The organism is Edaphobacter bradus (genome assembly GCF_025685645.1).
Taxonomy (GTDB): Bacteria; Acidobacteriota; Terriglobia; order Terriglobales; family Acidobacteriaceae; genus Edaphobacter; species Edaphobacter bradus.
Map to the genome: position 1 here is coordinate 1 of NZ_JAGSYF010000006.1, position 57,671 is coordinate 57,671.

Annotated in this window: 41 protein-coding genes (1 of these 41 running past the window's edge); 12 read left to right on the top strand and 29 right to left on the bottom strand. The window is 55.4% G+C overall.

The window, feature by feature from the left end:
- Positions 1 to 318 precede the first annotated feature (318 nt).
- Positions 319 to 531, bottom strand: a complete 213-nt coding sequence (locus OHL16_RS18640; protein WP_263368715.1) for a hypothetical protein — start codon at positions 529 to 531, stop codon at positions 319 to 321.
- Positions 532 to 1,101: 570 nt separating this feature from the next.
- On the opposite strand from OHL16_RS18640, the gene OHL16_RS18645 reads away from it, so the two are divergent.
- Positions 1,102 to 1,869: an SDR family NAD(P)-dependent oxidoreductase gene (locus tag OHL16_RS18645; protein ID WP_263368716.1), complete on the top strand. Its 768-nt coding sequence runs from the start codon at positions 1,102 to 1,104 to the stop codon at positions 1,867 to 1,869.
- 547 nt (positions 1,870 to 2,416) lie between these two features.
- Here the strand turns inward: OHL16_RS18645 and OHL16_RS18650 are convergent.
- From OHL16_RS18650 to OHL16_RS18685, 8 genes are all read right to left on the bottom strand, one after another.
- The gene (locus tag OHL16_RS18650; RefSeq protein WP_263368717.1) at positions 2,417 to 4,066 is read right to left on the bottom strand and encodes an FAD-dependent oxidoreductase; all 1,650 of its coding nucleotides are present in this window, start codon (positions 4,064 to 4,066) and stop codon (positions 2,417 to 2,419) included.
- A gap of 92 nt (positions 4,067 to 4,158) precedes the next feature.
- On the bottom strand, positions 4,159 to 4,452 hold the full coding sequence (locus OHL16_RS18655) for a hypothetical protein (protein WP_263368718.1): 294 nt from the start codon (positions 4,450 to 4,452) through the stop codon (positions 4,159 to 4,161).
- An 89-nt stretch (positions 4,453 to 4,541) separates the two neighbouring features.
- The gene (locus OHL16_RS18660; RefSeq protein ID WP_263368719.1) at positions 4,542 to 5,198 is read right to left on the bottom strand and encodes a DUF4136 domain-containing protein; all 657 of its coding nucleotides are present in this window, start codon (positions 5,196 to 5,198) and stop codon (positions 4,542 to 4,544) included.
- Positions 5,199 to 5,299: 101 nt separating this feature from the next.
- Positions 5,300 to 5,803 (bottom strand): hypothetical protein, encoded by a 504-nt coding sequence (locus OHL16_RS18665; protein WP_263368803.1) that lies wholly within the window; start codon positions 5,801 to 5,803, stop codon positions 5,300 to 5,302.
- A gap of 5 nt (positions 5,804 to 5,808) precedes the next feature.
- Entirely contained in the window at positions 5,809 to 9,447 is a 3,639-nt protein-coding gene (locus tag OHL16_RS18670) for an efflux RND transporter permease subunit (RefSeq protein ID WP_263368720.1), read from the bottom strand.
- 11 nt (positions 9,448 to 9,458) lie between these two features.
- Positions 9,459 to 10,658, bottom strand: coding sequence for an efflux RND transporter periplasmic adaptor subunit (locus tag OHL16_RS18675; protein WP_263368721.1), 1,200 nt, complete (start codon positions 10,656 to 10,658; stop codon positions 9,459 to 9,461).
- Positions 10,658 to 12,028 (bottom strand): TolC family protein, encoded by a 1,371-nt coding sequence (locus tag OHL16_RS18680; RefSeq protein ID WP_263368722.1) that lies wholly within the window; start codon positions 12,026 to 12,028, stop codon positions 10,658 to 10,660. Before OHL16_RS18680 ends, OHL16_RS18675 begins: the two co-directional genes overlap by 1 nt.
- 123 nt (positions 12,029 to 12,151) lie before the next feature.
- Positions 12,152 to 13,495 carry a tetratricopeptide repeat protein gene (locus OHL16_RS18685; protein WP_263368723.1) on the bottom strand — a complete coding sequence of 448 codons (1,344 nt, stop codon included), beginning with the start codon at positions 13,493 to 13,495 and terminating at the stop codon, positions 12,152 to 12,154.
- A gap of 567 nt (positions 13,496 to 14,062) precedes the next feature.
- Between OHL16_RS18685 and OHL16_RS18690 the strand changes: the two genes are divergently transcribed.
- Entirely contained in the window at positions 14,063 to 14,458 is a 396-nt protein-coding gene (locus tag OHL16_RS18690; RefSeq protein WP_263368724.1) for a hypothetical protein, read from the top strand.
- Positions 14,442 to 14,999, top strand: coding sequence for an FAD-dependent oxidoreductase (locus OHL16_RS18695; protein WP_263368725.1), 558 nt, complete (start codon positions 14,442 to 14,444; stop codon positions 14,997 to 14,999). The genes OHL16_RS18690 and OHL16_RS18695 overlap by 17 nt, the downstream gene beginning before the upstream one ends.
- A gap of 1,439 nt (positions 15,000 to 16,438) precedes the next feature.
- On the opposite strand, the gene OHL16_RS20415 is transcribed toward OHL16_RS18695, so the two are convergent.
- From OHL16_RS20415 to OHL16_RS18730, 7 genes are all read right to left on the bottom strand, one after another.
- The gene (locus OHL16_RS20415; protein WP_396127224.1) at positions 16,439 to 16,819 is read right to left on the bottom strand and encodes a transposase; all 381 of its coding nucleotides are present in this window, start codon (positions 16,817 to 16,819) and stop codon (positions 16,439 to 16,441) included.
- A 311-nt stretch (positions 16,820 to 17,130) separates the two neighbouring features.
- Positions 17,131 to 18,189: an amidohydrolase family protein gene (locus OHL16_RS18705; RefSeq protein WP_263368726.1), complete on the bottom strand. Its 1,059-nt coding sequence runs from the start codon at positions 18,187 to 18,189 to the stop codon at positions 17,131 to 17,133.
- Positions 18,182 to 18,334 (bottom strand): hypothetical protein, encoded by a 153-nt coding sequence (locus tag OHL16_RS18710; protein WP_263368727.1) that lies wholly within the window; start codon positions 18,332 to 18,334, stop codon positions 18,182 to 18,184. The genes OHL16_RS18705 and OHL16_RS18710 overlap by 8 nt, the downstream gene beginning before the upstream one ends.
- On the bottom strand, positions 18,331 to 19,848 hold the full coding sequence (locus OHL16_RS18715) for a sodium:solute symporter family protein (RefSeq protein WP_263368728.1): 1,518 nt from the start codon (positions 19,846 to 19,848) through the stop codon (positions 18,331 to 18,333). The genes OHL16_RS18710 and OHL16_RS18715 overlap by 4 nt, the downstream gene beginning before the upstream one ends.
- Entirely contained in the window at positions 19,849 to 20,904 is a 1,056-nt protein-coding gene (locus tag OHL16_RS18720) for a carbohydrate kinase family protein (RefSeq protein WP_263368729.1), read from the bottom strand. It abuts the gene before it with no gap.
- On the bottom strand, positions 20,901 to 21,842 hold the full coding sequence (locus tag OHL16_RS18725; protein WP_263368804.1) for a 1-phosphofructokinase family hexose kinase: 942 nt from the start codon (positions 21,840 to 21,842) through the stop codon (positions 20,901 to 20,903). Before OHL16_RS18725 ends, OHL16_RS18720 begins: the two co-directional genes overlap by 4 nt.
- Before the next feature lie 22 nt (positions 21,843 to 21,864).
- Entirely contained in the window at positions 21,865 to 23,565 is a 1,701-nt protein-coding gene (locus tag OHL16_RS18730) for a DUF5597 domain-containing protein (protein ID WP_263368730.1), read from the bottom strand.
- 43 nt (positions 23,566 to 23,608) lie between these two features.
- Here OHL16_RS18730 and OHL16_RS18735 point away from each other — a divergent pair, with 43 nt between their 5' ends.
- A complete protein-coding gene (locus OHL16_RS18735; RefSeq protein WP_263368731.1) occupies positions 23,609 to 25,483 on the top strand; it encodes a hypothetical protein in 1,875 nt (624 codons plus the stop codon).
- A 172-nt stretch (positions 25,484 to 25,655) separates the two neighbouring features.
- Here the strand turns inward: OHL16_RS18735 and OHL16_RS18740 are convergent, their stop codons facing one another.
- Both OHL16_RS18740 and OHL16_RS18745 read right to left on the bottom strand, forming a co-directional pair.
- Entirely contained in the window at positions 25,656 to 26,936 is a 1,281-nt protein-coding gene (locus OHL16_RS18740; RefSeq protein WP_263368732.1) for an SGNH/GDSL hydrolase family protein, read from the bottom strand.
- A gap of 150 nt (positions 26,937 to 27,086) precedes the next feature.
- Positions 27,087 to 30,650, bottom strand: a complete 3,564-nt coding sequence (locus OHL16_RS18745; RefSeq protein WP_263368733.1) for a carboxypeptidase regulatory-like domain-containing protein — start codon at positions 30,648 to 30,650, stop codon at positions 27,087 to 27,089.
- Positions 30,651 to 30,996: 346 nt separating this feature from the next.
- Between OHL16_RS18745 and OHL16_RS18750 the strand changes: the two genes are divergently transcribed.
- The 7 genes from OHL16_RS18750 to OHL16_RS20420 all read left to right on the top strand — a co-directional run bounded on the left by OHL16_RS18750 (position 30,997) and on the right by OHL16_RS20420 (position 41,051).
- Positions 30,997 to 33,516 (top strand): beta-galactosidase, encoded by a 2,520-nt coding sequence (locus OHL16_RS18750; protein WP_263368734.1) that lies wholly within the window; start codon positions 30,997 to 30,999, stop codon positions 33,514 to 33,516.
- 366 nt (positions 33,517 to 33,882) lie between these two features.
- Complete coding sequence (gene agaR, locus OHL16_RS18755; protein ID WP_263368735.1) at positions 33,883 to 34,644, top strand: transcriptional repressor AgaR; 762 nt, start codon at positions 33,883 to 33,885, stop codon at positions 34,642 to 34,644.
- Between the two features lie 196 nt (positions 34,645 to 34,840).
- On the top strand, positions 34,841 to 36,034 hold the full coding sequence (locus OHL16_RS18760) for an SIS domain-containing protein (protein WP_263368736.1): 1,194 nt from the start codon (positions 34,841 to 34,843) through the stop codon (positions 36,032 to 36,034).
- 105 nt (positions 36,035 to 36,139) lie between these two features.
- Entirely contained in the window at positions 36,140 to 37,891 is a 1,752-nt protein-coding gene (locus OHL16_RS18765) for a DUF5107 domain-containing protein (RefSeq protein WP_263368737.1), read from the top strand.
- An 87-nt stretch (positions 37,892 to 37,978) separates the two neighbouring features.
- Entirely contained in the window at positions 37,979 to 40,003 is a 2,025-nt protein-coding gene (locus tag OHL16_RS18770; protein WP_263368738.1) for a beta-N-acetylhexosaminidase, read from the top strand.
- Between the two features lie 43 nt (positions 40,004 to 40,046).
- Complete coding sequence (locus OHL16_RS18775; RefSeq protein WP_263368739.1) at positions 40,047 to 40,712, top strand: carbohydrate-binding family 9-like protein; 666 nt, start codon at positions 40,047 to 40,049, stop codon at positions 40,710 to 40,712.
- A 129-nt stretch (positions 40,713 to 40,841) separates the two neighbouring features.
- Positions 40,842 to 41,051: a recombinase family protein gene (locus tag OHL16_RS20420; RefSeq protein ID WP_396127225.1), complete on the top strand. Its 210-nt coding sequence runs from the start codon at positions 40,842 to 40,844 to the stop codon at positions 41,049 to 41,051.
- A gap of 391 nt (positions 41,052 to 41,442) precedes the next feature.
- On the opposite strand, the gene OHL16_RS18780 is transcribed toward OHL16_RS20420, so the two are convergent.
- The 9 genes from OHL16_RS18780 to OHL16_RS18820 all read right to left on the bottom strand — a co-directional run bounded on the left by OHL16_RS18780 (position 41,443) and on the right by OHL16_RS18820 (position 53,666).
- Positions 41,443 to 42,123, bottom strand: coding sequence for a VOC family protein (locus OHL16_RS18780; RefSeq protein ID WP_263368740.1), 681 nt, complete (start codon positions 42,121 to 42,123; stop codon positions 41,443 to 41,445).
- A gap of 78 nt (positions 42,124 to 42,201) precedes the next feature.
- On the bottom strand, positions 42,202 to 43,203 hold the full coding sequence (locus OHL16_RS18785; RefSeq protein ID WP_263368741.1) for a nitrilase-related carbon-nitrogen hydrolase: 1,002 nt from the start codon (positions 43,201 to 43,203) through the stop codon (positions 42,202 to 42,204).
- 53 nt (positions 43,204 to 43,256) lie between these two features.
- Entirely contained in the window at positions 43,257 to 43,421 is a 165-nt protein-coding gene (locus tag OHL16_RS18790; protein WP_263368742.1) for a hypothetical protein, read from the bottom strand.
- A 52-nt stretch (positions 43,422 to 43,473) separates the two neighbouring features.
- Complete coding sequence (locus OHL16_RS18795; protein ID WP_263368743.1) at positions 43,474 to 45,183, bottom strand: NAD-dependent malic enzyme; 1,710 nt, start codon at positions 45,181 to 45,183, stop codon at positions 43,474 to 43,476.
- A gap of 134 nt (positions 45,184 to 45,317) precedes the next feature.
- Positions 45,318 to 46,028 carry a LolA-like protein gene (locus tag OHL16_RS18800; protein ID WP_263368744.1) on the bottom strand — a complete coding sequence of 237 codons (711 nt, stop codon included), beginning with the start codon at positions 46,026 to 46,028 and terminating at the stop codon, positions 45,318 to 45,320.
- A gap of 68 nt (positions 46,029 to 46,096) precedes the next feature.
- Positions 46,097 to 49,765, bottom strand: coding sequence for a BadF/BadG/BcrA/BcrD ATPase family protein (locus OHL16_RS18805; RefSeq protein ID WP_263368745.1), 3,669 nt, complete (start codon positions 49,763 to 49,765; stop codon positions 46,097 to 46,099).
- A 72-nt stretch (positions 49,766 to 49,837) separates the two neighbouring features.
- Positions 49,838 to 51,628 (bottom strand): hypothetical protein, encoded by a 1,791-nt coding sequence (locus tag OHL16_RS18810; protein WP_263368746.1) that lies wholly within the window; start codon positions 51,626 to 51,628, stop codon positions 49,838 to 49,840.
- Between the two features lie 65 nt (positions 51,629 to 51,693).
- The gene (locus OHL16_RS18815; RefSeq protein ID WP_263368747.1) at positions 51,694 to 52,980 is read right to left on the bottom strand and encodes a radical SAM protein; all 1,287 of its coding nucleotides are present in this window, start codon (positions 52,978 to 52,980) and stop codon (positions 51,694 to 51,696) included.
- Between the two features lie 179 nt (positions 52,981 to 53,159).
- Positions 53,160 to 53,666: a cupin domain-containing protein gene (locus tag OHL16_RS18820; RefSeq protein ID WP_263368748.1), complete on the bottom strand. Its 507-nt coding sequence runs from the start codon at positions 53,664 to 53,666 to the stop codon at positions 53,160 to 53,162.
- A gap of 68 nt (positions 53,667 to 53,734) precedes the next feature.
- Between OHL16_RS18820 and OHL16_RS18825 the strand changes: the two genes are divergently transcribed.
- Complete coding sequence (locus OHL16_RS18825; RefSeq protein WP_263368749.1) at positions 53,735 to 55,051, top strand: NCS2 family permease; 1,317 nt, start codon at positions 53,735 to 53,737, stop codon at positions 55,049 to 55,051.
- Positions 55,052 to 55,104: 53 nt separating this feature from the next.
- Here OHL16_RS18825 and OHL16_RS18830 read toward each other — a convergent pair whose 3' ends face one another.
- Together OHL16_RS18830 and OHL16_RS18835 are read right to left on the bottom strand one after the other, a co-directional pair.
- Positions 55,105 to 56,157, bottom strand: a complete 1,053-nt coding sequence (locus OHL16_RS18830; RefSeq protein WP_263368750.1) for a DsbA family protein — start codon at positions 56,155 to 56,157, stop codon at positions 55,105 to 55,107.
- 49 nt (positions 56,158 to 56,206) lie between these two features.
- A protein-coding gene (locus tag OHL16_RS18835) for an NAD+ synthase (RefSeq protein ID WP_263368751.1) crosses the window boundary here: on the bottom strand, positions 56,207 to 57,671 show its 3' portion. Its footprint extends 203 nt past the window's final position; the window shows 1,465 of its 1,668 coding nt (coding positions 204-1,668); the start codon falls outside the window, past its right edge; its stop codon occupies positions 56,207 to 56,209.

Consider the following 57,671-nt stretch of genomic DNA (forward strand, 5'->3'; position numbering starts at 1 on the left):
GAGATACAGGGTCAGCCCTGAGGTTCTGGGGCTCGTAGGTCCGTGCCTGGCTTCCTGGGAGGCTTGGGATGCCTGCCGAGTTGGTTGATCTACTGCCGTAGGAGTGTTGGCTGAAGTATTTTTGTGGGACTTAGGCGACACCCTGGAGGGATCTGGCTCTCAGTCTGGGCTGCTGGGCTTGGTTATGGGATGGGGTTCTCTCTATAGTCTGGGTTCTTTTGCTCGTAGGTGTTGTAGAAAGACGCTCTTCCTGGCCCGCGCCTCCCTCCTGCCCACCCGTTCAAAAGACGGCTTGGTGAGGCCTTTGGAGAAACCAGGCTAGGGTGACACACTCTCCTCCCTAAGGAGAACAACACCCTGCCCATCCACCCAACCTGGATCAACCCAGCCTCCCAGCGCCGTTGCCACGGCAAACGCCGCTACAGAACCATCACACATGCTGAGATCGCTGCCGAGAAGGCCAGCTACAAGACCGGAGAGCTCATCCTCGCCTATCAGTGCTATGACTGCCTCCGCTTCCATATCGGTCACGCCGATCAGTCCCAGAAGATCGTCCGCCGGATCCCCGAGCCGCCGACCATCCCTCCAGGTACTTGCCCCTGTTGTCGCGGTCCTATCCCAGACGACCGCCTCAAAGCTGCCAGGGACAGCAACACTCCCAACGCCTACTGTTCGGACAAATGCAAAAAGAAGGCTAAACGGAAGAGATATCGAACCCGAAAATACCGAGCCTTGCTAAAACTCTTGTAAGAGTTCTCTTGCGAGAAACGCGTTTTTCAGCACTGATCCGATTCGCAACTAGGAAGCACGCCTTAAGCGAGCGACTTGGGGCGCCTCCAGATCCCTCGGCACTCTTGATTTATCGGAATATCATTCACTCAACTACAAAAGCGTGCGCCCGAGTCACTGCTCCGCATGGTGATCGTATTGCGCTATCGGTCCGATTGAAAGATGCGATGAATCGCAATGGACGGCTTTCGATCTTATCGAGTAACCGAACAGCATTAGGCCGGTCTCGTGCGATCCGACAGACATCTCGTTGTAGTCAGAACGATGAACGGTCTTTTTCGAGTGCTCGCTTATCCAGATAGGAGATTGAACATGTCTAAACCATTGGAGAACAAACTTGCACTCGTCACAGGATCGTCGCGCGGAATCGGAGCTGCCATCGCTATCCGTTTGGCCGCCGAGGGCGCTTCCGTCATTGTCAACTATGCGGCAAGTCCGGCGCGTGCAGAAAAGGTCGTCAAGGAAATCCGCGATGCGGGCGGAAAAGCAGAGGCCGTGGGCGCTGATCTCAGCACCATTGAGGGCACAAACAAGCTGATCGCGTCCATCGACCAGGCTTTTGGTGGCTCCTTCGGTGGGCGTCTCGACATCCTCGTAAACAATGCAGGATCGGTGGTCTTCGGGCCGTTCATGGAGGGTGCGGAAGACTCCTATGACAAGCATTTCAACCTCAACGTTCGGTCTGTCATCGCGTTGTCGAAGGACGCTGCGCGTCGGATGATTCCGCAGAAATGGGGGCGGATTATCAACATCGGTTCCATCCACGGAGAGCACGCACATGTTTCCGGCGTGACGATGTATGTCGCGACCAAGTTTGCGGTCCACGGGTTCACACGCGGACTCTCGCGAGAGTTGGGTGCCACTGGGGTTACGGTTAATGCCGTGCAGCCTGGCTTCATTGACACTGAACTGAGCCCTGCAGACGACGGCTCTGTCGCGGAGGCCATGAAGAAGCTAACCAGTGTTGGTCGGTTCGGCCGAGCCGAGGAGATTGCTTCCGCGGTCGCATTCCTCGCTCAACCCGAGTCAGCGTTCATCAACGGCGAGAACCTGACTGTAGACGGCGGCTGGAACGCATAACCGTTTGGGTAGCTGCATGATAAAATCACGCGGCTACCCTTCGTTGTTCCCGGGTGTAGCAATTTCAAGTGTTGCGAGATGTTTGCTGACTTCATCGTCCCGTTCTGGAACGGGATGCCCATTAGTCCTGGCAAGTCGGCTTCTCGGAAGTGATCCAGCCGCCTCTGAGGCCGAGCAAAAAGAGTTGCGCTTTAGCTGGCGAGAAGACGCACGCGCACTCAATGAGTGCATCGGCGATTTACCACTCGCCGAGAAGGCGCATCCGTTCGCAGAAGGAGATCGCATGCGAGATGGATAGTCAGAGCTATAGCTATGAACTTGATGGACTCGCTATTAACCCAGCGAACCCCCAACCGCTGGGGATATTCAAAATGCGTCCTGCCGCTCGAATAATCGAATTGGGATCATTATGGGAAGTTGCGAATAAGGAGAATTAGGTGAGTCACTTATCGATCATCGGCTTAGAGGCTAGTTCCGTTACTTGACTGCCTGAGTCGAACAGCCATGAGTGACGGTTGAAACGCGCCCGCAATCACTCTGGAAACGGTCAGGCCATTAACGAGAGATATTGATGCACGAAAGCAACGGCCATGCTGCCTTCTCCTACGCTGCTGGAAACGCGCTTGATCGAGTTGTAGCGAACGTCGCCTACACAGAAGAAGCCCGGAAGATTTGTTTCCAGCAGAAATGGAGCACGATCTGCCGCCCAACCTGGCCGGTCGCTCACCTCGCGCCCCGTGCGGACATAGCCGTTTTCGCGTTGGAGTTGAGGCGGCAACCAATGGCTTACTGCATCGGCGCCGATCATGACAAACAGTGCATCTGCAGACCGGCGAATGACAGGCTCCCCTGCTTTTCGGGTTTCGATTGCTTTCAAGTAATCCGTGCCGTCCGCCGAGATCACCTGAGTTTCCGTCTCCACCCGAATGCCCGGCACGAGCGCAATCTGATCGATCAAGTATTGCGACATGGTGCGCTTCAGATCTTCGCCGCGGACCAACATGGTCACTGAACTCGCGTAATCTGCGAAGAACAGGGCAGCCTGGCCGGCAGAGTTGCCGCCGCCGATAATAAAGACGCGCTTTCCTGCCACAGTTGGTGCCTCAGTACGCGCAGCCCCATACAAGACTCCACGTCCGATGAAGCGATCGACGCCGTCCGCCTCGAGTCTGCGCCAATCGACTCCGGTCGCCAGGATCACGGTCTTTGTGTCAACCCTATCGCCACCATCGAGCCCAATCGTATATGCGCCATCGGGTTGCGGAATGATCTCTTGGACCTCTCGGGTAAGAACCACTTCGGCTCCAAACTTAACCGCCTGCCGGAACGCGCGTTGACTGAGGTCATCTCCTGAGATGCCATTGGGGAAGCCGAGGTAATTCTCGATTCGAGAAGATGTGCCAGCCTGACCGCCGGGAGCCTTGCGCTCGACCAACAAGATGCTGAGCCCTTCCGAGGCTCCGTAGACGGCAGCCGCCAGTCCTGCTGGGCCGCCGCCAATAATCACCACGTCATAGCTTTGGCGATGGGGAGCCGTTTGGAATCCGAGCGCTTCAGCTACCTTACGAACCGTAGGAGGATGGCTGACGCAGAGCGAACCATCCACGACGACGGATAGGCCAGAAACCTCGCAAGCCTGGTCAGTCGGAGCCAGTTGTGCGCTTCGATCGCGGTCGACCCACTCATAAGGGATTCTATTCATGCTCAAGAAGCTGCGAATCTCCCGGCAGTCGCCATCAAATTTCGATCCGACTATTTGTACGCGGGTGGAGGGAAGACTCAGCATGTACTTCTGCACGACTTGTACCCGCTCGTTAAGGGTCTGTAATATCACCGCGCTGAACTCGGGCGAGTGTCGAATCAATTCCTGGAGGTGTTGCGGATCGAGCCGTGCCAAATGGCAAGCTGTCTTCGCGCGGACGGAGGCGGGAGCCGCCGTTGCCATGAGAATGGCCAATTCGCCAAAGAAATCGCCCGGCTTGTGCTCTGAGACTTCAGTTCGACGCCCCATCACATCTTTGAGCACTTCCGTGGTTCCGTCCATCACTACAAAAAAAGGGGTTGGCTCCCCTTCGTGAATGAGATACTCACCCGGTTCCAGATGAAGATCGGCAGCCTGCTGCGAGAGCCACATAAGGTTCGCATCGTTCAAGCAGGAAAAGATTGGAAGCTTCTTCAATTCCGAGGATGTCAGCATGACGATCGGTGTCCTCCTTTCTGTGCGGATAGCAAGGGCTCATCAAAAGGCAAGATCGCGTCCTCGTCGGACGATGAGCTCTTGCTCTAAGCTCAAGAGAGATTCTCAGCTAGATCGTGGTTGAATCTAATCTCGCCGCTCTTGTCGGCTGGCTTGGTCCGGACCTCAAATGCAAATGTGGAAAGCTGCTGTTCCGAAAAGCCTACGATACGATCCCTACCGCTCTCGTCGATAACCTGCAAAAAGACATAACCTGCTTCGTCTCGGTAGACGAATTTGCGAACAGTAATCGCTCCAATCGATGTGTAAAGGATGTAGACTGCCTCGTCTGGCTTTTGGACGAGGGATCGAACATCTCGATAAATATCCCAAAAATGTGAGTCCATTGCTCCTCCTCGTTGAGCGGGACCGCCGGCTGTCTCGGCGGACGGGTCCAGTTGGCGTAGCGCGAAGTTGTTTCTTTCACGCCTCGCAGCTATTTACCGGGCTCAGGCGGATAGTTCTTGAAAAGCTTGACCATCGCCTTTTGCAGGTTCCCGTAGTTTTTATAAGGATCTTTCTTGAGGTTGACGGTGTTGCTAGCATCTCCGCGCCAGATCAACTGCTTTCTTGCGGGGTCATACAGGCCCACTATCAGCGTCCCAATGGGAATAGTAGAAGTTTGGCCCTGGACCGAGCTCAGGCCGCCCCCCGAGTATGGACCTCCGCCCCACCAGCCATTGGCTCCCGAGCCCCACAGATTTATGCTCTTTTCCTCACGGATGTGAGCCTGATAGCCCACCAGAATGTCCCCACCCTTATCGACTTTGGTGAGACCCTTCTGTGCGAGCTGTGCATCAATTGCCCGTTTAATATCCTGATCGAGCAACTGATCATCTGGGACATTGCTGGCGCTCATAGGTGGTGGGCCGACCGGCAAATTTGGCAGGCTGGCCGGCATATCTGGCAGGCCGGCCGGGGCGTCGGCCTTTGGCGGACCGCCCGGCCCCCTCTGGACGTCGACCCATTGGTAGGTCCGATAGGATTGAAAGTTCGCGCCTCGGTCATAGTTGTAGTGAACGTCCTGTCCATAGGCATAAGCGACCATGAACAACAAGGCTAGTGGCAATATCAGCCGTTTTGTGATTTTCAAAATATCTCCTTCCATCTATTGCAGGCACGCATTGGGCGAGCAATCTTCATTCAGAACTCTGAAATTTCGCCGTCACGCAGCGAGGCGCCAGCAGTATCCAGTCATTTGCAAATGTGACAATGGGCTGAATCTTCCAGTTCTGAGTTACCTAACACAAAGGGAATTGGGTGCGGTATACGATGCACAGCGGTAACGAGGGATATGAACTCCGGAAATGATTCAAATTCAGTTCTCAGATGCTCCCATTCACGCACAAATAAGGGACTGCGGAATCTCCGCTCAGCGGAACGGAGCATCAACTCCCACATTCGTTTTGGTATGCGGCGTTCGCAAAATAGAAGATAGGTTAATGAAACCAGAGTGCAGAACCGTAACATCGAGATGGTTAAATCGTCCGTCCGCTCAGGAAGCTCCGTGCCATCTGGCACACTCAGCCAGAATGCCGCCGAAGAGTTCTTCAACAGTTCGTCATACTGGGCAGACATTGCCAGGAAGATCTGCGTCTTCACCTGCACACGGTGATTTAGGACCGCGACAACCACACCGAGACCTCCCATCAGAAGCGACAATAATGTTGCGTATTGGATGATGTGGCCAAAGTTCATATCGGTCACGCATGCACCCCCGATATTGCAGGCATCTCTGCCGGTTTCTCTGAAGCCGCCGAAGCCGTGTGCTCCGCTTGTTCCCAACGGATCAGTTTCAGATCCAGCACAACGAAGGAGTAGAGGACGGGAACGAGCCCAAGCGTCACGAAAGTGGCGATCGTCAGTCCCCCAATCTGCGCATAGCAAAGAGGCTCCCAAAGCGGGCCGCCGTGTGCAGCCAACGGAAACAGCGCAATCACTGTGGCCGCAACCGTGATCATCACTGGCCGCAAACGAAGGATGCCGGCATCGATCAGCGCCAACTCCAATTCCTCGCCCTCTTCTCGTCGCTCTTCGATAAATTCAAACAGCACAATGATGTGGCTCACAATTACACCGATGAGACTGATGATCCCAAGGAACGCCATGAATCCAAAGGGCTGGCCCATAATGGCGAGTGAAAAGATGGCACCGACGACGCCGTAAGGAATGGCGGCAAAGACGATGAGGGGTTTGAACGCATGCCTGAATTGTGCGAGGAGCGCCAGGTAGATGGCGCTGATGCAAATGATCAGCACGGTAGTGAGGTCGGCAAAGCCGCTGACCTGCTCTTTTTGCTCGCCGGCGAAGCGAAAGATAAACCCGTCGGGAAGCTGCTTCTGGAATGCCTCCAGATTCGGCAAAGCCGCCGCGATTACCTCCGAAGGCAAATGCCCCTGCGCAGGCCAGCACTGCACGGTAATGGTGCGGTACTGATCGAAGCGCCGGATTTTGGGCGTCACCGGACTCAGGGTAGTCGTCGCCACCTGATCGAGAGGCACCGGAGGTGTGTCTTGCCGCGAGAAGACATATAGACTACGCAGATCGGAGAGCTGGGACCGCTCCTCCATCTGCATGCGTCCAACAATCGGAACCTGCTTGTTGCCATCTCTCAAGACTCCAGCGGTGATGCCATGCAGAGCCGCGCTGACGGAATCGGAAACATCTGCGTTGGTGACGTGCGCCAGGTTTGCCCGGTCCGCATCGACGTGCATGACTTCTCTCGCACTCGGCTCGCCCCAATCGTCTCGAACTCTGGCGGAGATGGGGATGTCGCGAAAGATTTGCTTCAGCTGCTCGGCTTCCGCTCTGAGACGTGGTAGATCTTCGCCGGAAATTCTGACCTGAACCGGAATTCCAACCGGCTTGCCCGTTTCGAGAGTCCTCGTATCAATGATTGCTCCCGGAATTTGCCTGTCCAGTTCCGGCTGCAAAAGGGCAAGCAGAGGTGTCGTATCATGATTGTCTTTCGTTCGCAGAATCACCTGAGCATAATTGGTTTGCCTGTCCTCAGGTGTGGCGCTGCTCCAGAAGCGCGGACCGCCGCCGCCCACAAACGTGGTTATCGATTGCAAGACATCCTTCGGATGTCCGTGCTCTGGATGGCTCCTGCCATACTCTTCCGCTACTCGGCGGGTGATGGATTCCACCTGCTGAGCGGCGGCGCTGGTCGCGCTCGCCGGAGTGTCTTCAGGCAGCCACACATCGATGTAAGAAAAGTATTGAAGATCCTTTGGAAAGAACTGCGGTTTCAGCTTGGAAAAGACGACACCGCCCGATATCAACAGGACAAGCGATGCTGCCAGGCAGACTTTTCTGTGTTCAATGGCCTTCTTCGCGGTTCGGAAATACCAGCCAGTGAACCCACGCTGCCGCCTCTCCTCAATTGGAGTTTCGATCTGGCTTTGCAAGAGAAAAGAGCTGATGAGCGGCACAAAGGTCATCGAGACGAGCAGGGCCGCCAGCAAAGAACAACTAATGACAATAGGCAGACTGTACAGGAATTTCCCCGTATCTCCGGGCAACAGCAGAAATGGAAGATAAGAGACGATATTCGTAAGGGTTGCAAACGCCATCGTCTTGAATAGCTTTGTCGGTCCCAGCCACGCGGCGACGGACCGTGGCTGGCCGGCACCCAGTTCGCGCACAATTGCGTCGCCGGACACCACCGGTACATCGACCAATAGCCCGAGCGCGATGATCAGCGAAGCGATAGAGACCTGTTGCAAGTCGATCCCGAGCGTGTTGATGACCCCAAACGTAATCGCGAGCGTAATCGGCATGGACGCCGCAATCAGAATGGCCGTCCGCCAGCTCCAGAAGCCAATCAAAGCCACAACTACCACCAGCACCAGCGCCTCGATCAAGCTGTGGCTGAAGAGCTCAATGCTGTCATGTACCTGCAGGGGCTGGTCCGAGGTCCTGGCCAGGACCAGATCGGCGGGCAATGTTTTTCTGACGCTCGCCAAATTGGCGTCAACCTGTTTTCCAAAAGATCCGATCTGTTCTCCCTTCTTCATCTGGACCGAGAGCGTAATCGCGCGTGTCGTGATCCATCTGCCGTTTTCGTCGCGGCGCGTGTACCGGTTCAGGAACGAAGGCGGATTCTCGTATCCCCTGTCGATGTCCACAAGATCCCGCAAGTAAAGCGGCGTTCCGTTCGGTGACGTGCCTAGCACTACATTCCGCAGATCGTCGATGCTCTTGAACTCGCCTGTGGTGTTGACGCTGACCGTGCGTCCGCGTGCATTGAGCGTTTGGCCGCTCTCCGGTAGATTCCGGGCCGCGAGGATATTGGAAAGATCCGCCGGCCTTAGCTTGTATTGCGCCAGGCGCTGCTGCGAGAAATTCAGAAATACGTTCTCGTCCAGTACCCCGGAACGTTCTGCCTTCGCCACGATCGACAGCGTTTTGAGGCTTCGCTGAAGGGTATCGGTAAAGTCGTCCAGGTCGCGATAAGTGTACTTGTCACCGGCCACGGCCTGAAGCGCTGCCGTGGTGTTTGCCGGTTCGTCGATGATCGCAGGTTTCCATGCATCGGGATGAAGTTCGTCGGTTTGCAGGTTCTGATTTGCGAACTTTCTCAAGGCCGACTGCAGATCAGAAGTGCTGAGGTTCGTCGCCAGGTCCACCCCTGTGAACCCCGCTCCCGAAAACACTCGCACATCGGAACATAGATGTTCGGTTGCCATGTCTCGGGTCACCCAAGACAACTTGCGCTCGACTTCGTCGCTGTCGATAGACTTCGGAAAAACCACAACAATGGAACGCCGCGGCTGAGTATGCGTATCCAAACCAGTCCGAACCTGCCGCACCTGTGTCTCAACTAGTTTGCTTATCCAGGCGACCTGGACTGGATCGGCCGGCGGACTCGCTACTGTAAGCATCAATGCGGACGTATCCCCGAAGTCCTTGATGTACAGAATGGGCCCCGTTCCCTGGGGGAGATCGTGGATAGCGTCCAGCCTGATCTTGACGTCGTCCAGTTCTTTGTCCCTGTCGTACTTTCCCTTTTCTGCCAGCTCGAATTGAACCATCGCCGAGCCGGTTCTGGAGGCGCTCTTGATCTCCGTCACCCATTGATTCAGAGCAATAGCCTGCTCTATCTTCCTGGTCACCAGTTGCTCGACCTGTTCGGACGACGTTCCCTGCCATGGCACGATAATCATCGCTTGACGTACCGGAATGTCCGGGTCTTTCCGTTGAGGCATCTTCAATAGCCCGTAGACTCCCCAGAGGAGCGCAACTGCGAGCGAGACCCAGGCGATGTGTCGTTGTTCGAGGAAGAAGCGGGCGAGATTCTGTTTCTTGTCCGTGGACTGCTCATTGTGTTCGTGTGCCATTGCTGCGTCTCCTAGTTGACCATCCGGATCAGGCTTCCGTTGCTTAGCTGGTTAGTACGGTTGACGACGATTCGTTCGCCAGGCGTAAGGCCTTCGTCGATGACGACCGACTTGCCGAAGGTTTCACCAATCCTCACACTCTTCAATTGCGCAAACTGTTTGCCATCGCGCTCCGTTACAGTGAAGACCGAATAGTTATTCGAACCGGATTCCGTGGTCATCAAAGCAGTCAGTGGTACTACAGGCACAGTTTGCGTATTCGCTTGCTCTATACGGATGCGTGCGATCATGCCCACCTTGAACAAGCGATCCCGGTTCGGAAGAGTAACCTCGATGTTGAAGACCCGGGACTCACGGTTGGCGGAGGCGGAGATTCCCGTAATTTGCCCTGTGAAGGTCCGCCCCTGCAATGCATCAAGTTGCACGGGCACCGGTGCTCCTAGCTTGAGGTGTGCCAGCATGCTGTCGGGAGCTCCGAAGTTCACCTTCACGACGCGCGTATCGTCGAGCGTGAATGCCCTTGTCCCTGCAGCAACCAGGCTGCCTGGTTCCACACTCTTTTCGACGATGACTCCAGGCATGGGAGCGTTCAAGCTCGTATCGCCAAGATTGATCCGAGCGGAAACAGCCTGCGCCGACGCAGCGCTCAACTGCCCGCGGCGCGCCTCGATCTGACGCACGGCGGCTTCCACACTGGCGGTCGCGGAGGTGTGCTGATCCACCGCCGCATCGTAATCCGGGCGAGTCATTGCTTTGGCGGCATAGAGCGCTTGTGCACGCTCAAAATCAAGATCCGCCTTTGCCTGGTCGGCCTTTGCTCGGTTGAGTTCCGCTTGCGAAACATCAAGCGTACCCTGCACTGAGCGCTGCTGGCCGACCGCGGAGTTGAGCGAGGCTTCATAATCGGAACTGCGGAGTCGGGCCAATGTGGCTCCGGCAGGTATTTCGTCGCCTACCTGCACATCACGCATCCGACCATCGACGCCCTTCACTCGATACAGAGCGGCGATATAACCGGGTTCCTTGAAGGCCAGTTGAACCTCAGTGTCCGGACGAATCTCGCCTGAGTAAGTCCAACTGGGTTGGACCTGCTGTGTAGCCACAATCTCCGCCACAACCGGAACCGGCTCTGGCCCCGCCTTCTGCGTCTTTGCGCAGCCGGCGAGAACCGAAAATGCAGCAAAACTTAGAATTCCAATTGAGATACGCATCATTCTTCTCCTATCGCCTTTTTCAAATCGGCTCGTGCCTTCCAGAAAGCAGTGAGAGCCTGTTGCTGCTGGCTGTCCGCGGATGCCAGATCCGACTGTGCTTGATATAAATCCCGGCTTAATGCCGCTTCGCGCTTCACCTTCTCCTGCAACTCTTTGAGCTTCTGCCGTGCCGTACTTTCGTTTGCATCGCTGAGGGTCAGTTGCCGGCGGGTGTTCTCCAATTGCCGACGCGCATTTCTCACCTCCAGAAGAACGGCGCGTTCAGTAGCGCCGACGCCAACCTTGGCCTGTTCTTCCTTCGCTCGCTTTTCCTCGTATTCCTGGTGCCTGCGTCCCCAGTCCCACGGTTCCCACCGGACCGACACACCCACCGTCCCGACGTTGCTTGGAAAAACATTCTCGAAGTTCGCCGTTGTGTAGTAACTGAACGCCAGACTCACGTCTGGGATATATTCCGCCTTCTTCGCCCGCGCGTCGTAATTGGCTTGCTGCACCTGAAGTTTCGCCTTCTTCAGATCCGGCCGGTTTTGGAGAGCGCGAGCTTCCATGGCTTCGGGTGTGGCGAGATCGGTATCTGCATCGCCGATCGCCGCAACCCGAAACTGCGTGTGTACGTCCCGGCCCATCAGATCGTTCAATCTTTCGCTCGCCGACGCGACCCTGTCGCTCGCATCGCTGATGGCATTCTGTAACTTCAAAAGCTGCGCATCGGCGTTCAGCAAATCCGATTCGAGAATCGTCTCTCTCCCGAGGTTCACGAATGCCAGACGATGCGACTCCCGGTAGTAAGGGAGTGACGCCTGAAGGCTATCCAAAGCGCTCTGTGCCTCGACAACCGCGTAGTACGCACGTCGAACCTGGTCGACCACCTCCAGACGCGTTTTCACCTGGTCCTGGCGCGTACCTTCCAGCCCCAGCTCAAGAGCTTTCAATTGCAAATGGAGCTGGTACTGCGTCGAAAGCGGCTGGGCAACCGAGACATTCACTATGCCTACGGGTTTTCGCGGGATCTCGACTTTCTGGTTCGTCGCCGGGATAGGCCCGGTCGCGCTGTATACCCCAAGCGAGCCCGCCGCGTAAGTAACCGATGGTTTTGTAACCAGTTGCGCGCCGAGCGCAGTGACCTGCGTATTCGCAAAACGTCTTGTCTTATTCGCAGCCAGATCGTCGGCGGCCCGGAGGGTATCGAGTCTGGCGGTCTTCAGACTGCTGTTGTTCGCAACAGCTTGTTCAACCGCCTGTTCGAGAGTCAATTCAGAGAGGTTTGACTGTTGTCCCGCCGCCTTTTCAACCGTGGGCGGGGGGGACAAAGGTGCGGGATTCTGACCTCGCGCCAGCAGCGCCAGCATCCCCAGGGTGAAGGCCAAGCAGGTTGTTCGAGTGCGTCGTTTCATGAGGCAATGGTGCCTCGAACGCGGAAGTGGGGGGAGTAATGCCTCGTAAGCCGTACGTAAGCGCTTCGAAACTTACGGGACTGCTTGCGGCAACGGTCAGTGCGACAAGTTGAGCTTTTTCAGGAGCTTGGCAAACCTGCGGTTAGCGTGCAAAGGATGAAAGAACGGCTCGACCGCCAGCAGATTCACGAAGTTGGTTTTGTGATCGATCGCTTCATCGAGGCGCTGGAGCGCGAGATCGAAATCTCCCATCCCGACTGCAGCGAAACCTTCTGCCAGCGGAGTGACGTATTGCCGTTCCGCGAGTTGATGCAGTCTCTCCATACATTCTTGGGCTCGCGATAAGCTGCCTTCCTGGGCATGTCCTGCCGCAAGCAGACCGATATCCAATGGTGAGGCAGATGGCGAGAGACACTGTATCACTGCGTCGTAACGCCGCTGCTGGAAGTGCAAGAGTCCTTCATACAATCGCGCTTCAGGATAGTCTCGATCCAGTTCGAAAGACTCTCGGAGATGCTCTTCGGCTGATGGATAGTCTCCCTTTACGTAATGAAGATAAGCCATCCGCGCGCAGTCGCTTGCCGAGAGCGGGTCCAGTTCAGTTGAGCGGCAAAGTCCAGACTCTGCCGCGCTGAAGTCTCCCTGGCACAATAAAGCCATGGCACGAAACATGTGAGCCGGCGCGTGACTGGGTTGTTGTTTTATCGCGCGGTCATACATCCTGTCGGCTTCATCCCAACGATGCTCAAACCAGGCACGAAGTCCGCCCAGCACCGCGCAGGTGTCACCGGACTCAGGATCGAGAGCATATCCGCGTTCTGCGTTTGCCTTTACTTCTGGATACACATCACGGCCGGGGACCATCCCGAACTGGGCAAGAAGGCCGCTCGCCGCAGCCATGCCGCTGTAAGCAAGAGCATAGTTCGGATAAGTCTCTGTGAGCCCTCGGAGCTGCTCCAGGGCGGCGTACAGCGTTTCAGGCGACTGCTGGTGAATCAGAAATCGAGCTCGCAGGTACCTTGTATATGCGTCAAGATCTGGAGCTGAGGGCCGCGCAGGCCCTTGTACTTCCGGCATGTGAAGCCTGAGTAGGTCCGCAACAGATTTTGCAATTTCTTCCTGAATCGCAAACACATCCTGGAGCTCGCGGCGAAACGTCTCCGACCAGACGTGATGACCCGATTCGGTCTGAATCGCCTGGGCAGTGATCCGCAGCTGTTCGCCGGCCTTCCTGACGCTTCCTTCGATGACAAGATTCGCGCCGAGACGCTGCCCTACTTCTCGGATATCGATGTTGGCGCCCTTAAAGTGAAATGCCGATGTCCGCGCAATCACATTCAAACCGGACACCCGCGTAAGCGAGTTCGTGATCTCTTCACTGATCCCGTCGCAAAAATAGTCCTGCTCCGGCTCCGGACTCATGTTCACGAACGGCAACACGGCAACGCATATACGGCCGGGCGGCGGTGCTGCGCCAATCTCTTCGCGGTGCTTTGCCGGCTGGGCGTCAAGCCACCGGAAGACCGGGACATAACTGCCCGGCCGCAATCCAATCAGAACCGGATCCGTACCCTGCCCTTCCTCGTAATAGGCCTTCAACTTCGCTCTGAGACGACGAGCCTCGACCCGAACAATCGCGTCGATGTTCGGATCGTACTCCGAGGTGCGGTCGAACACCTCCATTGCAATCGAGAACTCCTTGAGGCTATCGATATCTCCATTGATTGTCCGATTCACGATGTGCGTCAGAAACCGGCATAACCGGACTGACGAAACGAAACCAGGGCTATTCACCACGCGCGCCAACTGGTCGCGAACCGCCGTCGCCGGCACGGCGGCAGAGTTAGCGAGAGATTTTTCCGATGACAACGGCGGCGTTGGCACGTGCTTCTCCCCCATTCATTATGCTCCACGAGACTTCGCAGTGTTACGTCGAGCTTACGGCGGCTTACGGCCAATCGAAGGCCAGAGCGCTTAGCGTGGAATCCGGTAGTCGTTAGTGAATCGATGCAGACATACAAAAGAGCAGGAACAATAATTTTCGTGTCCAACAGGAGCCCGGAAGCCACCGTCGCGCAGGATTTCGAAGCGAAAGGACTAATTGTGCAGTGGGCGCGCAGCATCACAGCGGCGGTTGATTTGCTCAACTCGGCGCGCGAGAAGACCGTGATCGTCACGGAACTCGCCCTGGCTGATGGTAATTGGAGAGATCTCGTCGAACGGGTCAATTGCATCGATATCAATCTCTCAACTTCAATTGTCCTTGTGACTCCTTCGAGTACGGCGGAACTCTGGTGGGACGCGCTCGAATGCGGTATCGATGACATTCTGCCCGCGTCTCTCCTGGCCTCTCGCTTATGTCAACTTCTACAGGAGAATAGTTTCGATGAACGGAACCAATAGTTCGGCAAAGCATTACGACATGGTGGTGATCGGCTCCGGCGCTGCCGGACATCACGGGGCAATTCAGGCCGCCAAACTCGGCAAAAAGGTTGCGCTGGTCGAACGCTTTATAGCTCTTGGAGGGGCCAGTATCAACACCGGCACGATTCCGAGCAAGACACTTCGGGAGGCTGTCCTGCGTTCTACCCGATCGGGGTCCACGGATCGCCGCATCTCGGCCTCAAACCTGGCACTGAGAATCGAGGAAGTCGCGTCGAACGAAGTTCGGGTGTTTGAAAATCAGTTTCGCCGCAACGATATCGATGCGTTGATTGGCAATGCTTCCTTTTCAGGACCCCACACAATTCGGGTTGCGAATCAGGAAGAAGAGTATTTCTGCCACGCGGATCATATATTGATTGCTACTGGCTCGAGGCCCGCTCATAACGACGCGATTCCTGTGGACGACGTCTCCATTATCGATACAGACGCGATTCGCCGGTTACGAACGGAGCACCACGTGTTGACTATCGTCGGGGGTGGCGTGATCGCTATTGAGTAAGTTGCACACGTCAGATGGCAGCCTGGCCGAGTGCAGTTGGACAGCGTTACGGTTCACCCCTTCTCCCGTCGACCTCAACCCGTGAAGAGTAGAGGTCGACTGTATAGAAACAGGGGCACAAATGAGGGCACTCTCGTTTTCGGAAAGTGCTCCCTATAAGCCTTTTCGTTTCCCACCGCTCCGGCTAACGCTATGATTCCATGGATCTTCAGTAGATTGACACGGTAGAAGTCTGCGCCCCCCAAACAGCCGCCGAATGTGCCTTTCGTCTCACATCGCTCCGTCTGTCACAGTGACATGTCGAGGACTAGACAAAGGTCAGGCGCCGGTAAAAGCGGACAAAAAGTGGACCGAAAACATGTTCAACTAGCAAATCGCGCTGATAACTTAGATACTTAGATTGAGATCAGTCAGGGTCTGCAAAACCTTTATGCGTCGGTTCGATCCCGACCCGCGCCTCCATAATATTTCAGCGACTTAGCTCCCGATAGGGGGCTTCGCTATTTAACCAGTGTGGGGACTTTTGTGGGGACCCTATGCATTCGCGAACATTATCGACAATTCGGGCAGTTCTGGCCGATGCACCGCAGTCACCGAAAATCGCGTTTTCTGTGCACTTCGCTTCTTCGCTAATTGAACGACTGTTCTACCCAAAGGATCTGAATCACCATTAGCCGCGCCGCCGCTTACGCCGGTTACATTGACTACTTTACACATGCCGACTTATCAGTACTGACTGCAGGGCATATGGTTGAAGCGCTTCAAAGGGTGCGTTATGTTAGGCTTATCGCAAACCCAATGACCCCTTACAGTAGTAGCAGTGCATCCTAAAGATGCTGCAATGGTGACGGCTTCCTGAATCAGCGGTTCGCGTTCAATTGGCGCTGGTCCCGCAATGGCGAGCCAATCGGCAATATCGATATTTGCCCGCAGGAGGACCACATAACGCTGTCCTACCGCCACCGCAGAGACGGCCAAGACTGGGAAAGCAAAGAATACTCCGTTCAATTGGAACGCACCCGCTGCCACTACGGTGGCGAGCGCGTCTGGTTTCGCTGCCCTGCTCTGGGATGCGGTTGACGTGTGGCCGTCCTTTACGGAGGCCCGGTTTTCGCTTGCCGACATTGCTACCGATTGGCCTATTCGAGCCAGCGTCAATCCTTCAGTGACCGCGCGGCGGCGCGCGTGGAGGCTATCCGAGAGCGTTTAGGCGGATGGGGCACGATCTTTGACCCGACTCCCTGGAGACCCAAAGGCATGCATCGCACCACCTACCGGCGTCTCGTTTGGAAGTATGAGACTGCCCGTTATGACTCTGTCGTTGAGTTTGCGGCTCGCATGGGGATGCTGCCAAATGACGCGCTAGAACTTGGCTGATGGCGCTGTCCTCGCGCGCGGCTGGCGCTCTTCCCTCACCGATGCTGACATCATCCACAACCTCAGTAATCGGAAGCGAGGTCCTTTAAATGGGCTGCCGCAAAACCCTCAAGAATCAATGCGAAGTCGAGGGGCGCTCCTGATTGACGATTTGGAAGAATACAGATGCGTTGTTCGAGCTTGGTGATCCATGCTCCCAGCGGATGACGCTGCCTGTCGCAGGTCTGCACGCAGGATCGGGCTCCATGGATCAGTAGTCTTCGAAGATAGATGTTTCCCCGTTTACTGATACCGAGCAGCGTCGTCTTCCCGCCGGTGGAATACTCTCGTGGCACGAGTCCAAGCCACGCTGCAAAGAAGCGCCCGTTGGTAAACTGGTGACCGTTGCCGGCTGAGGCTTCAAGAGCACTGGCCGCAAGCGGTCCGATGCCGGGCACGGTCATGAGTCGTCGGGCTGTGTCGCTGTACTGGACGCTGCGCTGAATCTGCTTCGATCTTCAATCCTGGCCTCCAAGAGCTTGAAATCGTTCCATAGTTCCCCAAGCAAGGTACGTATCGAGGGCGGTAACTCGTTGGTCTCATCTCCGAGAACTCGAGGAATGTCCATCCTGAATACGCCAGCTCCTTGCCGAACCGCAATGCCGAACTGTCATGGTGTGGAAGGGAGTTCCGGAACAATATCCGTTCGGATAATGGCCCGGAGTTCGTCGCCAAAGACCTGCGCAAATGGCTTGCCGACCAGCGCCCAATGGTGCTATTGGGGCAGCAAGCGCAGTGCATTTTCTCGATAGACAAGTCTCAAAACGTCATCTGGCAAGAACAATCCATAGATTTGCCAGCGACCCTGCCGGGAGGCGTGCGAGGGGTATTCAAAATACTCATCCGCGGTCTCAAGAAAGCGAAAATGCAAGCGATACATGTTTGGCTCAGGCACCAGGTCGGTTCCAAACAGAATGCGATCAGCGTGCTTCAGAAAGAAGTCGCGCGCAGTATAAGGCTGGCGGCCCAGCTCTGCTGCACGTGCACCGATATCCACATAAAGGTTGGGATGCTGGTTGAGCAGCTCACTCACATAGGAAAGCTTTTCCGAGCGTTCCGCCACGTGAGCGGCAACGAATGTTGTTCGGGGATGCCGCGCAAATACCTTGTCCCTCTGCCGCAGAAGCTGCTCTTTGCTGAAATGCGAACCATGGAAGCTCCACTCCGGATGCGCTGCCAGCTCTTCGTACCGTTCGTTTTCCCCGTCAATGGGAAAGAAGAATGCATCCGGGTCTGCCGTGTGAAACATGATCGGCACTTTGAGTTCCGCTGCCTTCTCAAACAATGGCGCCAGTCGCTCGTCGTCGACCTGCAACATCTCACCGGCTGAATCCCGGAGGCTAGTACCCAAGTCTTTCCAGATCTTCAAGCCACAAGCGCCCTGCTCCACCAACTTCTCCAAGCGATCGACAGACCGGGAGAAGAAGCCCGGGGCATGCATGTCCGTCCAATCCATCCATGCGATGGTCGAGAAGCGATCAGGCGCCTCTGCGTTAAAGCGCTTGATAACGGCGACCGCTTCGCTGCCGACTTTCATGGTGATGTTGACGATACGTTCGATGCCACACACGTCCATAACCTTTAAGACCGCAGCCGGATCCTGTGCATCGAGATGATTGTGGTAATCGATTGCCGGAAACTTTGCTTGCTGTATCTCGTTGACAGGCGTAACGAGCATGGATCGCGGTTGAAACTCACCGAGAGGCAGGTTGACCTCTGCCTTGGCGCTCACCATGGCGATGAACTTGTCTTGAGATTCCGCGTGTTTACTCATCTTCCGTTGTCCCTTGTTCGCCCAACCGGCTGAACATCGTGCGCAGATCCTTATATCCTTTCACCGCGACAATTGCGGTGATAACCGAAAACGAACCTCCCGCTATTACCAGCCAAATGGTCCAAAAAGCCAGCCAAGCGTTCATTCGGCCTCCATGAATGCGGGTTGGACCTGGCTTGCCGCCACGCGAGTGCCTTTACTGACCAGCGAACCAAAGATGAGGCCCAGTGCGGCCAGACCAAATGCGCAAAAGCCTGTGACATTCTCGCTCCAATGTAGAAAGAAGAAGGGAATGATGGCGCCGGCAGCTCCCATCAGCATGGCCAGATACCCGCCTGTCGTGCTCGCGCGTTTCCAGTACAGCCCGCCAACCACGCAGATGAACGTACCCGCGAGATAGATAGTCCCTGTGATGTTCAGGTAAAGGTAAACCGCCCCTGGTGGCGTGTAATACAAGCCCCAGAACATCAAAAACACTCCGACGAACAGATTAGCGAGACGGTTAACGAAGATCTGGCTGCGCGAGCTGAGAGGTGGTCTGCCCATTTTTTCGCGAATGGGCAGGATGATGTCCTGCGAAATCACGGCACTCCAACCAAGCAGGTAGGAGCTGTTCACTGACATCGTCGCGGCCAGCATGCCCGCAACCACAATCCCCTTAATGCCCGGACCAAGAATGTTCGCCAGCATAGCGGGCATGGCGTCAATGGGCGCAAGTGTTTGCCCATTCACTACAGGGAGGGGAACACCATTGCTGAGGGCGCCAACGCCGAACAGTGTAAGGGCCGCGGCTCCCCACAGCATGGGAAGGATCCCTCTGCCCAGATAAATAAAGCCGGTCCAGGTCATCACGCGCTTGGAAGTGTCAGGGCTCTTTGTGGAGAACATTCGCATGGCGGTGGTCTGCCAACAGGTGTGAATTGAGAACCAGAGCAGAACTTGCCATATCAGGAAGGTGAAGCCGAATTTTGGGTTTTGAACGGGGTTGAAACCTGCGCTTCCCATTGTCGATGAGACTTTTACGACAATGTTGTGCCAACCGGCGTGATAAACGGCATATACCGATATCAGAATCGTGGCCACCGACAGCAGCACGTATTGGATGAAATCGGTAATGACCACTGCCACCATGCCACCGACGACCGTGTACAAAAGTTCCAACAGGAGGATGGCAGTCATCACGCCAACCAGATACCTGACGTCGATGCCGCTGACAATGGTCAGAAATTCGCCTTCAATCTTGAGAAAGACGCCCATGTTCAGGATGCCGCCGACAGCGACCAGAACACCTGCCAGCAACCGCAGTCCGCGGCTGTACTTGCGTTCAAAGTACTCAGGCACGGTCATCAGCTTCAACTGGCGAAAACGGGCGATGACCAGGCCGGTTCGTCCCACGATGATCATTACGATCCCGGAGATCAGCGCGGCAGCAAAGGCAGCAAAACCGTACTTGTAACCAAGCTCGCCGTTGTACATGAACGTGATCGTGCCAATCTCGGTGGCCGCCAGGGTGGCGATACCCGCATATGTGCCTAGTTCCCGTCCCGCGACGAGGTAGTGTGCGACATTGCCGATGTATTTTTTCCCCAAGAGTCCGACGAAAACGGACACTATGAGATAGCCGACGACGATGCACCAGTCAATGGCGGCGAAGTGCATTTAGAACTCCTGCCCCTGAGAATTTAGAACGACTTTCGTGGTGTCACTCGCCTCACCTCGCTCTTGGAGAAAATTCGCGAGCTGAGACTGAGTTGGCTGTCCAGTCGTGCCTCCAACCTGGAGCGTGGACATGGCGCCGCAGGCGTTTCCGGTCTGCAAACAGAGGGAAAGATCTCCGCCCCTCATATAAGCATCGATGAATCCGGCGGCGAAGCTATCGCCCGCTCCAGTTGTGTCAATCGCCTGTACTGGGAATCCCGGTTCGAATGCGATCTTTCCGTGCTGAATTGCCATGGCCCCAAGCGAGCCGCGTTTGATGACGACGCATGGAGCGTTGGCACCTAGCCAGCCGAGCGCTTTTTCAACGTCCGCTTCCCTGCTCAACTGCTGTGCCTCGGTTTCGTTCACGAACAGGATGTCAGTCTGCGAAACTACGTCCCAAATGTCCGGCCGCCAGGACTGTGAGGGGTCAGAGTTCGGATCAAACGAAGTCGTGAGCCCCATCTTGCGTGCCTCGCGAAAAATAGTTGGGAACGAAGGGCGAAGCGCATGCTGAAGAAACAGTGAAGTCATGTGCAAGTGACGATGGCCCTTCAATATGCCGAGGGGAACCTCCTCCAGTTTTAATTCGGCAATCGCACCCAGGTAAGTGACGAGAGCTCGATCCTGGTTTGTACTGAGGGAGATGGTTACCCCAGTCATGCTCGCTCGATTCACTTGAACGTAGTCGACCGAGATGCTCAGGTCTTCGAGCGCCTGCTTGCAGTAGCGACCAAAATCATCGGCACCTACCTTGCTGATGAATGTAACCGGGTGTCCCAATCGCCGAATCCCGCTGGCGAAGATCGCCGAGGCGCTGCCCAGCGTGATCTGAAAACCTTGAGCAAGAATTTCGTGGCCGAGGATGGGCACGGTCTCCAGGCCACTGGCGACCAAATCGACGTTGAGCTCCCCAATGACAACAACTCCACCGTTCCTGCTTACCATCCGTTCCCTTTCGTATGGCTTCATGCCTATTTTCTGCAAATCGCGATTAATGCTTACTGCATCGATCAAATTATCGTCACGCGAACTTCATCACGTAGCCTCGATACATCGGCTGCGTTCAACAATCCCGGTGATTCCGCAAGACAGTTTGCCGCTCCGCAGGCTGCCGCGATCCGGATTGTTTCTTCCGGTGCCAACCCGAGCGACATCGAATATGCGAACGCTGCAACCACTGCGTCGCCCGAGCCGACGGCGGAACGCATCGCAATAACTGGAGGCGTTGCGTAATACACCGGAGCATCTTTGGCTGGACACCAAACCAAGCCTTCCCTGCCAAGACTGACGGCAGCACTTTTGGCACCTTTCGCCAGCAAGTACCGTACGGCGTCGGCACCCGATCGCACGCACGAGATCGCGGCGCCAATCAGCCATTCTGCTTCATCGCGATTTGGTTTTACAAAATCCAGACCATGTTCGAGCGCCTTGCGGAGCGGGGCACCGCTGGTGTCCAGGAGCACTTTGCAAGAAGCAGCCTGCGCCTGCCGGATGAGGGTCGCATAAAACCCATTGTCCACACCAGGTGGGAGGCTGCCAGACAAGACAACATGGGCGCGTTCTTTGCCTTTCGCGAATATTAGATCGCAGGCACCTTGAAGCGACTTGACCTCTGCGACGGACACCGCCGGACCTGGTTCAAGAATTTCCGTCACCGTGCCATCATCGGCGATTATCTCCAGGTTGATCCGGGTTGGCTGCTGAATGGGAATCGCATGGACATCGATACCAAGTTTCTTCAACCCATCCAGGAGCATTTCACCACTGTGGCCGCCAACGAAACCCAGCCACAGCGGATCGGCCTTCAAGGTCCGCAGCGTCATGGCAACGTGCGCGGCTTTGCCTCCGGGGGCCGGGCTTGCTTCGATGGCGCGATTCACCGCGCCGAGCGTAAGGTTCGGCACTCGCAAGCGCTTGTCAATCGCCGGATTGGGGCTTATGCATATGAACATCGACACAGTCCATGGACAGCTGCTACCAGGAGACGCGAACCGCTTGTGGAACGTCCAGCTGGAGAATCATACCTGGCTTGCTTTGATTGATCCAGTATGCTGGCTCGCCCTCCGTGACCCATTGTTGTCCTGACCAACGCCCCCGTTCTACTTGGACGTTTTTCAGCATTGGCCAACGAAACGTTGCATTCTCGAGCGAGACGTTGACGCGATAACCCACAAATAGAAATTCGTGATCGGAGAGTTGAATCACGATCGCCTGGCCATTCTGAGCACCCGAGACCGCGACACTGGATCCGTTGACCTCTTCTGTTTGCGAGAAAGACTCTCCTGGCGAGTTCGCCATGAAGACTTTCAGCTTGTCGGAGCCGGCATAATAGGAAATCTGCGCCAGCGCCTTGGATAATGAAGAATACGTATCCCGCAACATCCATGCTCCGTTCGCCAGAGTGCCGTCGGGTAGGACGTAAGGCTGGAAGTCCTCAGGATAGGAATCGGTGAGCGCCCACGGCGCGAAAATTGGTGCTCCGAATTGTCCCACTGCCAGATACGCCAGGCGAGAAGCTGTTGGACTGTTGCCGCTATTGGTTTCAGTGATTGCAGGCAGGTTGCGGCTGACGCGGTAACGAAGAAACGGCTTACGCAATTCGTCGACGGTCGCCTCTGAAGGTTTCGCGCAGCTGTTGTCAGGGCGCCACTCGCCACAGAAGTAGGAGTTCACTCCGATGAAAGATAAATTAGGGCAATTCTTTAAGTAGGTGGGCACATCCTCACCGGGCGCACCGCCCACCATCCAGTCGGCGACATTTCCTCCTACAAAGTTTAAGAAGAATGGAAGTGGGTATACGTCAGCTCCTGCGTCAGTAAGACGACGAATCCAGTTGTAGCTTAAATTCCATGCGCTGTAGTGCAGGTCGTCCGCAAAACCCCGTTCACGAAACTTTTGGTTTGAAGCCGGTGAATGATCTCGCCAAAGTTTGGTGTTGGTCCGGTCCCATCCAAATACCGCAATTTCATTTTCCACCTGAATCATCACTACTGTGTGCGACACAGAATCCACTTCCTTTAGGTGCTGCATCAGTGCACGAAAGGCAGCTACCTCCCGCGCAAGAATCGGTTCGTAGTCGTAGGATGCGACATTGTGGTGCGCCACCCCGTCCTCATCTACGGCGCGGGGGTAGGTCTTCTCATCTTCAATAACGTACATCGGAGCGTAGACATCTCCCGCCAGGTTCGCGTAGAGGGTACCGTCGCCGCTGGCATAGTGGCCGAACCAGTTCAAGACCAGTTTCAGGTGATGTTTCTCTGCCATGTGCTTGGCGTGATCTACGTAAGAGAAATCGAACGCTCCTTGTTTGGGCTCGACCATCGACCACTTGACCGGCACTTTCAGCGTGTTCAGTCCCATCTTCTCGGAGGCAGGATAGAGATAGTCATAGCTCGCAAACGTTTTCTCATATCTGCCATAAACGAGATCCCACCATGGGATCTCGACTGCCAGGACGGTGAATGGCATCCCGTCTACGTAGAGAACCTTGCGGCTCCCCACAGCCTCGAAATGGGGAAGCAAATTCTGGCCGGACGGAATTTGCCATCCATCACGATTGTCAGTTTTAGGCAGTAGATCTGCGGCACGCTGAGTCTGTGCGGGCAAGAGAATGGAAGCAAGGCTGAACCACGCGAGCATTGAAGCGAGACGAAATTGAAGGAAACTGGTTTTCATTTCGCACCTGATTGACGGTTCCGTGTGATAGTATCACAGCGTCATGAAAACGTTTGCCCAAAATTTCTATTCTCGCACTCGAATTTCATTTCTGATATGTGCATTGGCATGGCTAACCTTGTCGACCGTACAAGTCAGGGCGGCGGCAGACTCTGACGCTTCCTCTTCCCACGATGTTGGCGAGCGTCCGCGCTTCACAGTCACCCAGCAGGATGGAATCGACTGGCTGGTCCGGCCCAATGGCGAACGTTTCTTTTCCTTCGGGTCCAATTGTGTGGGCCAAGGGATTTTGCAGGCGTCCTATAACCCCAAGAATCCAGGTTACGCGGCTTGGCAGCATTATCCCGATAGCAACAGTTGGGCAAAAACTACGTTGGATCGGCTTCAGTCCTGGGGGCTAACAACGATCGGAGGCTGGAGCGATCTGCAGGTCTTACGGCAGTGCAGCAACATGAACATGGGAATGGTTGCCGTTCTACACCTTGGTTCGACTTCTGGCGCACCGTGGTTCGACATGTGGGACCCTAAAGTCATTGCCAAGATTGACGACACTGCGCGTGCGCAAATCGTTCCCCTGCGTGACGACCCACGGGTTATCGGCTACTTCAGCGATAACGAACTGGGCTGGTGGAACGCATCCTTGTTCCAAATAACCTTGGCGCAGCCGGCGACCAGCGAACAGCGTCGGCGTTTAGTGCAATTGCTGCACGAGATCTATCACAACAATTGGGAAGAACTGAGCGCGGATTTTGTTCCAGAAAAGGCGGGCAACTGGCCCGAACTCGAGCAACACGGCCAGCTCTATCTGCGCCCAGGCGGTCATGGCATTGCAACCATGCGACGCGCTCTTGGCATGCTCGCCGCGCGCTACTACTCTCTCGTACACGACATCATCCGCAAGTATGATCCGCAGGCACTGGTCCTTGGGGATCGATACCAATCGTTTTATTTTCCGGAAGTCGCAAGCGCTGCGGCCCCCTATGTAGACATCATCTCAAGCAATCTTAGTGCCGCTTGGAACGATGGCACCTTTCCGCGATTCTTTCTTACAACATTACACTCATTGACCGGTAAACCGATCCTGGTGAGCGAGTTCTACATGGCCGCACGACAAAACCGCAGCGGCAATCAAAACGACAGTACCGTTTACCCGCTTGTAGAAACGCAGCAGGAACGCGCTGACGGTTTTCGAAATACTATGACCGCGCTGGCGAGAACTCCCTATGTTGTGGGCGCTGACTGGTTTCAGTATTACGACGAACCAACTCACGGCCGCGACGACGGTGAAAACTTTAACTTTGGTTTCGTCGACATTCACGATCGCCCCTACGACCCGCTGGTCAAGGCGGCCGCTGGACTACAGTTGACCAGTCGTAAGACACACCCATTGTTGAATCGACCAAATGCGTCGCTAGGAGTACCGCCCGCACCGTCTGATCCGCTGGGACAATTCCAGCTGACTCTCGCTCTGAAGAACTGGGATCGTGAACGAGGATTCGTTGAGCCGGCTTCGGACAAGCCCTTGGCCGATCTGTATATTTCCTGGGATCAGCATGCGATCTACCTGGGCTTGTACGCACAGGACATGATCGAAGACGCCTACTATCAAGACAAAAAAATCCACCCCGACGATCGCCCCGAGTGGACGGTCACCCTCGGTCCGTCACACAAAGAAATTCGAGCCCGAGTCGGCGCAAGCATGGTGGCAACCGTCAACGAGCCAAGTGTCCAGGTTGTCACCGTTCAGGGCAAGAACCTGAGAGTACAGAACGTAGCTGCCATGCGATTGCCGGCACAGCTGTTCGGCAAGGAAAGTTTCCATGCCGGAGACAAGGTTGAAATCGCTTCTGACTTGGCTGCGTATCTCGATGCCTACCAGGTATCGTGGAAAGGCACGTTCACACTCGCAGGCAAGTAAGCGAGACAATTCGGCTGGTTAACAAGTGCTGATAATCATAATTTGCTCGCGATGGCTCTTCTCCTTGCAGGTTGGTGATCTATCTTTCCTAGCACATGCGCGGTGCTCGAACGTCGTCACATCTGGGCCGAAGCCGATCCGGGCGCTGGATGAACACCCCAAAGCCGCAGATCTATTTTTTGCTACTGATGCTTGCGACGAGTTCAAAGCAATGAGGCTTCGGCTGTGATGCGCTGCGCGCCTGAGCGATCAATTCATCTTCCAACGTATCCAATCTGTCCATCGCTTCACGAACATGCGGCGAGTTCTCGTGCCATAGAGGAACTTGTAATCCCTGCCACCGCACCCGATGAACCGTGTAGTGCCGCAAGGTGAGGCGATATACATCGAGTGCCTGCCGGAGCATCGGTGTGGTAATCCAAGCCAAATTCACACCCTCTGCAAGCTCCTCTCTAGTCCAATTGCCGACCTCCTCGCCATCGATCTTGAGCGTATATCGCGCGGCTGGCAGCCCGGTCACCTTCAGCGGTTCCTGGTCCATGTTACTAACCAAGTCGGAAGAGCGGGCCACCAAGGCCATCACCGGGTCCTGCCAATTGATCGGAAGAGGCAGAGCTTTGTCTTCTTGGGTCCAAGAAAGCGACTTCTTGTCGAAGTCAGATATGTGTGTATTGTCCGCTCTGAAGATGCGTCCGTGCGCCGCATCGATCTCCACTGCGCTTACGGTTGACGAAGCGTGCCAGGTCGTTAGCAGCGCGGCTGCCATTACGAGGTGGCCAGCTTCGGTGGGGTGAATCCTATCGTCGATGATCTTTTGAGCTAACGCGCGATCGATGGTATTGGCGTTTTGTAGCACCGCCACCAGGGGTGCGTTCATGTCAACCACACCGAGATGTTGCTGTTCGGCCAGCTCGCGCACCAACTGCCCATAACGCAGCAGCACGGCATTGTATCCGCCTTCAAATTGAGACGGCCATGTCACATCGTCGAACGGAGACGGCTGGAGCAACGTAATTCGGAGGTCGGAGAACCCAGCATGCAATGAGTCCAGCAGGTGCTGGTAACCCTTGCGATAGCCGTCGAAAAGCGCAGGATCGAACTTCCGATAGTTGCCATCGTTCATCCCAAGCATCACCGTTACAACCGTGGGTCGGTGTGCGATCACATCCCTCGCCAGGCGCTGGTCGATGGCGCCCCCCTCTCCACCCACCACCCAGTCGCCAGCCCAGCCGGAATCGGTGAACTGCACATTCAGATACGGATAACGTGTCGCAACATAGGTTTCGATAAAAGCCGGGTAGTAAGCCTGCTGGGTTATGCTGTCACCGTAGAACACTACGCGATCTTCGGTTTTTAGATAAAAATTATCTTGTGCGTACCCCGGGACCGCGAAACTGAAAATGAGTTGAGGCGCAATCCAAGCTGCAGCAGAAGTCCACTTCCAGGTTTTCATAGGCACCACTCTCTCCATGGTCACAACAAACCCACGTGTCTGGGCAAACTTAGGCTGCTGATGGGCGTCTGGCAAAGAACAAGAAAAGTAAGCAGATGATCGCAAAAAGTCCGAGGCAGCCCGTATTGGCGGGCTGCCCCGGGTATGGGGTTAGAAATCAAGCCGTACAGCAAACTGTCCGGTACGCGGTTGATCATTCACTCCATAAATTTGGCCGAAATCTGCTGCACCAATCGTAGCCTGAATGCCTCCGCATCCATTGATACTGTAGCTGTGGCGATTGAAGAGGTTGTAGAACTCAGTACGGAACGAAAGCCGTGCTTCGGGACCTACAGAAAAGTTCTTCTGCAGGCTGGAGTCTTCGTGGGCACCACCGGGGCACCGAAGTTGAGAGATGGCCATCGGTCCTTTGCCCAATTGGCCAAAAGCCGGCTGGCTGACCACGCTCTGCGGCATGTAACAGGGAGTGTTCGCGAGGCAGTTACTTTGGACCGATGGAAATTTATTGGGATCGTTGGGACCCGTGAAACCGTTCAGGTTCCAATTCGGGTAGAAATTCCCCCATTGCGGCCACAATGGATTCTGGGTACCCACCCGGAAAGGCTGGCCGGAGGTGTATAGAACTACTCCGCTTGCCTGCCATCCACCCACGATCCCATTCAAAATGCGGTTTGTATTCTTCAGCCAATACTGGCCTTTGCCGAATGGGAGCTGGTAAGTGACAAAGCCCTTAACCACGTGGGTTATGTCATACCCAGTGATTGTGTGAGCCTCCTGGCCCATGTGGGAGAAGTCCTGGATTGCTGTGTAAAAGCCGTTACCCTCTTGCTGAGCAGACCAGCTGTTACCCTCCTGGCGTGACCAGGTGTAGCTCGTGTCCATGGTCAGATTGCCGCCTGCGTGTTTCACAACGTCGACAACCATGGAGTCGTAATAGCTTTGCCCTGATGGCAGACCGACATACAGCAGATTCGGGTAGTACCAGTAATTCGACATCGCCTGCGCCAACTGCGGGAAGGGTGCAATCGCGGACAGCAGCGGCCCGCAGAATCCGGTATAGGGATATTGCACGCCATAGCTCGCGGCATCAGCCGCGCTGCACACATAGTGATTGAATCCGTTCAGATCCGGATTCTGGGCGGCCAGACGCAACATGGTCGAAGTGGGTCCCTCGTTGTAAGCGAGCGAGCTATCGCTTAGCCGGTGTCCACGGTTACCTACATACGCGGCTTCCACCCTCATTGTAGGGGTCAGTTCATATTGCACGCCAAGATTGAAGGCGTCACTGTAGCCTACACGTAGCGCTCTAGGATCCACGGACGTTAATGGGAACAGCGTGGTCGGATCCACGTTCTTGTTGCCTGGCTTAAAGACGCCGGGATAACCGTTGTCCCAATTGAACGGCGTACCTACAATGTTCGTTCCTTGGAAACCGGGTGCAAAGCCATTAAACACACCCGTAAAGTAGGGTACGGGGGGCGGATTGAAAATCATGCTGAACGCACCGCGGAAAACAACTTTCGACCAGGGAGAATAAGCCAAACCAATGTGCGGCCCAAAATTTGTGGCGTATTCGTTCTTTTCGAAGCTATCGCTGCCATCCTTGGCAAAGACTAGCGCACCCGGAATCCCCAGCTTAGGATCAATCGCCTTCAAGTCAAAGTTGGCCCAATGCCCGTATTTTTCGTGGAAACGGAAGTTATAGTCCCAGCGCAGGCCCGCGCTTAGGGTGAGTTTGGGAGTAATCTTGTAGCTGTCCTGGGCAAACAGCGACATGGTTTTGGCCCGGCCATAGAGGTTGAAGGGTGTGGTCTGGCTTGCTGTGCTTACATCTCCCAGCAGGAAGCTGGCAAAACCAAATCCCACAAACTGGCTGTACCCAGCGCTTGGGGCACCCGTGGCGTTGTTATCGAAGCCGAAAGAAAGCGCACCATTACCGCTGTGGCTATTGATTTGGCGGGCGCGAAAATCGCCACCCAAGCTGATGTTATGCCGGCCTTTCGTCCAGGTCAAGGTATCGCCGGCGATAAACGTCGCACCGGAAAAATCGCCCTGGGATTTGTTACCGATGTAGGTTTCATTGTAGCCGTTGACATCGTTTCCAAACGAGATCCCAGGAAAATTCTTCGAACCTGTATTACCGAAGCCGAGTTGTTGATTCCAATCGCCTGGCGTAGTTGTCTGGTCTCCTTGCCAGTCGTAGTTGTAGGTGAGATTCACCACATTCAGCAAAGTAGGAGAAAATGTGTGTGACTCGCTCACTCGGAATTGATGCGAACGAAAGAAGTTGTTGCGCGACGTGGAAAACGGGCCGCCATCGGTGGTTCCTGCTTCCCAGAGGCCACCGCTGTCGACCAGAACTCGCGGGATGCGATTGTAAGTCCACGAACCGGACAACCGGTCACGTTCGGTGAGCAAGTGGTCCAACTTGACGACAGCCTGGTTTGAAGTCTGGCTCGGACTGCCGATCGGAAAGCGTGAGTTGGCAATGAGGTCGGCCCGCTGCGGCGCATAGTGCTTCTGATACATCCCGATGATTTTCTGCGACACGCTGCTAATGCGGTTGGCGGGAATCGCATTGCCAGTGAATTGATTGCCAGTCACCGGATCAAAAATCATCCCTTCCTGGAGCAGAACGGATTGTCCGGCGTTGTTCAAGACTGTAACTGGTGTGGTCCCCGCCCCGCAACCGGGCGCTACACTGCCATCGCTTTGGGTGCAAAGCTGCGGACCGAGCAGCGCACCGAAATTTCCGCTCAGGAACTGGGCGGTTGGAACCGTACCCGAGTATCCTCCGAGGCGACGATCAATTTGACTGTAGCGCTCCCAAGTGCCAAAGAAAAACGTCTTGTTCTTGATGATCGGCCCGCCAAGACTGCCGCCAAAATCCCACGCCCTCTTTTTGTCCTTGGGCAGCCCCTGATTGTCGTTATTCCAAGTATTGGCATTCAGCAACTCGTTAACGCCATAGAGAAAGCCCGAACCATGGAGCTGATTGGTGCCCGACTTGAGGTTGAACGACATGACACCCCCGCCGGTGATGGCACTTTGAGCATCCAGTCCGCTGGTCTGCGCCTGCAATTCTTGTACTGCTTCCATGCTCGGGCCGTTCAACATCGAGTTCCCTTGAATGTCACCTGTACCCGAGGTTCCGTCTATGGTGTAGTCCTTCACAAACCACTGGCCGCCGTTGATAACAGCGCCGTAGGGACTGCTGATTGGGGAATAGCCAGGAGTCAAAGCAACGGCGAAGTTTTCTACCGAACGCCCGCCACCATAAATGCTCAGCGGGAGGTTGTTCACTACATCGTTGTTCATGTCGGTGCCGAACGTTGGCTTTTCAAGATCCAGAATCGGCGTCGTAGCGGTAACCTCGACCGAGTCCGAGGTAGCGCCCACTTTGAGGGAGGCATCAATCCGGGCAACCTGGGTCGACGCCAACGTGACGGCGCTGCGTCTCAGTGTTTCGAATCCATTCTTTTTGAATTCCAGCGCATATCGCCCGGGGAAAAGGTTGGGGATTACATAGATGCCATTGCCCGTCGACACTGCCGCGGTGGGAATGTTGGTATCGACATTCATGGCCATCACTTCCACGTCTGCAACGACCGCACCCGTGCTATCTGTGATCGTGCCCGTGATGGAAGCACGGTTGGCCTGCGCCGACAACTGGCCGGCAGCCAGGAAAAAGTAACCGATTGCTACAATAAGCAACCACGCATTGCTCCGATGTCTCGGCATCTAAAAAACCCTCCCGCAACGTTGCTAGAGCTGAGTAAACGTTTGCTTTTAATGGTCGCGCACACCATAACAAAAATCTATTCTAAGTAGCAAGCAAAAAATTGATCTACGGGTAGGTAAGGTGTTGGACTAAGGCGGGAAATGGGTCTTAATGCTCCCTCCCCCTAAAGGCGCAGCGGTGACAGTAAACGTATACTAATCTCGATCCGGTTATCAGTTCCCCCCGCCGTGCCGCGCGATCCAGGAGCAATGACTTGCTAGATATTCGACACTTGAAGCGGATTAACCTCCAAATGTCCAGCGGGATTGGTAAGAAACCATGAAGATTCGAAGTATTTCGCAATGGTCTACGCTCCTCCCTTTTGTCCTGCATCTTGGGGTTCGAGCTGGCTGGACCCAATCCACCGCCAGTCCTCCCACGCCAATCACGATTGACGCCAGAGGTCCTGAGGCTTTGCCCGAAACCAGCTATCTGCAGCTGGGAAGCAGTGCCTTGGAGAAATCGCCCGCTGGTCACCGCCTTTCGGTAAACAGCCGCTATCTAACCCTCGATGGCAAGCCCTGGCTCCCGGTGATGGGCGAGTTTCACTACAGTCGATATCCGCAGCAATATTGGGAAGAAGAGATTCTCAAGATGAAGGCTGGCGGGATCCAAATTGTGTCCACATATGTTTTTTGGATCCACCAAGAAGAAGAGGAAGGAAGGTTTGACTGGTCGGGCCGACGTGATCTGCGCAGGTTCGTCGAACTCTGCGCCAAGCACGGACTCTACGTGTATCCACGCATTGGACCATGGGCTCACGGCGAAGTCCGAAACGGAGGTTTGCCGGACTGGTTGATCAAGAAGGGTGCGATTCGTGTTAATGATCCCACTTACTTAGGCTACGTGCGGCTCTATTTCGGCGAAGTAGCTCAACAGTTGCGAGGATTGTTGTGGAAGGACGGCGGTCCTGTGATCGGGATCCAAGTCGAGAACGAATATGCGGACCGCGGAACGAGGGGTGGCGCGGCGCATATCGCAACACTTAAAAGGATGGCCATCGAAGCGGGAATAGAAGTGCCTCTCTACACCGTCACGGGTTGGGACAATGCAGTATATCCGCCCCGGGAAGTCATCCCTGTTTTTGGCGGTTACCCGGACGAGTTCTGGCCTGGCGGAGTCGGTGACCTTCCGTCTGATCCCGAGGGCGTGTACCAGTTTCACGTGGCTCCTGCTCCCAGCAACGTCGGAATTTTGCAGGGCACCTCGGCTTCATCGGACGAGGTCAATTTACGGCACTATCCCAGGTTCACGGCAGAGTTGGGCGGTGGAATGCAGGTGGCTTATCATCGACGGCCGGTCATCTCTGGAGATGATGTTGCACCGATTGCGATTACCCAGTTGGGTTCGGGTGTAAACCTACTCGGCTACTACATGTTCCAGGGAGGCACGAATCCGCGAGGCAAACTGAGCACGCTGCAGGAGTCGCAGGCGACGAACTATTCCAGCGATCTCCCAGTCAAGTCATACGACTTCCAGGCTCCTCTGCGTGAATTCGGACAGATGAACGAATCCTTCCGCCAGTTGAAGCTCGTCCACCAATTCGTTCATGATTTCGGAAGCGATCTAGCGCCAATGAGCGCGTTCCAATCGAACGTGGTTCCTTCCGGCGCCGAGGACGGAACAACACCTCGGGTGGTTGCAAGAGCCCACGGTAACTTCGCTTATCTGTTCTTCAACAACTATCTCCGGAATCACCCCTTGCCAGAACACAGCGGTGTACAAGTAGAACTAAAGCTTCCGGGAGAAACAATTACTGCGCCGCGCAAGCCATTCACATTGCCGTCGCAATCAGCTTTTTTCTGGCCCATCGGTATGGATCTCGACGGTGTTCTCCTGAAGTATGCAACGGCGCAACCAGTCGCGCGAATCAAGGACGAGAAAGCGATTTATTACTTTTTCACCGCCTATCCCGGAATTGATTCAGAGTTTGTATTTCGTTCGCAAGAAATTTTGAAACTCGACTCGCCGAAGGGTCATGTTTCCAAGCAGAGCGAACGAGTGTACGTCGATGGACTCGCACCGTCGACCCAGGTGGCCATCCACATCCAATCGGCGACAGGACAGCTGGTTCGGGTTATCCTGCTTTCACAGACCCAGGCTCGGAATTCGTGGAAGATCCTACTCGGCGGTCGCGAGCACCTGATCATCACACCGGCAGATTTATTCGCCGATGGTGACCGCATTTACCTGCGCTCGAGGAACACACACGATTTCTCTCTTTCGATAATTCCGAAAACAAGTGAACGACTTACCTCTAGTCTGCCGATGAAAAGAACCGGAACCGATGGGGCATTTGCGCACTATACCGTTTCAGTTAAATCGAAAGCCGTGATCGCGATACTCGAAAAGACTCGCGATGCTCAACCGTCCTCCCCTGTAAGAACGGGCAAGCCTTTCGATTGGCGAGGAGGATCCGCCGTCGCGACTGTCCCCGACGATGCTGATTTCGCCAAGGCAGCAGTCTGGCAATTGAAGTTCCCAAAAGGGGCGCTCGATGGGTTAAGCGATGCTTTTCTTGATATCGACTACGTGGGTGATGTGGGCCGGTTGTACCAAGGAACAGAATTGTTGACCGATAACTTTTTTAACGGCACGAGGTGGGAAATAGGGCTCAAGCGGTTTGCGCCGGCGCTGTCGCGCGGTCTGCGACTTGAGATCCTCCCTATTCGTAAAGACTCGCCGATCTACATTCCCCGCAGTTCGTGGCCGAAGTTTGACGGACGTTCAGAGGCAATAGAACTGAAATCGGTAAAGATATCTCCAGAATATGAGGTAGAGCTGACGCTGGAGCACTAGCAGACGCCATCCTCCTGCTCACGGCTTTAGCGCCGATGTTGATGTGCAAGCCGAACCAGCAGAGTTGGCTGAAGCGCGAGGGAACCTGCGCTGCTGCCATGAGAGAACCGAATACCAGAACAAAAATCCATTGTCGTTTGAAGGTGGTCATGGAACCTGTGCTCGCCTCGGTGTATTAGTCCGCTAAGCTGGCTTCCTGCCTTGGATTCTGAACTGGGAGGTCGGTTTCCCCTTCTTTCGCTGCCGTTCCGAAATAAATCGATGCCTCTTATAGACAAAAGAAAGTTACTCGATATAAAACAAAACATGTAAAGGGCAAACAAATTTGGGATACCCTTGATCAACGGAAACCGTTTAGACTCCGAAATGCTGAACGAAGAACGGCAAAGAGCGATCCTTGAATTGTTAAGCCGCGACGGCCGCGTGCTAGTAGTGGACTTGGCCGAGCACTTCCGAACCTCCCAGGTGACGATCCGAAAGGACCTCGATACTCTCCACGCGAAAGGGCGAATCCACCGTACTCATGGGGGAGCACTCTCGGTTCGCGAAAGCGCTCTGGAAGATCCCAGCCTTCGGGAAAAGGAGAAGCTGCATCCCAAGGAAAAACTTCAGATAGCCGAGGCTGCGGCCAGAATGGTAACCGAGGGACAGGTCGTCATCCTGGACTCGGGCACCACGACCACTGCCATCGCACGCGCTCTAAAACCGGTTAAGAATGTGACCATCATCACCAACGCGCTCAATATTGCGGCTGAGCTTTCTGGAACGGACTTGGAGGTGATCTTGACCGGTGGCAATCTAAGAAAGAATTCTTTCTCGCTCGTAGGGCCACTGGCAGAAGATACCCTTCGTCGCCTGAACGCGGACATTCTCTTCCTGGGAGTTGATGGTTTCGATGTTCAGTATGGCCTCAGCACTCCGAACCTTCTGGAAGCCAGAGTGAACCGCGCAATGATGGACGTCTCAAAGCTTGCCGTTGCAGTTTGCGATTCAAGCAAGTTTGGAAAAAGAAGCTTATCGATGATCGCTCCGCCTTCGGCGCTCCATGGCGTCATCACAGATCGAGGTATCCCCAAATCGGACCTAAGTGCATTGAAACGATCCGGGCTTGAAGTAACAGTAGTTTAAACCCAGACTAAATCGGAATCTCGGGAATTCGAATTGTCGTTCGGCATGGCCCCAACTTGGTTCATAACACTCGAAACCATGTTGTTTGAGCTCTCGCTTGACAGTATTTCGTTTGATTGCTATTTTTTTCTAAATATTTCTTATATTGCCTATATCATTTCGATAGCTCGACCAGCTTTCGGGAAGGAGAAGCGATTTGATCGACACGCTCGAAGCTCTTCTGAATGCGACAGAGGAAGAAAAGGAAGCCAGAGGGACACGGTATACACCGCACGAGATCAATCAGCAGCCGGCTTCGTGGCGGAGGACTCTGCAAATTTTCGAGGAGCGGCAAAGCGAACTACGATCCTTTCTCAGCGACTCCGGGCTCGATCTGCGAAAGCTGTCACGAAATCTGACGGTCTTTCTCGTCGGCGCGGGCACCTCGGATTATGTCGGTCGCGCTCTGACGTACTTGCTGCGCCGCAAGTGGGGATGTGAGGTCTGGGCGGTTCCCAGTACGGATCTGTTGACCAATCTTAAGGACTTCGTTCATTCAGGGCACCGCTATCTCTGGATTTCATTTTCACGTTCCGGCAACAGTTCCGAAGGCTTGGCTGTGCTTGAGGAGGCGATTGAAGAGCATCCCCAGATCCAACATTTACTGGTCACCTGCAACGAGAAAAGTCGAATGGCTAAGGTCTGCGCCGAGATCCCAGGCCGTGCGTTTGTGGTCGCCCTGGATGAAGGGGTGAACGACCGTGGTCTCGCCATGACGAGTTCTTACACGAATATGGTCGTCGCCGGCCAATGCTTGGCTCACCTAGGATCGCTCTCCCAGTACAGAAAATCGCTCTCCTTGTTGTCGGAAACAGGCGAGCTATTTCTGAAAGCCATCCAGAAAACGGCTCCGTTAATCGTCGAACAAGAGTTTTCAAAGGCTTGCTTTGTAGGCTCAGGGGTATTGCATGCAGTTGCGCAGGAATCTGCTTTGAAGCTATTGGAATTGACGGCCGGGAAAATTCAGACGATGTCAGAATCGACCCTGGGGCTTCGGCACGGTCCCATGTCAGCCCTGGATGAAAATACATTGCTCGTGAGTTTTCTTTCCCAAGACAGACGGCGTCGGAAATATGAAATGGACCTTCTCACGGAGATACACAGGAAGGGACTTGCGAAGCTGCGCGTGGTGGTGTCGCCTGATTTCGCCGATGATTTCGGCCCACTGGCCGACTACGCATTCTGTCTCGATAGCGCGGATCTGCACGACGAATATCGGGCGCCTCTAGACGTCATGTTGGCGCAATCCCTGGGACTGTTTTCGTCGCTAAAGTTGGGCCTGCAACCAGATTGCCCCAGCCCAAATGGTGCGATTAGCCGAGTAGTTGAGCACGTAAACATTTACCGGTAACTCGATGGCGTTCGTCGCGGGTGGAAGACGCCTCCTAACCGCATCGACCTGACATCCAGTGGTCGAGATAGTCGGAACAAATCCAATAAAGGGCTCTGTCTGACAATGCTTCAATCCGAGGAGATCACAGAAGTTTTACTGACCCATCCCCTTGTTCCCACCGGTCCGATCCCCACAGCCTACGACCCCGACGGGTTTTATCCCTATGAGAGCTTCTGCGAAACCAGCAGGAGGCCAGTTTTAAAGAAATACCGCATGGTCTCGATTGAGAACGACCAGATCCGTGTGAAGATCTGTCCGGACCTGGGTGGACGTGTCTGTTCAATTTTTCTAAAAAAGGACGCTGTTGAGACACTGTTTTTTCCCCCCATCGTCAGACCGGTGCGAATTCTACCTCGACAATGCTTTACCGGAGGTGGAGTTGAACTGAGCTTCCCAATCTCCCACAGCCCTGTTGAAACTGCTTCTGTTCTGTATGACGTAACGCGCGATCAGGAGAGGATCTATGTCTGTTGTGGGGAGAGAGAGCTCCGTTTCGGAATGCACTGGACCGTCGAATATTCTCTTGGAGAAAAAGACGCGTTTCTCACTCAGCGCACGGTGTTCCTCAACCCTGATTCTGTCCCTCACCCATGGATGTCCTGGTCGAATGCAGGCGTACCCGCCCGACCAGATACGGAGTTTCATTTCCCCGGAGGACCGGTTCTCCGTCACGCTCGCGAAATGCGCACCATCGACTGGGAGAAAGAGGGTCCGCGACGGCAGTCAGACGTACATCGGATGACTGGGTTTTTCTGGAAGAAGCCAGATTGCTATGCCTTTGGAGTGTTTACTCCAAGTTTGAACGCAGGTCTCTATCACGTGGCCGATCCCTCCCAGGTGCCCGGTATCAAATTGTGGAGTGACGGGATCGGAACAGACCAGGCATGGGTGAGTCAGTATACGCTGGACGGCGAGCAATGCCTGGAGATTCAGGCTGGCCCGCTCGTCGATCAGTCGGTGAAAGACGTCCTGCAACCAGGCCAACGGAGACACCACGTCGAGTACTGGATTCCTTCCAGCACAGCGCGTGAGATTCGACAGATTTCCCTTCCGCAAACAAAGATGAGGACCATGGATAAGGTACCAATTTTCGGTTGGGCGCGGGATGAAGATGTCACCGACTGGCTGAGTCTTACACGCGCAAAGAAGTCAGGCGACGTGAGTCAAATCCCGCAAGCTCCTGACGTCGATAACAACCGCTGGGCAATCAGTGGAATGGCCGACTTAGGTGATGCGCTTTTCTGGGCCGCTCGATCGACAGAAGGAAGCCAGCGCAACAAGTGGTTGTTTCAGTTTGGTGCGTGGCTCTGCGGCCGGGGTGAAACGGACCGAGCCTTGGAGGTTCTGGCGCAGTCCTGTGACGATCGCGCACGCGCATTATCTGGACGCCTTTGGCTTGTGCACAAACATGACCCAATTGCTGCGGCCAATTGCTTTCGAGCGATCAAGTCAGAAGCAATCGCACTTCATCCTCAAGTTGTGATTGAGCGGGATCGGGCACTCGCTGCATTGAGCAAGGAAACTCTCGATGAACGCGGGCGCTGGCTAAAAGCCGTCTCGGCTCTTGACGATGAATGGCTGGCCGAACGGCGAGCCAGCTGGTTGGTTGACTCCGGAGACGCGCAAGCTGCTCTCAATCTACTCCGGAGCACCCGATTCCAATTGGTACACCAGCGATACGAGCGAATTCGATTATGGAAACAAATCGCAACGACTCTTGACTTGCATACGATTGAATACCCTTCGTGGTTAGGAGAGGACGATCTGGCTGAGTTTGGAGCTTATCGCGAACACCCAGAGGTCCAGCAAAGATGATTTGGCGTTTGCTGAATTCAAAATCGCAATATTTGTGAGAAGTATTATGAGAACGGCGCAGGCTAATCTATTTCTTCTGGAGATCGAATGTTGTCAAATTCGCGTCTAGCAGTTTTGGTAACCCTTTCTCTTGTCTTTTGCACGCTTCCCTTTCACGTACGCGCGCAACAAGTAGATTCTCTGCCGATTATGCCGCTGCCGGCGCACGTCGAGCGGGGCGAAGGTGAGTTCCTCATCAACGGGAATTTTGGCGTTGCTCTCCAGGGATATAAGGAACCTCGTCTAGAGCGAGCCCGGCAGCGATTCTTGGATACGCTTTCACGAGAGACTGGGATCCCGCTTTGGCGGGAAGCCGTGATCAACGATCCTCACTTCATAATTAAAGTGGCGGGACCGAGTGCGTCGATTCAGCAACTGGGTGAAAATGAGTCCTACCACCTGAAGATCTCAACGACGAACGTTCAGTTGACGGCTGCAAATCCATTAGGCGTGCTTCGCGGGCTCCAGACATTTCTCCAACTGGTGAGAGTCACGCCCAAAGGTTTCAGCGTTCCTGTCGTGGTGATCGACGACAAGCCGCGCTTCCCTTGGCGTGGACTGCTGATCGACTCCGGGCATCGGTTTGTGCCGATTCCGGATGTGAAGCGCAATTTGGACGGAATGGAAGCCGTGAAACTCAATGTTTTCCATTGGCGTTTTGTCGACAACCAAGGCTTCCATATCGAGAGCAAGAGATACCCGCTGCTGCAGCAGAAGGGTTCGGGCGGCTTCTATTACTCCCAGGATGAAGTTCGGGAAGTGATCGAGTATGCACGTGATCGTGGCATCCGCGTAGTTCCAGAATTTGATATGCCCTGCCACACCGCCTCATGGTTTTTGGGCTATCCAGAGCTTTCCAGTGGTCAAGATCCCAAGAACAGTTCGGCAATAGACCCCTCACGCGAAAGCACGTATAAGTTCCTCGCGGTATTTATAGGTGAAATGGCAACCCTCTTCCCCGATACTTACTTTCACACCGGTGGAGACGAATGTGATTTTAGGGAGTGGGAAGGCAACCTGCGCATTCACGAGTTCATGCAGTCGCACTCGATTAAAGATGGTGCGGCTCTACAGGCTATTTTTACTGCCAGAGTCCAGAAGATAGTCGCGGGGCGCAAGAAAATCATGATGGGATGGGACGAAGTACTTCGTCCCGACACGCCTAAAGAGGTCGTCATTCATTCCTGGCGAGGACCTAAATCGCTTGCTGACGCCGCCCATAAAGGCAACCGAGGTATTCTCTCTTCTGGCTACTACATCGATTTGAACCAATCAGCGGCGGAGCATTACCTGGTCGATCCGTTGGGCGACAATTCATTGACGCTTACACCCGATGAGAAAGCGCGCGTCCTCGGTGGCGAAGCCACTATGTGGACCGACATTGTTTCCCATGAAAATATGGACAATCGCATATGGCCGCGTACTGCGGCGATCGCAGAACGTTTGTGGTCGCCTCAGGAGGTACGCGATGTTGATTCGATGTATAAGCGGCTCTCCCTCGTCTCGGAGAAACTCGAATATTACGGCCTGCGTCACCGACTCATCACCGATGAGATGTTGCAACGCATGACCGGAGATCCGGACCCGGTTGCGCTCAGGATACTTGCTTCTGTGGTACAACCTCCGAGAATTTACGAGCGCCAGCAGCTGCGAACTTTCACTGACTTCACGCCGATCAACCGTCTGGATGATGCAATACCGCCAGAAAGCGAAACTGCGCGTGAATTTAACGTCATCGCAAAACGAATTGCTTCAGGAACGGCAACTTCCGAGGAGTGGCGACAGGCTCGCGACTGCCTGGTACTGTGGCGGGACAACGACGCAAAGCTTCAACCATTGCTGGCTCGATCCTTCCTAACCGAAGACCTCGCGCCGGTTTCGCGTAACCTGTCTCAGGTTGCGGAGATCGGACTCAAGGCTTTGGATGATCTAAAGGAAAAGCGTCTCGTCAGTTCCGACGTGAGGCAGCGAAATATTGAATTTCTAAAATCATCCGCAAAACCGCAGGCAGTGTTGCTGCTAATGGTAGCGCCGTCGGTGGAGTTGCTTGTCGAGGCAACCAGGATTAACTGAGACTTTAGGGGCACCACTTTGATAATGGGCCATCTCCCGTTTCATGCAAGAAATCGATTCAAGTAACGATCAACATAGACGATCAGCGGCCGAAATTGTGGCCACTCGAGTGACGAGCGACCTGCGACTCAACGCCGCAGCGCCCGCCAGCGAATGGCACAACGCAACACCTGTGACCTTCTGCTCTGACTGGCAGGGGATGCATTCGGACATGGAACGTCAGACATCCGTAAGTGTCCTCTGGTCGCTTGAGATGTTGTATGTGCGATTTGTTTGCCGATATCGTGAGTTGCACATGTTCAAGGACGCCGAACCCAATGGGAGACGTAATCGCCTGTGGGAACGTGATGTTGCCGAAGTGTTCTTACAGCCCGACAGATCACAGCTTTCTTGTTACAAGGAATTTGAGATTGCTCCGAATGGTCTATGGCTTGATCTTGATGTGGCGTTTGGTGTCGTTCGGGACTTGAACAGCAACCTGAATCGCTCGGTGAGTGTGAATGCCCAGAAACGTAGATGGGCTGCGGAACTTGCAATCCCGATGCCATGCTTAACGTCCAAGTTCGATCCCAGTTTGGTTTGGTTTGTTAACTTTTTCCGTGTGGAAGGAATTGCGGAGCCGCGGGCATACCACGCCTGGCAACCAACACACGCGCCGACACCGAACTTTCACGTGCCGAGTGCTTTTGGCAGTTTACGCTTCGTTTAGCGGACTTGATTCCTTTTCGGCTGCTGGGCATTCGGTATGATCGTCTCAACTCAGTCGGATGAGTCGGTTCATATAGCGCGCGGAGTGGAGCTAGGTGGGCAGCGTGGCAGTCTGGACCGCATGAGTCACATGGCGCGCAAAGGTAACGCTGCCAGCGCCGCCGTTCGGAGCGCGTCCGTAGCCAAGCGGAGGGATGACCTCTTACCGGTGATCGCTGACCTTCAAGCCACGGGCTGCACCACACCACAGCAAATCGCAAACGCTCTAAACGAGAGGGGCATCACCGCCGCACGTGGTGGCTCCTGGGCAGCCGTACAAGTTCGGCGCATCCTGACATAAGTGCCGGACCGTGACCATTCCCCCTCGCGCGCGTACTGGTCTGGTTGGCGAAAAATCGGATTCTCGCTCATGGACAACTGAGAGCAAGCCACTTGGACCGGTCTCTTACGGAGAATCACTGTGGGGACTTTTGTGGGGAGTACCTGCATGGAAGGGCTTGTATGCACTTGGGTGCCATTTTGCTAACTCACTGATTTGGCAAGAACTTACAGCAATCAACAAAAACCCACAAACCCGTCCAGTAGGTCCGCAAAACCTTTATGCGTCGGTTCGATCCCGACCCGAGCCTCCAAATTCTCCCCAGCTTTACGCGATGCTGCTGGGCCGGACGACACACCTGGCTTGTCACCTCGGTCAAGCCACCCTCGTAAAACGCTAACAACAGTAACGTTCATTGCAGCAGTTCTTTGCCGGCCTGCTCGCGCACCATGTACTCGGCGTACCAGTCCGTCCAGTTCTCGTCGCGCTGCCCTCCGGTGCGCTTCTCGTGCTCGCCGTGAGCCGCCGCCGCACGCCGAAGCGCACTCGCGAGATCGTTTGCCGACGCGAAGCTCGTCGTCGCGGGGTCGATGCGACCGGGCAGCCGCGTCGTGACCTCCTGGAACAGCCAGCCGTTGCCGTCCGGATCACGGAACGAGGCGAACGAGCGGTAGCTGCGATGCTCGGGATCCGGACCGCTGACCCGGATCCGCCCGAACAGGTAGGGCTCGTCTGTGCCACCGTATCCGACGGCGGCACCGTGGAATACCTCGCTGACCTCGACTCCGCGCCGGAGCAACTCTTTGTGGGCGGCCTCGATGTCGGAGACGATAAGGTACAGGCCTTGGGCGGAGCCGGGTGGTGCCGCGGTGACGTTCTTACCGAAGATGACCGAGCATCCGGAGCCAGGCGGCGTGAACTGGATCACGCGGAAGTCATCACCGGCGACGATGTCGGCGTCGAGCCGCCACCCGAGCCTCCCGTAGAACTCCTTCGCGCGGTCTACATCCGAGACGGGGATGACGACGATCTCGAACTTCATGTCGGCTTTCGGGACGTTGGTCGCGACGTTACTCTGGACTTCATTTGCCATGTTGTTTCCTCCTATGCTGCTCTGTGAACAGTTAGCTAGCTTTGGCGAAGATCACATCCGACTAAGTTCCTCCACCTCTTATGGGTTGGGCAGCCCCTGTGACAAGATCGTCCGGGCCCCTTTTGGGTCTGACCTGTGGTGCGTAGCGCGGTCGTGAACGTGCGCGGTGGGAGTACGGTCGATCAGCAGGCTAAGCAATTCCGGCCGGCTGTAGTGACCTCTCGAGTCCACCACATGCTTCCGCTTGTCGATCAGCGTGAAATCGAGGTCGACGGTGACTTCACCTTCGCCCGAGCGGATGGGTTGACCCAGTATGCTCCCATCAGGTGCGATGATCGCAGTGAAGCAACCGCCGGAGATCGGGCCGAGATCGGCGATGCCCGTGTCCGCGGCAATTTGAGCCTGCTGGTCAGCATCCAGCCAGGCTGTGGCGCAAACGACAAAGCACCCAGACTCCAGTGCATGCTGCCTGACCGCGATCTCCGCCCTCTCCGCAAACCCATCGCCGAACATGGAGCCGGGGAACATCGCAGAGTGGATCTGCTCGCCATCGGCCATCATCGCGTACCGTGCGAGAGGGTTGTAGTGCTCAAAACACGCCAGTTGACCAATGCGTGCGACCTTGCTGTCAACAGCCCGCAGACCTGAGCCATCGCCCTGGCCCCAGACAATGCGCTCGTAATGGGTGGGCGTGATCTTGCGTCGTCTTTGAATCAACGTGCCGTCGGCATCAAAGAGAAGCTGCGTGTTGTAGATAGTTCCGCCGTCACGCTCGTTGACGCCAATGGAGACAACGACGCCCGCCTGCCTGCAGGCCTCGCCGATCGCTTCGGTGGCAAGAGATGGCACCGTCACTGACTGGTCAAGCAGCTTCAGGAGTTCACCGCCGCGAAGGATTTGATAACCGGACTGCACGATCGAAAAGTAAGGATAGTAGGGCACCACAGTCTCCGGGAACGTGGCGAACTGCACCCCCTGCTGCCCAAGCTCATGAATCTTCCGAACAACCCTTTCGACCGTCCCCTCGCGACTATAGAGGACGGGACTAATTTGGACCGCACTTGCTTTAACAATTTTCATTTGCAATCTCCTTTGGTTATGGAAATAGCATTTCGAGGTTAGACCTTAGACACTCAGGCCGCTTTTGCCGGCGCGGTGAATGTCGCCGCATTCTTCCTGACGAACTCCTGCACGCTCAGCGGCTCTTGCCCCGTGAGCGTGAGGACGTCGTCCGACATCCGGTCGTAGCGTCCCGCGCGGTGCAGATCGGCCATCGTCGCGAGGTAGCCCAATTTCACCTCGTCCTGCGGGTTGACGTAAAGGCTGCTGCGTTTCGTTTTGATTTGGAACTTATTGTTTGCGTTCGTACGGAACGTATCCAGGGTCCCAAATATTTGCTTCAAGTTCGCGATTCAAGGAACTTTCGTCAGTAACCTGCGCCTGTCCATCTTGAATTGCCTGTCTCCCCACCGCCTGTCCGATCACGCGACCGAGTTGACGCGCTTCCGAGATCGGCGGAAGGAGGCTCGCCTGTTTGTCTTTCTGCGTGGGTAAGTGACGTATCAATTCCGTAGCTGCGGCCTTCACCATCGTATCGGTGACGTATCGAGCTTTGGAGGCAATGATTCCAAGAGCGAGCCCAGGGAATATGTAGGAGTTATTGGTCTGGGCGATATGAACTTTCTTCCCGCCAAGATTCACGGGTTCAAACGGACTGCCTGTGCCGACGAGCGCCCGTCCTTCCGTCCAGTCCATCAGATTCTGGGGAGTGGCTTCGCTACGCGAAGTGGGGTTCGAAAGCGGAAAGATGACGGGCCGAGTGGTGTGCTTCGCCATTTCGCGTACTGCTTGCTCGGTGAAGGCTCCCCCCTGACCAGACACTCCAATGAGGACCGTAGGCTTCGCATTGCGAACCACCTCCATCAGCGTGATCTCTCCGTTCGGTTGTCTCCACCCCTGCACTTCTTGTTCTTTGCGCGCATAGGGTAGCTGCTCCGCCTCAACATTCTGACGACTTTCAGTAATCAGGCCGTAGCGATCAATGGCGTAGAAGCGAGCGCGTGCTTCCTCTTTCGAAACGCCTCGGTCCTCAATGAATTGCGCCAACAGGTTGGTGATGCCTAGACCCGCACTTCCAAAGCCAACGACGGCGATCTTTTGCTGCTCCAGTGGAATGCCCGTTACATTGATTGCTGAGATGAGTGTTGTAGTTGTGATAGCTGCGGTACCCTGAATATCGTCGTTGAACGTGCATAACTTGTTCCTGTAGCGTGCCAGAAATCGAGCGGCATTCGAACCAGCAAAGTCTTCCCATTGCAACAGCACGTGTGGCCAGCGCAATTTCACTGCTGAGACAAACGCTTCGACGAAGTCGTCGTATTCCTGGCCGCGTACACGCTTGTTCCGCCATCCGATATAGAGTGGATCTTTGAGCCGCTCCTCATTGTCTGTACCGACGTCGAGCAGGATCGGAAGGCAGTGCTCCGGATGAATCCCTCCGAGCGCGGTATAAAGCGCCATCTTGCCGATGGGGATGCCCATACCTCCGGCACCCTGATCACCAAGTCCCAGAATCCGTTCGCCATCACTGACCACGATGCATTTCACGTCGTCATAGCGGGAATGGCGAAGGATCTGATTGATCCGGTCCTTATTTGGATAGCTGAGAAACAGACCCCGTGGCTTTCTCCATATTTCGCTGAATCGCTGGCAGCCTTCTCCGACAGTTGGTGTGTATACCAGGGGTAGCATCTGTTCAACATTGCGAACAAGTAGAGCGTAAAACAGCGTTTCGTTCGTATCCTGCAGATCGCGGAGAAAACTGTATTTATTGAAAGGAGTCGACTGGGCCGCGAGCGCTTGCATCCTACGCTGAAGCTGTTCATCAAGGCTTCCCACATGCGGTGGCAGCAAGCCGTGCAGGTCAAACACATCGCGTTCGTGATCGGAGAAGGCTGTTCCTTTGTTGAGGCGAGGAGAATTGATCAGGTTGAACCCCGCGAGAGACAATTGAAGGGTTTGTTGATCAGCTGATTTTTGCAATTGCGCGTTCATTTTCATCCCTCCGCAATCACGGTTCTCTTCATCAACGCATTAAATTGCTCTTCGATAGGTCGATGAATTCGTCGGCGTGTATTATGCGCGGCTCGCACCGAGATCCTTGGCCGTTCTTGCGCCGCTCTCTCAGTGCAGACTCATGGAGCGCCCACAGAGGCTTGGTGCAGGTCACTGGATTGCAACGCTCCGGATGAGTGGCAATCCTTATAGTCGATAACAAGATGGGCATGGCCCCCAAAGCGTACCTGTGTATCGGAGACATTCCGTTCCGGCAACCAAATGCCGTTTAGCCTTTGATATGTTGCAATGAAGTCGGAGTGTGTCGTCCACCAGGACGGCATCTTTGCCGGATGCCCTTCGGCGCGTGTCACGGCATAGTCCGTGCCATCGACCCAGATTCGTCCTACCCATGCAACCATGCTTTCAACCCGCGGCTTGACGTCGAGCACATAGACAGCCCCGCGCTGCGAGGACTCCGTACCAACCATGGCGAAGTCATAGTTCTTGCGCGTGAGCCGAGACCCTTCATGAAGGGTCCCTTTCGTCGCCTCGCGCTCCGTATTGACTATCTTGTGGAGAACTCGTAAGCGAAGCGGGCTAGATCCAGTCTCCGACATGATTGTCAGCTCTTTCCTGGCCCCATCCTGCTGGGCACGCACTCTCATCTCTGCATGCTTTGACTCTGGGAATCCCTCATAATCGAGCGTGTAGATGCGCTCGCAGACATAGCCCGGTTGCGTCAGTGCTCTCTGCTCATTCATCCTCTCCACGCGATCGGCTATTTCATTGGCCGACGGAACAGGGGCGGCATTCTGGGCTCTTGCCAGCGCCACCACGAGGCTAGCCATGCAAGCGCACCGGAAAATCATAGAGACCTCCGCGCAAGACACCATGCCAATGCAAAGGACGACGGAAGTTAATAAGCTGCTGCTAGTCGTTCAGATTCGAGTTGTAGTGCATACTCTGCGAGCTTCGCTTCGATGTCAGCTTCGACTTTACGCCGCCGGATGATGTCCTCGCGGTAGCGCCTTAGAAAATAATCGATCGTCTCCACACGAATGCGGATAGAACCGGAAGGTTTGTTCTCATCGAGGTCCTTGAAGGAGAAATACGGTGTTCCCGACTCCTCAATGATGCCTTCGATCACTCCGTAAATCGGGGCATCGTGCCCACACTTGAAACTGGAGACCTCAAGAGCGACAAGATTAGGATGTCGCGCTGTAAATTTCGCCGCCCAGACCTTATGGTTGGTGCTGGTCGAGTAACGGTTCTTCCAGACGTCGCTGATATCGAGAGGATGCGTGATAAGGCCGGCACGCACTTCATCGCCAAAGAGTCGGTCGAGCAGATCCTCATCGAGCGGCAATGTGCTTTGCGAAAAGACCGGATAGCCGAGCTTCTGGAACTCCTCCATGATCTCGTGATTCAGGCCTGGGTCGTGGTGATAGACGCGGCCCAGCATGACGATACCGATGCGGTCCTCACGCTCAAGCTGATCTAGCGTCTCCCGCGCCTGACGACGAATCTCACCCTCGCATTCGAAGAGCGCCTTGAATCCGGCGGAAATGGCTCGATCGTTCTCCTCGCGGGAGAGCCCAAGCAGCGGCGTCCACGCCTTATACATCTGGTCGGCACAGATCTTCTGGTCCTGCAGGTTCAGGATCGGATCGAGGTAGGTGATCCCATTCTCCGTAAAGATGTCGCTCTCCTTGGTGAACGCTGCTTTCACCACTTCGGGGGTCGCGGTCACGGTAGGGCAGGCATTCGATCCAGTCAGGTTTACAAGTGGCGTGTGCAGGATGTCGTACATCGGAAACCACACGGCGTTGAGCGGCTTCTTGTTGTGCTTCGTAGCCAGCAGATTGTAAACGTGTGCGATACCAATCTTTGAGGGATAGCACGGATCGATGGCGCCACGGCTTGCACCAGCGCGGTAAAGCTCCGGAGTGGTGTAGTCGGAGTACAGGATGTTCTCTGCCTTGATGCCCAGACTTGCAAAATATGCATTGAAGAACGGAGCATAGGTATAGGTGTTCAGCAGGCGAGGAATCCCTACGCGGAAATCCTTGCGTCGCTCCATCAACGCAGCGCGCTCTCTCACATTCTTCGACACGAAGAGACCTTTTGTCCCCGGAACGGCATCGGCCACGTCTTCTACCTGACGGTGGCGGAAGACATCGCGCGCCGCTATGTCGACGAAGTTCGGATTAGCCTCTTTGATCTTGTCGATGTCGGCCTTGATGTCCTTCATATCATCCAGGTCTTCCACTGCTCCCTTCTCGCAGGTCGCAATGATGAGCCTCTGCTCTCCAACACGCAGCGGGACTTTGGTCTTGCGTGGCTGGAAGTTGACGGGCTTTGGCAGCTCGACCACCTTACTCGATCCCGGAGCGAGCTGGATCTGCACCAGCGGCTCCACCTTGGCCTTGAAGGGAGAAGACGTACCGCAACCTCCGCCAGTGCTGCAGGATGAGCCGTGCCCTTCGGCAGCAGGAGCGTTCGCCTGAATCTGTTCCAGACTTGGCAGAGTCGAAGCCGTCGTGATCTCCTCAGGAGTGGCGGAGTGGTCCTCATGAGCCTCACCTCCGTTCACATCAACGTCTATGAAGGTGCGCAGACAGTTGTTCTTGCAGAAATAGCATCGTGTGTCTTCGTTGCGCGTCGTGCGATAGCGAATGTTCCGCACTGCCTCAAGGCCGATGAAGGTCGTTCGCTTGCCGTTCTTCCATAGGCGCAAGGCCTCCTGCGCGGCGCCAATCGCTCCCGATTCGCCGCAATGCTCGTGCACGATGATCTCAGGCTCCTTGCCGTTAGCGCGGAAGCTGGACTTGATGAAGTCCACCTCCGCCTTCACCACCGCCATGTTGTTCTGCGTGCCACCCTGCAACACGAAGCGTGAGCCGAGAGTTGCGAGATTGGGAATGCTGGCAACATAGAGGAAGACGTTCTTGGGCAGCACGTCTGCAAGTCCGGCGAGAATCTCTTCCGAACGCCATCCCTGGCGCTGGAAGTTCACAATGTCGGATTGCATGAAGACTGCGCAGCCGTAGCCGAAGGACGGCATCGACTTCGCAGAGAAGGCGATGTCCGCGAACTCCTCAACCTTCATGCCAAAGCCTTCCGCCGTGGATTGGAGAAAATATCCGTTGCCTGCGGAGCACTGCGTGTTGAGCTTGAAGTCCTTCACGCGGCCATCTTTGAGCACAATCAGCTTAATGTCCTGTCCGCCCACGTCGATAATGACGTGTGGGTCGTCATAGAACTTCAGCGCCGACTCAGTGTGCGCCACCGTCTCAACAAGGGCGACGTCGGCATGCAGCACATCCTTGAGAATGTCCTTGGCATAGCCTGTTGTCCCGACGCCGAGCACCTCCATCGTTGCGCCCTTGCTCTCTACCTGCTCGCGCAACTTCTCGAACATTTGAATCGTATCCTCAATCGGATTGCCGCCCGAGAGTTGATAACTCTTGCAGAGAATCTCGCCCTCCATACCCAACAGGACTGCCTTGGTAGAAGTTGACCCTCCATCAACGCCGATGAAGCCGGAAACGACCTGCTGAGGGGTGAAACTCACGGGCACGAACTTCGCACGGCGGTAAGCGGATTTGAAGTCGTCGAGTTCGGCGGCATCCGCGACCAACCCCTTGGTACCCGACGCGGCTTTCTCTTCCGCTCTGCCGTAGTCGATGTAGTACTGCAGCTTCTCCGTTCCCAGATAACGGCCGATCGCAGGTTCTTCGTCCTTGCCGAACTCCACCGAACCGAGTGCTGCGAAGTACTGAGCGTTCTCGGGAACCTTGATCAAGTCTTCAGGCGTCATGCCCTCGGGAACCTCGACCTTGCGCTCCTTCCACATGCGAGGAATGTTCGCCTGCCAAGCCTCTTTCATGCCACGAATGAACGAGTTGGGGCCGCCGAGCAAGAGCACGTGCGGACGCAACGTATTACCCCGAGTAAGCACGCTGAGATTCTGCAGCACAATCGCCTCAAACAGCGAGGCCATCAATTCATGCGAGGGCGTGCCGGTCTTCTGGAGGCTATTGATATCTGTTTCAGCAAAGACCCCGCACTTCCCTGCCACCTTGTGCAGCTTGACGCCGTGATACCCCTGGTTGGCCAGTTCCGATACAGGTATCTTCAGCTTCGCATTGATCTTGTCGATAACGGCGCCTGTTCCGCCCGCGCACTTGTCATTCATCGAAGGAATCTTTTTCTTGCGTCCCGTCTCCTCGTCATCTTTGAAGACGATGATCTTCGCGTCCTGCCCGCCAAGCTCGATGACAGAGTAGACCTCCGGGTGAAGTTTCTCCACCGCAAGTGAGACGGCGTGGACTTCCTGCACGAACTTTGCACCGATCATCTCTGCGATCGGACCGCCACCGGACCCCGTAACGAAGACACGCGTGTTTGCCGCAGAGATGCCGGCCTCCGATTCCATGCGGCGCAGAAATTCAAGCACCTTTTCCGGCTGCCGAGTTTCATGCCGCTGATAATCCTGCCATACGATGGCATCTGTCGCCGCGTCCACGACAATCGACTTTACCGTCGTTGAACCAACATCCAGACCAACCAGGAATTTTTCCATTGCCCGCCACCTCAATCACAGGTCGTCAGCACGAGGTAAAAATAGAGGCCGTTGCTCTCACGAGCCGCCGCATCAAGCAGCTCTCTGCTCAACCATGGAAACACGGGCCCGGCGACGATATGCGCTGTCCTTGTCCATAAGGTCGCTGACGTGCGCGGCAAATTGCGCAGCGGTACCGGCAAGTCCCTCGCGATGTGGGACCTTGTATAACGCATGTGAGAGGTGTGGATGGTCAGCAACATACTCCCGCAGATCATCTAGCGATTTTCCGGTCTGATCGAGGACGCTTTGAAACTCCGCGCGAGCCTTCGCCTTCGCTTCAGCCAGCGCCATCTGCACGCGACTGTGAGCGTTCACCTCGCCTTCGCCGGAGGTCTCGATAGGCAGAAAGATCATGTCCTTGTATTTATTGACCACCCTTGACTGAACTCCATCGGACTGCGTAGAAGGCATGCAGCCGAACGGCTTGAGCGCCAGCACCATGTGGCAGAGATGGTTCACGGTGTAGTAAACGTTCTTGCCAACCTCCATGTAGCCCTCACCACCTCGGGCTAGCTGGTGATAGAAGGGATGAGCCAGGCGTGACAGTTCTTTCTGCGGAACGAGATGGTGCGCGGTGCCGCCCATGTGCTTGATGGTGCGGTGATAGAAGTAGGTCCACATCCCGCTACCAACCGTGAGGCCCCCGGTCTTCTTGAAGAGCCTAAGGTCGTTGAAAAGCCGCTTCTTCACCTCATACCACTTAGGATCTCGATACGGAGCCTCAACCTCGGCACGAGCCTTCGCGCCTTCCTTTGCCACGTACATCATGTAAGAGATCCAGGTAGCGATCGGTTCGACCAGAACCTGAGCCCCTTCCTTCTCAAGGAAGGCAAACATGTTGAAGTTGCCGTCACCCTCAGTGGTCTGCGCCCAGAACTCGCCAGTGATCTTAATCACTGGCTTCACACGCAGGCGATCCACCTGAATGGAGTTGATGCTTTCCCGGCACGTGTGCAGCGCATCAACATACTCCTTGCCGTACAGATTGTGTGCGATCTTCCCCAGAGTGCAACCGATGCCCTCAATTTTGCTGTGCTTTTCAAGATACGGTCTGGCCCACGTAGGAGCGGCATCTCTGATGTGCCAGCGTTTGCGGTCACGCAATGTATCGGTCAGGGTCTTCGCGGCCTCCTGTATAACCTTATCGGTCTCGCCCTTGTTCACCTCGAAGGGACGAATCTGATAGACCAACTCATTCAGCACATCGCCAAGGTTCAGCGCATTGAGCATCCCCATCCCGAAGTCGACAGAAAATTTGAGACCGGGTTCTCCGCTGGCCGCTTTGATGCCATCGGTCTGCTGGAACAGCAGCACGCGGAAGCCCTCAAAGCCAGAATTCTGTAGCGCAAAGCGATACTCTGCCTCATACATGCCAAAGCGGCACGGGCCGCACGATCCTGCGGTGAAGAAGACGTAGTTATCGATGATCTCCTGCCTGGACAATCCCTGCTGTTCGAGGCTTTGCAGATAACGCACCAGATTGCCGACGGTGAAATAGGTAGGATTGCACTGTCCGTTGTTTCCGTATTCCTTGCCCGCCTGAAAGTCAGCGACGATCGGAGTCGGAATATTCTCACAGCGATAGCCGCTCCCGTGAAAGACCGCCTTGATCATCTCTTCGTGCTTCCAGGTGAGCCCGCCAAAGAGGATCGTGACGCGGTCCCGCTCCGCCGCTGTGAAGGTGCGTTCTACTGGCTTCTTGAACTCACGCATGCGCGCGAGCCCCGCTTCCGCGCGAAGGCGTGCGCGCTCGGCGTCAATGCGAGCCTGGATTTCCACTTCGAAATCAGTCTGAACGATCTCATTTACGGTTGCCGGCATATGCGTCTCCTATCAGCAAGGTGGTGAGCGGCGATTTGTCGTGGAATGGCAGAAGTGTCGTCCCATTACATCTGCCCCTTCATCCCCTGGAATCCATGTGCGAGTTGCTTGAAGAAGTACTTGATGACGCGCTGGTCGTTGTAACACCAGCCAAGGATGTGATTCAGCGTGGAAAAGCAATGCGTCTGGCAGGTTTCCTTCTGATGGTCGAGTTGCTTGGTATCAAACTTGTGGTCTCCAACCACACCCCAGTTGTAGGAAGCGGTGTACATCGGAAAACACGGCGCAAGCGTTCCATCAACGCGAATGATCATTGAGTTCTGCCCGGCACGACAGTTCCAGGGAAAGTGATTGCCTTTCATAAAACCAACCATCTGCCAAAGGCGCGCGTTTGAGTTCACCATCTTATAACCGGAGTCCTGCTTCTCCGTGAGCCACTGGATCGTCTCCTCAACAGCCGGCCAGTCATCCTTCGTGATGTAGGTGACGTTGTTATCGCCGTGCCTGAAGTGTTCATCCTGTTCAAGTAGCGGCGACTCATTAATGTGGTAATCCGTAGCGACTCCGCAGCTGTGCGCGATCTCAGTCAGCTCTCTCACGTCATCCAGATTGTTGCGGCAGATGTTGATATTGAGGAAGACGGAGTAGCCATATCCATACTGCTTGCGGATCAAATAATCGAATTGCTTGCGAATTGGCACCAGGGCCTTCGGCAGCCCCAGTTTGAGATCGACGGCATCGACTGCAATATTGAAGGTAGACATGCCAGCGTCCGCCAACTTGTCGATCACGTCGGTTCGCAGCAACCGGGCATTCGTCGGCAGATAGATCCAGAAGCTCTTCTTCGCAGCGTAGTAAGTAATTCGATGAATAAAGTCGGGCCGCAACAGCGGCTCCCCACCCATATATGCGAGCACCCGGCATCCCGTGCTGTGCAGCCAGTCAATCGAGCGCTTTGCCGTGTCTTCGGTCATGCCTTTGACCTTGTTGTCGAAGGCCCAGCAATAGTGACAGTCAAGGTTGCACTTGAACTCAGTGAAGAGGTAGGCGATGAGCGGGTGAAAATCCCCTGCGGTTACACGGGAACGTATGTACGGGAAAAGCCATCCCTGCATCGCGTAGTAAATCTGCGCTGGCGTCCACTTGCGATTCTCAGGCGGCCGCCAATCTGCCGAATCGTCAATTGGTCCAAGCAGTTCGGGATGCTGCGGAAAGATAGGATCGGGGAATTCCTGCGGCTCACCAACCGGTCGCAAACCGGGCTGCGCTGGAGCAGGCTGGGTCAGCAGTGTATGCAGTGGAACATCAAGTCGAAAACTTGGCGGGGACTCGATGACTCGTTCTGGACGCATTTATGCCTCCTGTTGGAATCAATGGAGACTCGCACCCGTACGAAATTCTTAGTGTGAGATTTTACCATCCATATGTTCACAGCGGACATACATGCAAAACCATTCTGAGTTTTTCTCAAAAAATGTTTTGAGATTATAAAAATCAACCGATGTACGGCTGCAGCGAATGGTCCGAGGATTCAGCGGCGCGTCAAGGTTGCAATCATCTCGCGAAATTCTGGCCACTGTCTGCTCAGGGAAGCTCGCTCTCCCGATTCGTAGTCCTCATACTCAAAGCCCGGACTCACGGTACACCCCAGCAGCGCCCATTGCCCGCCCCGCACTAGCCGCGATCCCTGCCAGACCCCTCGCTCCACCAGGACCTGCGGCCGTTGGCCCGCCGCAAGATTATTGCCGATGGCCACGGTGCGCCCGCCCCCGCTCGGCAAAAGCTGCAGCATCTCGACGGGGTCTCCGGCATAAAAGTGAAACAACTCATCAGACCCAAGGCGATGCATCTCGCTGAAGGTGCCAGGCTCAAGTAGATAGTAGATTGCAGTTCCCGTTCTACGTTTACCCGGATAGCGTCCATCCGCGAGCGCTTCTGCAGCAATCCACTCTTCAGCGCCATACGTTCGCCTGAACCACCCTCCCTCGCGCGGATGCGGTTCCAGTCCCAGTACTTTCTTAATTTCATCTGCCGTCATCGAAGCCCTCACGCTATGCTGTAGATAATCCTTACATCACATCCATTTTCACAGAGCAGCCGTTATCTATGCGCAAACCCCTGGAACACTACTTCGGCTTCTCCGCCCATGGAACCAATTGGCGTACCGAGATTCTTGCCGGCTTCACGACCTTCATCACGATGGCCTACATCATCTTCGTGAATCCGGCCATTCTGCACGAGACCGGCATGCCCATCGCTGCCGTTACCGCTGCGACCTGCCTCTGCGCGGCCTTCGGCAGCATCCTGATGGGCGCGCTCGCCAACTATCCCATCGCACTCGCTCCTGGCATGGGCCTCAACGCCTACTTTACCTATACCGTCGTCAAGGGCATGGGAGTCCCTTGGCAGTCGGCCCTGGGAGCCGTCTTTCTCTCCGGCGTTATCTTTCTTCTGCTTACCTTCTCAGGCATCCGGCAGCTTCTTGTCGCCGCAATTCCGCATCAGCTTCATGCAGCCGTCGCCGGAGGCATTGGACTCTTCATAGCGTTTATCGGCTTCCGCAATGCAGGAATCATCGTGCCCAGCCCAGCTACGACTGTGACGCTAGGCAACCTGCGCGCACCACACACAGCGCTCGCCATCTTCGGCTTGCTCCTGATTGCCGTGCTGCAGACTCTTCGCGTCCGCGCCTCCATGCTCATCGGAGTCCTGGGAACGATGCTGCTCGGCATCCTTTGCCACCAGGTCCACTGGCAGCCGACAAGATACAGTCTTGCCTCATTGAGCCAGACTGCGTTTCATCTCGATCTGCATGGCGCGTTGCATATCGGAGCCCTTGAGATCGTCTTTGTCTTCCTCTTCGTCGATCTCTTTGACAACATCGGCACCCTGGTCGCTGTGGCACAACGTGCAAATTTGCTGACCGCCGACCACAAGATTCCACGCCTTAACCGCATCTTTTTTGCTGATGCGACGGCGACGATCGTCGGCTCGCTGGCCGGCACAAGCACCGTCACCAGCTACGTTGAATCCGCGTCCGGCGTCGCTGCAGGAGGCCGTACCGGCGTCACCGCCATTGTGACCGGCCTGCTCTTCTTCCTTTCGATCTTCATTGCCCCTCTGGTCGGCGCCATTCCGAGCTTCGCTACCTCGCCGGCCCTCATTCTTGTGGGCGGACTCATGGTAACCGGGTTGAGCCAGATCGAGTGGAACGATCCAGGAATCGCCATCCCCGCCTTCCTGACCGTCACCACGATCCCGATGACATGGTCGATCGCCAACGGCCTGAGCTTCGGCCTTACCAGCTACGCCGCCCTGCAACTGCTGACAGGACGCGCTCGCAAGACCTTTAAGAAGGACTGGATGTTGTACGTCCTCGCTGTTCTCTTCCTGCTCCGCTTCATCTACCTCGCGCAGACATAGAAAGCGGCGCACCGAAGACTCGATGCGCCGCCGCTTACTCCAACAAGCCTGGGCTATTTGCCCAGAGTAGGGGCTATTCTTGCCGCCGCAGGCGCCGCGCCGGTGACGCCGTCCTGTACAGCCTGGTACGAGATAATGTTCTTCAGCGTCTCGTAAGCCACTTGCGAGAGCGGCAACAAGCGGCCATTAACCGCCAGCATAGGCGTCTGATCTACGCCAACGGCCTCAGCCAGCTTGATCGAAGCGTTTACCTTATCCTTTGTCTCCTGAGTCGCTGCGCACGAGTCAATCGCCGCCGGATCAAGCCCCGCCTTGGTGACTGCGTCCTTCAGGGTTTGATCGCCGGTGTCTGGCGTCAGACCCGCCTGGTTGTCGAAGACCGCAGAGGAAAAGGAAAAGAATGCGTCGTTCTTCTGCTTGCTGATGCAGTAACCATACGCCGCAGCCTTGAAGGCAAATGGATGAACCTCAACAAGAGGAAAGCTCTGGAAGATGATGTGGGCGTTAGGAAAGTCCTTCGCCAGCTGATCCATCGTTGACTGGGCCTCTTTGCAATGCGGACACTGCAAATCAGCAAATTCAACCAGCAACAGGTCTTTGCCGGCAGCCCCACGATAAGCGCCATCAGCACGCTCCTCGAGAGTCTTGCGTGCGTCGACAAACGGTTTCTCGCCGAACGGAATCACGCTCGCCGAGAGTGGTTCAATCGCATGCTTTCCGTCAGGCGTGACAAAGAAAGCCGTCGACTGCACCTTGGCGTTTGGCGTCCGCTCCGTGACAAAGACGACAACCTTGCTAATACTGGGAGCTTGCGTCGCCTGAATCGCCTCAACGCGCCAGATGCGGTTAGGATCGTAACCCCAAAGCGCCTTCAGAAACGCATTGACCGTGTCTACGGTGGGCGAGGACGCAGTGAAGTACTTCTGATTGACCGGAGGAAAAGGATCCGGCCTTGACGTTTGATCGAGGCTCTGCAACTGCAAAGGCGCTGGCTGCTGCGCCTTGGGCGCCGCCGCTGCACCGTTTGCTGCACCTGTCTGGGCCCCAGCCATCGTCGTCACGCTGAGAGCCGTCCATGCCGCCAATACTACGTTGCCAATCTTCAAGAGAGACCTTCCCTTCGCCGATGCGCTCGCTGCGCACGGCATCTCAGTATTACACCTGAACCTTGACCGCAATGGGAAACCGGCGTCCCATTCCGAAAGACTTTCGCGTCACCTTCAAAACTGGCGCCGCCTGCTGGCGCTTGTACTCGCTCTGCTCCACCAGCTTCTGCACCGACCGTACCAGAGCAACATCCAGATTTTGCTCCTCGGCAATCTGCTCGGCGGAGCAGTACCGCTCCACATAGGCATCGAGAATCGGATCCAGAACGTCGTACGGAGGCAAAGAGTCGCTATCTTTCTGCTCCGGCCTCAGCTCAGCCGAGGGCGGCTTCTCCAGCGTTGCCTGCGGAATAATCTCGCGCTCGCGGTTGGCATAACGGCTAAGCGAATAGACCCGTGTTTTGAATACGTCGCCGATCACCGCCAAAGCGCCCACCATGTCGCCGTACAGGGTGCAGTACCCCACCGACATCTCGCTCTTGTTGCCCGTCGTCAGCACCAACGCGCCAAACTTGTTCGAAAGCGCCATCAGAAGCGAGCCGCGGATTCTCGCCTGCAGGTTCTCCTCGGCAAGTCCGAATGGTGTACCAGCGAACAGTGGCTTCAACACATGTTGATACTGCGCGAAGACCTCGTGAATCGGAAGAAGTTCGAAGCGGATGCCGAGATTCTTCGCCAGCTTGCGCGCATCGGCAATCGACCCAAGCGACGAGTACTCGCTGGGCATGCCGATTCCAACAACATTTTCTACTCCCAGAGCCTCGACTGCGATCGCGGCCACCAGCGCGGAGTCGATTCCCCCGCTCAATCCAACGAGCACCTTCTTGAATCCGCATTTGCGCACATAGTCACGCGTTCCAAGAACGAGAGCCGACCAGGTTGCCACTGTCTCATCCCACGGCTTCGCAGCCGAAACTGCAGGCGCATCCGTGTCGAAGAAGACCAGGTCTTCTTTGAATGAAGCCCCGCGCGCCGCAACCTTGCCGTCGGGTCCGATCACCAGAGAGCTGCCGTCGAAGATCAGGCTGTCATTCCCTCCGACCTGGTTCACCATCATGACATAGGCGCCGTGCCGCTCAGCCAGCGCCGCCAGCATGTCCTCGCGAACCTGGGCCTTCCCGTGCCAATAAGGCGAAGCCGAGATGTTCAGGATAATTCTCTGCTCCTTCACCCTCTCCTTCTGCCACTCTTCCATGAGGCTCTCTACAGGATCGACGGGATAGAGCTGCCGCGGCCAGAAGTCTTTGTCGTTCCACGCATCCTCGCAGATCGTGATGGCCAATGGCTTTTCCCCTATCTCGATCAACTGTTGGTGCGCCGCGGGCTCGAAGTAGCGCTGCTCATCGAAGACATCGTAGAAGGGCAGCAGCATCTTCTGCTGCACAAAGCGCACCCGTCCGCCGCTGAGCAGCGCCGCAACATTCTTAACCTGCTTGCCCACCGGCACATTCGTAGGCATTACCGTTCCGCAGAGGATTGATGGTCTTCCGGGCGCCCTGGTCCATTCAGCCAGT

Coding starts and splice junctions, on each gene's coding strand:
- OHL16_RS18820 (WP_263368748.1), bottom strand. CDS start 53,666: ATGACGGCAGATGAAATTAAGAAAGTACTGGGACTGGAACCGCATCCG.
- OHL16_RS18805 (WP_263368745.1), bottom strand. CDS start 49,765: ATGGAAAAATTCCTGGTTGGTCTGGATGTTGGTTCAACGACGGTAAAG.
- OHL16_RS18815 (WP_263368747.1), bottom strand. CDS start 52,980: ATGCGTCCAGAACGAGTCATCGAGTCCCCGCCAAGTTTTCGACTTGAT.
- OHL16_RS18730 (WP_263368730.1), bottom strand. CDS start 23,565: ATGAAAACCAGTTTCCTTCAATTTCGTCTCGCTTCAATGCTCGCGTGG.
- OHL16_RS18775 (WP_263368739.1), top strand. CDS start 40,047: ATGCAAGAAATCGATTCAAGTAACGATCAACATAGACGATCAGCGGCC.
- OHL16_RS18795 (WP_263368743.1), bottom strand. CDS start 45,183: ATGAAAATGAACGCGCAATTGCAAAAATCAGCTGATCAACAAACCCTT.
- OHL16_RS18735 (WP_263368731.1), top strand. CDS start 23,609: ATGAAAACGTTTGCCCAAAATTTCTATTCTCGCACTCGAATTTCATTT.
- OHL16_RS18645 (WP_263368716.1), top strand. CDS start 1,102: ATGTCTAAACCATTGGAGAACAAACTTGCACTCGTCACAGGATCGTCG.
- OHL16_RS20415 (WP_396127224.1), bottom strand. CDS start 16,819: ATGACCGTGCCCGGCATCGGACCGCTTGCGGCCAGTGCTCTTGAAGCC.
- OHL16_RS18825 (WP_263368749.1), top strand. CDS start 53,735: ATGCGCAAACCCCTGGAACACTACTTCGGCTTCTCCGCCCATGGAACC.
- OHL16_RS18705 (WP_263368726.1), bottom strand. CDS start 18,189: ATGAGTAAACACGCGGAATCTCAAGACAAGTTCATCGCCATGGTGAGC.
- OHL16_RS18650 (WP_263368717.1), bottom strand. CDS start 4,066: ATGCTGACATCCTCGGAATTGAAGAAGCTTCCAATCTTTTCCTGCTTG.
- OHL16_RS18785 (WP_263368741.1), bottom strand. CDS start 43,203: ATGAAAATTGTTAAAGCAAGTGCGGTCCAAATTAGTCCCGTCCTCTAT.
- OHL16_RS18725 (WP_263368804.1), bottom strand. CDS start 21,842: ATGTTCATATGCATAAGCCCCAATCCGGCGATTGACAAGCGCTTGCGA.
- agaR (WP_263368735.1), top strand. CDS start 33,883: ATGCTGAACGAAGAACGGCAAAGAGCGATCCTTGAATTGTTAAGCCGC.
- OHL16_RS18675 (WP_263368721.1), bottom strand. CDS start 10,658: ATGCGTATCTCAATTGGAATTCTAAGTTTTGCTGCATTTTCGGTTCTC.
- OHL16_RS18715 (WP_263368728.1), bottom strand. CDS start 19,848: ATGCACTTCGCCGCCATTGACTGGTGCATCGTCGTCGGCTATCTCATA.
- OHL16_RS18780 (WP_263368740.1), bottom strand. CDS start 42,123: ATGGCAAATGAAGTCCAGAGTAACGTCGCGACCAACGTCCCGAAAGCC.
- OHL16_RS18800 (WP_263368744.1), bottom strand. CDS start 46,028: ATGGCTAGCCTCGTGGTGGCGCTGGCAAGAGCCCAGAATGCCGCCCCT.
- OHL16_RS18740 (WP_263368732.1), bottom strand. CDS start 26,936: ATGAAAACCTGGAAGTGGACTTCTGCTGCAGCTTGGATTGCGCCTCAA.
- OHL16_RS18670 (WP_263368720.1), bottom strand. CDS start 9,447: ATGGCACACGAACACAATGAGCAGTCCACGGACAAGAAACAGAATCTC.
- OHL16_RS18690 (WP_263368724.1), top strand. CDS start 14,063: ATGCAGACATACAAAAGAGCAGGAACAATAATTTTCGTGTCCAACAGG.
- OHL16_RS18750 (WP_263368734.1), top strand. CDS start 30,997: ATGAAGATTCGAAGTATTTCGCAATGGTCTACGCTCCTCCCTTTTGTC.
- OHL16_RS18765 (WP_263368737.1), top strand. CDS start 36,140: ATGCTTCAATCCGAGGAGATCACAGAAGTTTTACTGACCCATCCCCTT.
- OHL16_RS18665 (WP_263368803.1), bottom strand. CDS start 5,803: ATGAACTTTGGCCACATCATCCAATACGCAACATTATTGTCGCTTCTG.
- OHL16_RS18770 (WP_263368738.1), top strand. CDS start 37,979: ATGTTGTCAAATTCGCGTCTAGCAGTTTTGGTAACCCTTTCTCTTGTC.
- OHL16_RS18810 (WP_263368746.1), bottom strand. CDS start 51,628: ATGCCGGCAACCGTAAATGAGATCGTTCAGACTGATTTCGAAGTGGAA.
- OHL16_RS18655 (WP_263368718.1), bottom strand. CDS start 4,452: ATGGACTCACATTTTTGGGATATTTATCGAGATGTTCGATCCCTCGTC.
- OHL16_RS18710 (WP_263368727.1), bottom strand. CDS start 18,334: ATGAACGCTTGGCTGGCTTTTTGGACCATTTGGCTGGTAATAGCGGGA.
- OHL16_RS18695 (WP_263368725.1), top strand. CDS start 14,442: ATGAACGGAACCAATAGTTCGGCAAAGCATTACGACATGGTGGTGATC.
- OHL16_RS20420 (WP_396127225.1), top strand. CDS start 40,842: ATGGCGCGCAAAGGTAACGCTGCCAGCGCCGCCGTTCGGAGCGCGTCC.